The organism is Streptomyces sp. NPDC001828 (genome assembly GCF_042892175.1).
Taxonomy (GTDB): domain Bacteria; phylum Actinomycetota; class Actinomycetes; order Streptomycetales; family Streptomycetaceae; genus Streptomyces.
This window is the reverse complement of sequence record NZ_JBIATV010000013.1, coordinates 113,751-171,299: the sequence shown is the minus strand read 5'-3', so window position 1 is coordinate 171,299 and position 57,549 is coordinate 113,751. Positions and strand designations below refer to the sequence as shown.

At 66.8% G+C, this 57,549-nt stretch carries 51 protein-coding genes and 5 pseudogenes (2 of these 56 running past the window's edge); 25 read left to right on the top strand and 31 right to left on the bottom strand.

The annotated features are described in order from the left end of the window. Positions 1–4,047 carry the 5' portion of an FG-GAP-like repeat-containing protein gene (locus tag ACFYZA_RS31020; RefSeq protein WP_388494041.1) on the bottom strand. The gene continues 237 nt to the left of window position 1, outside the view, so 4,047 of the gene's 4,284 nt are visible here — the first part of the coding sequence; it begins with the start codon at positions 4,045–4,047; its stop codon lies beyond the left edge, outside the window. 588 nt (positions 4,048–4,635) lie between these two features. On the opposite strand from ACFYZA_RS31020, the gene ACFYZA_RS31015 reads away from it, so the two are divergent. From ACFYZA_RS31015 to ACFYZA_RS31005, 3 genes are all read left to right on the top strand, one after another. Next, a complete protein-coding gene (locus tag ACFYZA_RS31015; protein ID WP_388494039.1) occupies positions 4,636–10,947 on the top strand; it encodes an RHS repeat-associated core domain-containing protein in 6,312 nt (2,103 codons plus the stop codon). Between the two features lie 6 nt (positions 10,948–10,953). Continuing rightward, the gene (locus ACFYZA_RS31010; protein ID WP_388494037.1) at positions 10,954–11,388 is read left to right on the top strand and encodes a hypothetical protein; all 435 of its coding nucleotides are present in this window, start codon (positions 10,954–10,956) and stop codon (positions 11,386–11,388) included. Positions 11,389–11,769: 381 nt separating this feature from the next. Continuing rightward, positions 11,770–12,174, top strand: a complete 405-nt coding sequence (locus tag ACFYZA_RS31005) for a hypothetical protein (RefSeq protein ID WP_388494034.1) — start codon at positions 11,770–11,772, stop codon at positions 12,172–12,174. A 425-nt stretch (positions 12,175–12,599) separates the two neighbouring features. Here ACFYZA_RS31005 and ACFYZA_RS31000 read toward each other — a convergent pair. Continuing rightward, positions 12,600–13,016 (bottom strand): annotated as a pseudogene (locus ACFYZA_RS31000) (hypothetical protein); the annotation flags it as partial. 812 nt (positions 13,017–13,828) lie between these two features. Here ACFYZA_RS31000 and ACFYZA_RS30995 point away from each other — a divergent pair. Both ACFYZA_RS30995 and ACFYZA_RS30990 read left to right on the top strand, forming a co-directional pair. Continuing rightward, positions 13,829–15,469 (top strand): M4 family metallopeptidase, encoded by a 1,641-nt coding sequence (locus tag ACFYZA_RS30995; protein WP_388494033.1) that lies wholly within the window; start codon positions 13,829–13,831, stop codon positions 15,467–15,469. Between the two features lie 1,035 nt (positions 15,470–16,504). After that, positions 16,505–16,879, top strand: coding sequence for a hypothetical protein (locus ACFYZA_RS30990; protein ID WP_388494030.1), 375 nt, complete (start codon positions 16,505–16,507; stop codon positions 16,877–16,879). A gap of 597 nt (positions 16,880–17,476) precedes the next feature. Here the strand turns inward: ACFYZA_RS30990 and ACFYZA_RS30985 are convergent. Next, positions 17,477–18,754 (bottom strand): hypothetical protein, encoded by a 1,278-nt coding sequence (locus tag ACFYZA_RS30985; protein ID WP_388494029.1) that lies wholly within the window; start codon positions 18,752–18,754, stop codon positions 17,477–17,479. Between the two features lie 603 nt (positions 18,755–19,357). On the opposite strand from ACFYZA_RS30985, the gene ACFYZA_RS30980 reads away from it, so the two are divergent. From ACFYZA_RS30980 to ACFYZA_RS30960, 5 genes are all read left to right on the top strand, one after another. After that, entirely contained in the window at positions 19,358–19,735 is a 378-nt protein-coding gene (locus ACFYZA_RS30980; RefSeq protein WP_382600091.1) for a DUF805 domain-containing protein, read from the top strand. A gap of 143 nt (positions 19,736–19,878) precedes the next feature. Then, positions 19,879–20,154 (top strand): hypothetical protein, encoded by a 276-nt coding sequence (locus ACFYZA_RS30975; protein WP_388494027.1) that lies wholly within the window; start codon positions 19,879–19,881, stop codon positions 20,152–20,154. 89 nt (positions 20,155–20,243) lie between these two features. After that, the gene (locus ACFYZA_RS30970; RefSeq protein ID WP_388494025.1) at positions 20,244–20,555 is read left to right on the top strand and encodes a DUF6234 family protein; all 312 of its coding nucleotides are present in this window, start codon (positions 20,244–20,246) and stop codon (positions 20,553–20,555) included. Positions 20,556–20,606: 51 nt separating this feature from the next. Further along, positions 20,607–20,927 carry a hypothetical protein gene (locus ACFYZA_RS30965; RefSeq protein WP_388494023.1) on the top strand — a complete coding sequence of 107 codons (321 nt, stop codon included), beginning with the start codon at positions 20,607–20,609 and terminating at the stop codon, positions 20,925–20,927. A 341-nt stretch (positions 20,928–21,268) separates the two neighbouring features. After that, positions 21,269–21,415, top strand: coding sequence for a hypothetical protein (locus ACFYZA_RS30960; protein ID WP_388494022.1), 147 nt, complete (start codon positions 21,269–21,271; stop codon positions 21,413–21,415). Positions 21,416–21,657: 242 nt separating this feature from the next. On the opposite strand, the gene ACFYZA_RS30955 is transcribed toward ACFYZA_RS30960, so the two are convergent. From ACFYZA_RS30955 to ACFYZA_RS30945, 3 genes are all read right to left on the bottom strand, one after another. Next, a complete protein-coding gene (locus ACFYZA_RS30955) occupies positions 21,658–22,167 on the bottom strand; it encodes a hypothetical protein (RefSeq protein ID WP_388494020.1) in 510 nt (169 codons plus the stop codon). Positions 22,168–22,467: 300 nt separating this feature from the next. Beyond that, the gene (locus ACFYZA_RS30950; protein WP_388494019.1) at positions 22,468–22,638 is read right to left on the bottom strand and encodes a transposase; all 171 of its coding nucleotides are present in this window, start codon (positions 22,636–22,638) and stop codon (positions 22,468–22,470) included. Positions 22,639–22,710: 72 nt separating this feature from the next. After that, entirely contained in the window at positions 22,711–22,896 is a 186-nt protein-coding gene (locus tag ACFYZA_RS30945; protein ID WP_388494017.1) for a hypothetical protein, read from the bottom strand. 104 nt (positions 22,897–23,000) lie between these two features. On the opposite strand from ACFYZA_RS30945, the gene ACFYZA_RS30940 reads away from it, so the two are divergent. The 3 genes from ACFYZA_RS30940 (at position 23,001) to ACFYZA_RS30930 (ending at position 26,257) form a co-directional block, all read left to right on the top strand. Continuing rightward, positions 23,001–23,588: a hypothetical protein gene (locus ACFYZA_RS30940; protein WP_388494016.1), complete on the top strand. Its 588-nt coding sequence runs from the start codon at positions 23,001–23,003 to the stop codon at positions 23,586–23,588. 541 nt (positions 23,589–24,129) lie between these two features. Beyond that, a complete protein-coding gene (locus ACFYZA_RS30935; RefSeq protein ID WP_388494014.1) occupies positions 24,130–24,987 on the top strand; it encodes a hypothetical protein in 858 nt (285 codons plus the stop codon). Positions 24,988–25,069: 82 nt separating this feature from the next. After that, a complete protein-coding gene (locus tag ACFYZA_RS30930) occupies positions 25,070–26,257 on the top strand; it encodes a hypothetical protein (RefSeq protein ID WP_388494012.1) in 1,188 nt (395 codons plus the stop codon). 704 nt (positions 26,258–26,961) lie between these two features. Here ACFYZA_RS30930 and ACFYZA_RS30925 read toward each other — a convergent pair. Further along, the gene (locus ACFYZA_RS30925; protein WP_388494010.1) at positions 26,962–27,234 is read right to left on the bottom strand and encodes a hypothetical protein; all 273 of its coding nucleotides are present in this window, start codon (positions 27,232–27,234) and stop codon (positions 26,962–26,964) included. Between the two features lie 35 nt (positions 27,235–27,269). Here ACFYZA_RS30925 and ACFYZA_RS30920 point away from each other — a divergent pair, with 35 nt between their 5' ends. After that, a complete protein-coding gene (locus ACFYZA_RS30920) occupies positions 27,270–27,758 on the top strand; it encodes a DUF4265 domain-containing protein (protein ID WP_388494008.1) in 489 nt (162 codons plus the stop codon). A 25-nt stretch (positions 27,759–27,783) separates the two neighbouring features. Here the strand turns inward: ACFYZA_RS30920 and ACFYZA_RS30915 are convergent, their stop codons facing one another. The 12 genes from ACFYZA_RS30915 to ACFYZA_RS30860 form a co-directional block, all read right to left on the bottom strand. After that, complete coding sequence (locus ACFYZA_RS30915) at positions 27,784–28,365, bottom strand: transposase (protein ID WP_388494005.1); 582 nt, start codon at positions 28,363–28,365, stop codon at positions 27,784–27,786. Next, on the bottom strand, positions 28,362–28,856 hold the full coding sequence (locus ACFYZA_RS30910; protein WP_388494192.1) for a winged helix-turn-helix domain-containing protein: 495 nt from the start codon (positions 28,854–28,856) through the stop codon (positions 28,362–28,364). Before ACFYZA_RS30910 ends, ACFYZA_RS30915 begins: the two co-directional genes overlap by 4 nt. 245 nt (positions 28,857–29,101) lie before the next feature. After that, positions 29,102–29,893, bottom strand: coding sequence for an aminoglycoside N(3)-acetyltransferase (locus ACFYZA_RS30905; RefSeq protein ID WP_388494004.1), 792 nt, complete (start codon positions 29,891–29,893; stop codon positions 29,102–29,104). Positions 29,894–30,033: 140 nt separating this feature from the next. After that, complete coding sequence (locus ACFYZA_RS30900) at positions 30,034–31,344, bottom strand: cation:proton antiporter (protein WP_388494003.1); 1,311 nt, start codon at positions 31,342–31,344, stop codon at positions 30,034–30,036. Continuing rightward, the gene (locus ACFYZA_RS30895; RefSeq protein WP_388494000.1) at positions 31,341–32,912 is read right to left on the bottom strand and encodes an ABC transporter substrate-binding protein; all 1,572 of its coding nucleotides are present in this window, start codon (positions 32,910–32,912) and stop codon (positions 31,341–31,343) included. The genes ACFYZA_RS30900 and ACFYZA_RS30895 overlap by 4 nt, the downstream gene beginning before the upstream one ends. Positions 32,913–33,003: 91 nt before the next feature. Beyond that, positions 33,004–34,257, bottom strand: a complete 1,254-nt coding sequence (locus ACFYZA_RS30890) for an acetyl-CoA carboxylase biotin carboxylase subunit family protein (protein WP_388493999.1) — start codon at positions 34,255–34,257, stop codon at positions 33,004–33,006. After that, entirely contained in the window at positions 34,257–35,465 is a 1,209-nt protein-coding gene (locus ACFYZA_RS30885) for an acetyl-CoA carboxylase biotin carboxylase subunit family protein (RefSeq protein ID WP_388493997.1), read from the bottom strand. Before ACFYZA_RS30885 ends, ACFYZA_RS30890 begins: the two co-directional genes overlap by 1 nt. Then, the gene (locus ACFYZA_RS30880; protein ID WP_388493995.1) at positions 35,465–36,790 is read right to left on the bottom strand and encodes a hypothetical protein; all 1,326 of its coding nucleotides are present in this window, start codon (positions 36,788–36,790) and stop codon (positions 35,465–35,467) included. Before ACFYZA_RS30880 ends, ACFYZA_RS30885 begins: the two co-directional genes overlap by 1 nt. 198 nt (positions 36,791–36,988) lie before the next feature. After that, positions 36,989–37,828: a hypothetical protein gene (locus ACFYZA_RS30875; RefSeq protein WP_388493993.1), complete on the bottom strand. Its 840-nt coding sequence runs from the start codon at positions 37,826–37,828 to the stop codon at positions 36,989–36,991. Between the two features lie 295 nt (positions 37,829–38,123). Continuing rightward, on the bottom strand, positions 38,124–38,282 hold the full coding sequence (locus ACFYZA_RS30870; protein ID WP_388493992.1) for a hypothetical protein: 159 nt from the start codon (positions 38,280–38,282) through the stop codon (positions 38,124–38,126). Positions 38,283–38,562: 280 nt separating this feature from the next. Continuing rightward, on the bottom strand, positions 38,563–39,792 hold the full coding sequence (locus ACFYZA_RS30865; protein ID WP_388493990.1) for a helix-turn-helix domain-containing protein: 1,230 nt from the start codon (positions 39,790–39,792) through the stop codon (positions 38,563–38,565). Positions 39,793–39,870: 78 nt separating this feature from the next. Next, complete coding sequence (locus ACFYZA_RS30860; RefSeq protein WP_388493988.1) at positions 39,871–40,026, bottom strand: hypothetical protein; 156 nt, start codon at positions 40,024–40,026, stop codon at positions 39,871–39,873. A gap of 317 nt (positions 40,027–40,343) precedes the next feature. Between ACFYZA_RS30860 and ACFYZA_RS30855 the strand changes: the two genes are divergently transcribed. The 3 genes from ACFYZA_RS30855 (at position 40,344) to ACFYZA_RS30845 (ending at position 43,135) form a co-directional block, all read left to right on the top strand. Continuing rightward, positions 40,344–41,579, top strand: coding sequence for an acetyl-CoA carboxylase biotin carboxylase subunit family protein (locus tag ACFYZA_RS30855; protein WP_388493986.1), 1,236 nt, complete (start codon positions 40,344–40,346; stop codon positions 41,577–41,579). After that, positions 41,576–42,799, top strand: coding sequence for an MFS transporter (locus ACFYZA_RS30850; protein WP_388493984.1), 1,224 nt, complete (start codon positions 41,576–41,578; stop codon positions 42,797–42,799). Before ACFYZA_RS30855 ends, ACFYZA_RS30850 begins: the two co-directional genes overlap by 4 nt. A gap of 213 nt (positions 42,800–43,012) precedes the next feature. Then, positions 43,013–43,135, top strand: a complete 123-nt coding sequence (locus tag ACFYZA_RS30845; protein WP_388493982.1) for a hypothetical protein — start codon at positions 43,013–43,015, stop codon at positions 43,133–43,135. 254 nt (positions 43,136–43,389) lie between these two features. On the opposite strand, the pseudogene ACFYZA_RS30840 reads toward ACFYZA_RS30845, so the two are convergent. Together ACFYZA_RS30840 and ACFYZA_RS30835 are read right to left on the bottom strand one after the other, a co-directional pair. Beyond that, positions 43,390–43,618 (bottom strand): annotated as a pseudogene (locus ACFYZA_RS30840) (helix-turn-helix domain-containing protein); the annotation flags it as partial. Further along, positions 43,615–44,645: pseudogene (locus ACFYZA_RS30835) on the bottom strand (tyrosine-type recombinase/integrase). The pseudogenes ACFYZA_RS30835 and ACFYZA_RS30840, both read right to left, overlap by 4 nt. Before the next feature lie 115 nt (positions 44,646–44,760). Here ACFYZA_RS30835 and ACFYZA_RS30830 point away from each other — a divergent pair. The 5 genes and pseudogenes from ACFYZA_RS30830 to ACFYZA_RS30810 form a co-directional block, all read left to right on the top strand. Continuing rightward, positions 44,761–45,303 (top strand): hypothetical protein, encoded by a 543-nt coding sequence (locus ACFYZA_RS30830; RefSeq protein ID WP_388493980.1) that lies wholly within the window; start codon positions 44,761–44,763, stop codon positions 45,301–45,303. A gap of 310 nt (positions 45,304–45,613) precedes the next feature. Continuing rightward, on the top strand, positions 45,614–46,051 hold the full coding sequence (locus ACFYZA_RS30825) for a hypothetical protein (RefSeq protein ID WP_388493979.1): 438 nt from the start codon (positions 45,614–45,616) through the stop codon (positions 46,049–46,051). Positions 46,052–46,130: 79 nt separating this feature from the next. Further along, positions 46,131–46,901 (top strand): transposase, encoded by a 771-nt coding sequence (locus ACFYZA_RS30820; RefSeq protein WP_388493977.1) that lies wholly within the window; start codon positions 46,131–46,133, stop codon positions 46,899–46,901. A 405-nt stretch (positions 46,902–47,306) separates the two neighbouring features. After that, complete coding sequence (locus ACFYZA_RS30815; RefSeq protein WP_388493975.1) at positions 47,307–47,819, top strand: hypothetical protein; 513 nt, start codon at positions 47,307–47,309, stop codon at positions 47,817–47,819. 147 nt (positions 47,820–47,966) lie between these two features. Then, a pseudogene (locus tag ACFYZA_RS30810) lies at positions 47,967–48,284 on the top strand (transposase family protein); the annotation flags it as partial. A 91-nt stretch (positions 48,285–48,375) separates the two neighbouring features. Here ACFYZA_RS30810 and ACFYZA_RS30805 read toward each other — a convergent pair. The 8 genes and pseudogenes from ACFYZA_RS30805 to ACFYZA_RS30770 form a co-directional block, all read right to left on the bottom strand. After that, positions 48,376–48,636 (bottom strand): helix-turn-helix domain-containing protein, encoded by a 261-nt coding sequence (locus ACFYZA_RS30805; protein WP_388493973.1) that lies wholly within the window; start codon positions 48,634–48,636, stop codon positions 48,376–48,378. Positions 48,637–48,798: 162 nt separating this feature from the next. Further along, a pseudogene (locus ACFYZA_RS30800) lies at positions 48,799–49,170 on the bottom strand (LysE family translocator); the annotation flags it as partial. Positions 49,171–49,209: 39 nt separating this feature from the next. Then, the gene (locus ACFYZA_RS30795) at positions 49,210–49,806 is read right to left on the bottom strand and encodes a hypothetical protein (RefSeq protein ID WP_388493971.1); all 597 of its coding nucleotides are present in this window, start codon (positions 49,804–49,806) and stop codon (positions 49,210–49,212) included. Between the two features lie 632 nt (positions 49,807–50,438). Further along, complete coding sequence (locus ACFYZA_RS30790) at positions 50,439–51,260, bottom strand: alpha/beta fold hydrolase (RefSeq protein ID WP_388493970.1); 822 nt, start codon at positions 51,258–51,260, stop codon at positions 50,439–50,441. A 465-nt stretch (positions 51,261–51,725) separates the two neighbouring features. Continuing rightward, the gene (locus ACFYZA_RS30785; RefSeq protein WP_388493968.1) at positions 51,726–52,256 is read right to left on the bottom strand and encodes an EF-hand domain-containing protein; all 531 of its coding nucleotides are present in this window, start codon (positions 52,254–52,256) and stop codon (positions 51,726–51,728) included. Between the two features lie 1,084 nt (positions 52,257–53,340). Beyond that, a complete protein-coding gene (locus ACFYZA_RS30780) occupies positions 53,341–53,772 on the bottom strand; it encodes a cupin domain-containing protein (RefSeq protein WP_388493967.1) in 432 nt (143 codons plus the stop codon). 218 nt (positions 53,773–53,990) lie between these two features. Further along, positions 53,991–54,446 carry an NUDIX hydrolase gene (locus ACFYZA_RS30775; RefSeq protein WP_388493965.1) on the bottom strand — a complete coding sequence of 152 codons (456 nt, stop codon included), beginning with the start codon at positions 54,444–54,446 and terminating at the stop codon, positions 53,991–53,993. A gap of 179 nt (positions 54,447–54,625) precedes the next feature. Then, entirely contained in the window at positions 54,626–55,171 is a 546-nt protein-coding gene (locus ACFYZA_RS30770) for a hypothetical protein (RefSeq protein ID WP_388493963.1), read from the bottom strand. 308 nt (positions 55,172–55,479) lie between these two features. Between ACFYZA_RS30770 and ACFYZA_RS30765 the strand changes: the two genes are divergently transcribed. Together ACFYZA_RS30765 and ACFYZA_RS30760 are read left to right on the top strand one after the other, a co-directional pair. Beyond that, positions 55,480–55,656, top strand: a complete 177-nt coding sequence (locus ACFYZA_RS30765; RefSeq protein WP_388493961.1) for a hypothetical protein — start codon at positions 55,480–55,482, stop codon at positions 55,654–55,656. Positions 55,657–55,663: 7 nt separating this feature from the next. Beyond that, entirely contained in the window at positions 55,664–55,912 is a 249-nt protein-coding gene (locus ACFYZA_RS30760; RefSeq protein WP_388493959.1) for a hypothetical protein, read from the top strand. A 4-nt stretch (positions 55,913–55,916) separates the two neighbouring features. Here the strand turns inward: ACFYZA_RS30760 and ACFYZA_RS30755 are convergent, their stop codons facing one another. Both ACFYZA_RS30755 and ACFYZA_RS30750 read right to left on the bottom strand, forming a co-directional pair. Then, positions 55,917–56,609: a hypothetical protein gene (locus ACFYZA_RS30755; RefSeq protein ID WP_388493957.1), complete on the bottom strand. Its 693-nt coding sequence runs from the start codon at positions 56,607–56,609 to the stop codon at positions 55,917–55,919. 74 nt (positions 56,610–56,683) lie between these two features. Then, positions 56,684–57,313, bottom strand: coding sequence for a TetR/AcrR family transcriptional regulator (locus ACFYZA_RS30750; protein ID WP_388493955.1), 630 nt, complete (start codon positions 57,311–57,313; stop codon positions 56,684–56,686). Positions 57,314–57,415: 102 nt separating this feature from the next. Between ACFYZA_RS30750 and ACFYZA_RS30745 the strand changes: the two genes are divergently transcribed. After that, positions 57,416–57,549: the start of an NmrA/HSCARG family protein gene (locus ACFYZA_RS30745; RefSeq protein WP_388493953.1), read on the top strand. It continues 781 nt past the right edge of the window; 134 of the gene's 915 nt are visible here — the first part of the coding sequence; its start codon is at positions 57,416–57,418; its stop codon lies beyond the right edge, outside the window.

Genomic DNA, 57,549 nt, shown 5'->3' with positions numbered 1-57,549 from the left:
GGACCAGACCTGCCTGGCGTTGTCGAGCTTTCCGTCGCGGTTGCCGCTGAGGAACCAGGTGGACAGGCCGTCGTGGCCATCGGCGTAGTCGTACCAGAGGGTGACGTCGTCGAGGCCGTCTCCGTTGAAGTCACCGGCATGGAGTTCGAGGCGGTTCAGGTCGCTCCAGCTGGCATCGCCCCAGATGGACGTTCCGGGAGCGAAGCCGCCGGTGGGTGCGGCGAGGAAGGTGAACAGCTTGCCGCTGCCGTCGCCGGGATAGTTGTAGTAGGCGGCGAGGTCGTCGCGGCCGTCTCCGTTGAAGTCCCCGGTGACGAACTTGCTGCGCTTCACGTCCCAGCTGCTGGGAGCGGCACCGTCGGTGCCCAGAGGGTAGTTGAACATTCCCTGGGGGTTGGTGGTGAAGGTGAAGAGCCGGTTGCCGCCGGCGGCGTACTGGTACCACACGGCGAGGTCGTCACGGCCGTCTCCGTTGAAGTCGCCGGCCTCCAACGTCATGCTCTCGGGATGCCAGCTGCCGGCGTTCGAGGTGTAAGACAGGACCGGGAACTGGAACCCTCCGTCCGGCTTCCCGAAGCAGGTGTACACCTTCATCAGGCCGCCGCCGTAGTCGTAGGTCATGACCGCGTCACCACGGCCGTCTCCATTGAAGTCACCGGTCACGAACTTCATCCTGCTCACGTTCCAGCTGCCCACCGCGGACGTGTAGGACCCGAACGGCGCGTTGAAGGTGCCGTCGGAGTTCGTCAGGAACGTCTGGAACGCGGAATGCCCGTCGGCGTAGGAGTACCAGGCGCCGAGGTCGCTGCGCCCGTCGCCGTTGTAGTCGTGGCGGATCGTTGTGCCGCTGGACCACAGGGACTGGCCCTTGGCGTTGTAGACGACCAGGTTGCCGCGGTCCTGGAGCGTGGCGTAGCCGTCGGCCAAGTGGTCACCCTTGCCTTCGGTGGCCTTGTTGGTGCTCCACAGTGAGGTCGAGTCGTCACCGGCCTTGTTGACGGTGATGTTGCCGTCGCGCTCCAGGAGCGCGGTGGCGCCGGGGTTTCCCGCGGTGTTGGTCGACCAGATGACCTTGTTGGCGTTGGAGGCGATGGTCAGGTTGCCGTCGGCCTGCATGGTCAGCTTCGCGGAGTTGGAGGTGACGGACTGGCCGGAGGTGAGGCGGGTACCGGGGGTGATGCGGCGGCCGCCCACGGAGCCGTCGATAGTGAACGGCTGCCCGAATCCGGTGAGGTTGCCGCCGGTGGCCTGACCGGGCCAGCCGGTCACGGTGTTGTCGGTCTTGCGACCCCACAGGTCGGCGATGCCGTCGCCGTCGAGGTCTCCGGAGGAGCCGATGGTGGGGTAGTCGGCCTTCTTGAGGGTGAGCCCGGCGAGCTTGGTGCGGCGCGGTGCGGTGCCGAAGGTTGCCGTGTTCAGGGTCCCGTTGGGGTCGGCCTCACCGTAGGTGCGGTAGATGTCGCCGGTGTCGTCCTTGCGCATCAGCAGGTCGGGCAGACCGTCATTGTTGATGTCGCCCGGGCTGATGAGGGTGAACTGGTCCCAGTCCGATCCGCCGACGAGGACGGGGTGGCTGCGGCCGTGGGTGAGGCTGTCGGAATGGTCGCCGTAGTAGGCCCACAGCTGCTTGCCCTGCTTGACCAGGATGTCGGACTTGGTGTCTCCGTTGAAGTCGCCGGTGAGAATTTGGTCGGCGTTCGACCAGTGGTCGTCGGTGATTCCCTTGCACAGGCCCGAAGGGCTGGGCTGGGGGCAGACGACGTTCAGGTCGAAAGCGCTGTAGCCGTCACGATTGATGACACCGCGGCCGTTGTTTGGGTAGACCCGTAGGACGTTCTGCCTGGTGGAATCGCTGTATTCGAGGGAGACCAGGTCGTTCTTGCCGTCCTGGCCCCAGTCGCCGCTAGAGGCGACTTGCTGGCCGGGGAAGGCGCCGCCGCCGTTGGTGGCGACGGAGAATTCCTTGTTGCCGTGGCCCGCGTAGGTGAGCAGCGTGCCGTTGGAGTCCACGCTCCAGATGTCTTTGAAGCCGTCGCCGTTGAGGTCGCCGGCATCGTCCCGCACACCCGTTCCGTCGGCGTAGTAGAGGTAGGTGGCGGTGTCGGAGCGGTTGCCGGCCTTGTCCACGCTGTACGCGTAGACCATGTGCGGGCCCGTTACCGGGGGCCTGATCTCGTCAGTGAAGGGAGCGCTGGTGTCGGCCCGGTTGACCTGGGGGTCGTAGTCGGTCCACCAGTTGTAGGAGGTGACATCGGTGACGCCGTTGGGCCCGAAGGTGAAGTGGCCGTTGTCGTTGACGTTGCCGTTGGGCTCGTCAGGCCAGCCCTGGTCACCGTTGGGGAACACGGTGGAGGTGATGGTCGGCGGATGGCTGGGACGGTCACGGTCCATCGTGAACTTGCACGTGTCGCTCCAGGCCGAAGTGGCGTGATCGCCATCTTCGGTCTGGACCTTCCAGGTGTAGTCGCCGCTGGGCATTGAGGTGTTCGGCAGGACGAGGGTGGCGTAGCGGCCTTTCAGGGCCGGGATGCTGGTGTCTACGACGGCCTTCGTGACACCCGACTTGAAGACCTGGAAGTGCGCTGTCAGATTGCCCGCGTCAGGGTCATCGACGTGCGCGTACACACTGACCGTACTGTTGCCGATGACGCCCCCAGCACTGCAACTGGTCTGGGGGCTGGTGCCGAGGTGGTCGGGCTTCTTGGGCGGGTGGTTGTACTTGACCTCCAGGACGGCCGTCTTGGGGTCGAACCTCTTCCAGCCGAAGGTGTCGGACTCATTGCCGGCGTACAGGCCGAGGGTCAGGCTGTTCTGGCCGGCACCCACGCTGTCGCGCAACGCGGAGGTCGCGTTGAACTCCAGGTTCCCCGCGGCGCACAGGGTGCCGCTCCATCCCTTCGCATCGTTGACCGTGTCCAACACTCCGCCAATCTGCGACGGCTTGTTGTTCCACGTCGTCTTCGGCGAGATGTCACCGAACCGGGCGAGGCTGACGGGTCGCGCCTCGCAGGACCAGGACCACGTGTTCCGGATACGGAAGGTCGCGGACTGGATCTGCGCCCCGCTCACGTAGCTCGTGTCGAGCCGGAAGTAGGAACGCGACAGGCCGTTGGTCTCCCGCTCATATCCGACTCGCACGTCCTCGTTGGCGTTCCAGTACGAGATGTCCGGATGCTTCGCGTAGACGCGCGTCCAGCTCCACTTCTGCCGGTCCCCCCAGCCCCAGCTCGGGTCGATGTACACCGGGTAGGTGGTGTCGGCTCCGGTCAGCAGCTTCTGATCCGGCGTGATGGCAAGGGAGTTGGCGGTCAGCGCCGTGTCCATCACCGCGTCCTTGGCGCCGCCGCCGGGCTCGAAGCCGTTGGTGGGTGCGCTGGCGTCCTCCCCGGCCGCCAGCGCGCGCTTCGCCGACTTGGCGGCCGGGGCCGCACCCGCATCGGCAGGTTGCGGCGTGGAGTCCCACATCATCGGGGCCGGGCTGGTGAAGACGGTCTGCCCGGCGGGGTCGGTGGCCACCAGCGTCCCGGTGTCACCGTCCTTGGCAATGTCCAGACCGACCGTGCTGGTGGCGAAGTTGAGCGTCGCCAGCTCCGGGTTCTGCGCAGCCTGCGCGGACTTGACCACCAGGAGCTGCGAGAAGCCTTCTACCTCGGCCTTCAGCTGCAGGTCAACCCCCGGCAGTACCTCCGGGTAGGTGGCGATGTTGTCGCTGAGGGTCGGCTTGGGCAGCGCCTTGGGCCACGACAGCGACAGCGTGCGCCCGTCCTTCACGCCCGACAGCATCGGCCCCGTGCCGCCGCCGGAGAATTTCACCGGCACCGTGGCGGCCTTCGGCACCACCGAACCGTCCGCCGCGAACACCAGAGTCGGGTCGGTCGCGACCCACGCACCAGCGCGCCAGACTCGTACGGCCTGCCCGTACTGACGCACCGTGAACGTGCCGTCCGGCTGCGCCCACGTATCGGTCGCCTCCGTCCGCGCCGACACCAACTCATAAGGATTTCCAGTGGACTTGGCCTGTTGCAGCGCATAGTCCTCCTCGCTCATCACCCCCCGCGAGACCGGGTCCGATGGCGGCTGAGAAGCAACGGCCGGAGCCGCGCCGGCTATGACCACTGCCGCAGGCAGGGCCACGACGACCGGAGCCACGACGGCGCCGGCCACGAAGGCCGCTACGGCGCTGGCACGAAAGCGCCCCCGCGGCCAGTTTCTACCCCGTCTCATGTACGCCTCTTCCATTCTTTCGATTGGCGAATTTGTTGGTGACTCTATAACTCCAGAATCCAGACTCAAGCGATGCTCCAGAACCGATGGAAGACACATCTCCTTTACATCCACAAGCTGCCCCTTTCGTGCCTTGACCACTCAAAGGGGACACATGGGATCTATTTACCGTGACTTTACGTAGGGCAGCTGACCTGCACGTTGTCCAGTGGTTGAGCGTGTCTCGGGGAGTCGTGGATGGCAAAAGAGACCGTTCGGATCGGTTGGGTATGATCTGAGGAAACGAATGCTTGACAGTTTGTTTACAAGCTCTGTTACGCTCCGGCGGTCATTTAAAGAATGGGCGAGGGGTGGGGCGTGAGCCGTTTCGGCATGCGTGGATTGGCGGTTTCCGTAGCCGCTGTGGTTACGGTGGGGTTGTTGCCTGCCGTATCGGTGGCAGTCGGCAGCGAAGGCCCGGCACTGCCCGGCCTCAAGCAGCCGAAGGCTGTCGCAGTGACGAAGGCCCCGGCCGGCGGGGCGAGGAAGAAGGACGACGCAGCCGCCAATCCCTGGAAGCAGCCGAAGGTCGTCTGGCCGGCCGCGGGCTCGGCCGACGTCGACCTCACCGCCACGGCCGGAAGCAAGAGCGCGGGTATGGCGCCGGCCGCCAAGTCGGCTTCTGCCACCGGTAAGCAGCGGGCCGGTTCACTGCCCGTCTCGGTCGGCGGAAGCAAGGACCGTGGAGCGGACGCGCCTTCCAAGGTGAAGGTCTCGATCGCCGCCCGGGCCACCGCCCAGAAGGCCGGTGTCGACGGACTGCTCCTCTCCCTCACCCGTACCGACCAGGTCACCCGGCCGGGCACGGCCCCGGTCGAGGTCGACTACTCGGCCTTCAAGGGTGCCTACGGCGGCGACTGGGCCGCCCGCCTGCACCTCGTCGAACTCCCCGCCTGCGCCCTCACCACCCCCGAAGTGGCCAAATGTCGCACACAGAAGCCCCTTTCGACCACCAACAACACCAAGACGGGAACGCTGGCCGCCAACGCTCCGCTGGCAGCGGCGCAGCCGCTGATGTCACGGGCCGCGACAGGAGCAACGGTTCTTGCGGCCACCGCGGGAGCCTCCGGCGGGACGGGCGACTACAAGGCCACCTCACTGCAGGCCTCCGGATCATGGAATTCCGGCGGGTCGACAGGCGCCTTCCACTGGTCCTATCCGCTCAGCGTGCCGTCCGTTCCGGGAGCCACGCAGCCTCAACTGTCCTTGGGCTACAACTCGCAGTCAGTGGACGGGCTGACGGCCGCTTCGAACGCTCAGTCCGGCTGGCTCGGTGACGGTTGGTCGATGGAGCCCGGGTTCATTGAGCGCCGTTACAAGTCATGCAATGACGACAAGACCGGCGGCACAAACACCACGAAGGTGGGTGATCTGTGCTGGTTCAACGACAACGCGACGATGTCGCTGAACGGCAAGAACACTGAACTGGTCTATGACGCCAAGACCGGCTGGCACGCGGCGGCCGACTCGGCGGAGAAGGTCGAGAAGCTGACCGGTGCCACCAATGGCGACAATGACGGTGAGCACTGGAAGGTCACCACGACTGACGGGACCCAGTACTATTTCGGCCTGAACCGCCTGCCGGGCTGGAAGGACTCCACCACTCCGACCACCAACTCGGCGTGGACGGTGCCGGTGTTCGGCAACCAGTCCGGGGAACCCTGCTACAACGCGTCGTTCGCATCCGCCTGGTGCCAGCAGGCCTGGCGGTGGCAGCTCGACTACGTCGTCGACGTGCACGGCTCCGCGATGGCGTACTACTGGAACACCGAGACCAACAACTACGGCCGCAACGTCTCCGAGACCACCGGCAAAGCCACCGTCACGCCGTACACCCGGGGCGGCTGGCTCGACCACATCGACTACGGCCTGCGCTCCGACACCGTCTACAGCGCCAAGGCCATGGGTCAGGTCAAGTTCGACGTCTCGGAGCGATGCCTGACCTCCTGCGGCACCTTCGACGAGACCAACGCCAGGAACTGGCCGGACGTCCCCTTCGACCTGTACTGCAAGGACGGAGCCACCGAGTGCAAGGACAAGTACTCGCCCACGTTCTGGTCCCGCAAGCGTCTGACCAACATCACCACCAAGGCCCTGACCGGCGGCGCCTACCAGGACGTCGACTCCTGGGCCCTGAACCAGGGCTTCCCCCCGGCCGGTGACGGCGTCTCCACGCCGATGTGGCTGCAGTCCATCACCCGCACCGGCAAGTCATCCGGAAGCCTGACCCTGCCGCCCGTGACGTTCGCCGGGCAGCAGAAGCCGAACCGGGTCGACAAACTCGGCGACGGCCTCGCACCCTTTATCCGACTGCGCATGTCCCAGATCACCACCGAATCGGGCGGCACCATCGGCGTCGACTACCTCGACCCCGACTGCACCGCCACCACCCTGCCTCCGGCCGACGACACCAACACCACCCGCTGCTACCCGGTGAAGTGGGCCTACGAAGGCGACACGGCCAAGCAGGACTGGTTCAACTCCTACGTCGTCCAGCGCGTCACCGAAGGCGACAACCTCGCCAACACGCCTGACACCGTCACCGAGTACAGCTACCTCGGCGGCGCCAAGTGGGCCAAGAGCACGGACGAGTTCACCAAGCCCGAGGACCGCGGCTACTCCATAGGGCGCGGTTACGAACGCGTCCAGACCCGCAAGGGCACTGGAAGCGACTCGAAGACCCTGACCGAGTCCCGGTTCTTCCGGGGCATCGACGGCGCACAGGTCAAGGACAGCGACGGCGCCGACGCCATCGCCGTCACCGACCGCGAACAGTTCGGGGGCATGACCCGCTCCACCGCCACGTTCAACGGCGACGGCGGCGCTTTGATCGCGCGAACCTCCAACACCCCGTGGCGGTCGGAGAAGAAGGCCGCCCGCACCCGGGCAGGGCTCCCGGACCTGGAGGCCTACCAGACCGGGACCGAGAAGGAATCGACCCGCACCACCATCACCGGCGGCTCACGAACCACCGAACTGACGCGGCACTTCGACGACTACGGCATGGTCGACTCGGTCTTCCAGAGCGGTGACACCGGCAAGACCGGCGACGAGCAGTGCACCACCACGACCTACGTGCGCAACACCAGCATCTGGCTTCTCGACAAGGTCTCCCAGGTCCGGACCACTCCCACGGCATGTGGTGTGCGCGGCTACGTCACCGACGACACCCGCACCTACTTCGACAACAACACCGACCTGAAGGCCGCCCCCACGAAGGGCGACGTCACGAAGACCGAAAAGCTCAAGGGCGACGGCACCGACTACGAGACCATCTCCTCGGTCCCCAGTACCTGCGGCCCGCTCAACAAGCAGCTCTGCTACGACCAATACGGCCGCGGCCTCGTCGCCACTGATGCCTACGGCAACACCACCTCTACCGCCTACACCCCGGCCGCTGGTGAACCGCCCACCAAGACCGTGCTCACCAACGCGCTGGGCCACACGGTGACCGCTCTGTTCGAACCACTACGCGGCCAGCCGACGCAAGTCACCGACGCCAACGGCAAGATCACAACCAACGCGTACGACGCCCTGGGCCGGATCTCCAAGGTCTGGATACCCACACGCTCCGCAGCTACTTACAGCACGCCAAATTACGCATTCACCTACCAGGTCCGCAATGACGCCCCGACGCTGGTCACCCGGACTAGCCTCACCCATGACAACCAGCTCGACACCAGCTACACCTTCTACGACGGGCTACTTCGTGCCAGGGAAACGCAGTCCGAGTCGCCCGACCGCTCCGGGCGCCTGATCAGCGAGACCTTCTACAACACTCGCGGCGAGACCAACCGGACTTCCGGTACCTACTACGCCACCGGTAAAGCCGGACCTGTTCTGGTCACGGGCGCGGAATCCAGCGACTATCCCGCGTCCGCGGAAACGCAGTTCGACGGTGCGGGTCGCGCCATCGCAGTGCTCGGCAAGCGGTTCGGCGATGTGAAGGAAAAGATCAGCACCAGCTACACCGGAGACACCACCACCGTCATTCCGCCGCAGGGCGGCACCAGCACCACGACGGTCGTCGACGCGCTCGGCCGCACCACCGAACTGCGGCAGTACACCGACGCGGACCGCACTACCTACCAGTCCACCCTGTACAGCTACAACAACTACGGCCGCCTCGAGCAGGTCACCGACCCGTCCGGCACCAAGTGGACCTACACCTACGACACCCGCGGCCGCCAGACCGGCATCGACGACCCCGACAAGGGCGTCACCAACACCGTTTACGACAAGGGTGATCGAGCCACTGATACCACCGATGCCCGTGGCATCACGCTGCACACCGACTACGACGCCCTCGGCCGCAAGACCGCCCTCAAGAAGGGCACCAGTACCCTCGCCTCCTGGACGTACGACACCGTCGCCAAGGGCAAGCTCAGCAAGTCGACCCGCTATGTCGGCTCGGACGCGTACACCACCGAGATCACCGGATACGACGACCTCTACAACCCTAATGACACTGTTGCCACCGTGCCTGCCAGCGAAGGCAAGCTCGCCGGCACCTACGAGTGGTTCGCCGGGTACAACAACAACAGCGGACAGCAGGAGTACGTCTACCACCCGGCTCTCGGCGACCTGCCAGAAGAGCAGGTCTCCACGGCCTATACAGCGGTCCACGGCATGGTCAACTTCGCTTACGCGGGCAGCGACCCGCTGATCTCGGCCACCACGTACGACCACTACGGCAAGCCGCTCCGCCAGGAATACGGCGAGTTCAACCAGCACGTGTGGACCACCACCGAATACGACGACCACACCGGCCGGCCCACCCGCGTCACCAACGACCGCGACGCCAGCCCCAAGCGCATCGACGACACTCACTACAGCTACGACCCAGCCGGCAACCTCACCTCGGTAGCCGCCGCCTTCGGCCAGGACGCCACACGCACCACCGACACCCAGTGCTTCACCACCGACGCACTGCGCCGCATCACCGAAGCCTGGACCAACACCGGCGAACAGTGCGCCACCACCCCCTCCGCAGGGGTCGTCGGCGGCCAGGACCCGTACTGGACCAGCTACACCTACGACCCGGTCGGCAACCGCAAGACCGAAACCCAGCACACGACTGCCGCCGGCCCCGCAGCCGACACCACACGCACCTACGCCGCACCCACCCCCGGCACCCACAACCTTCCCAAGGTCAGCCAGAGCGGCACCGCCGCCCACGACGAGACCTACGCCTACGACCAGGACGGCAACACCAAAACCCGCACCACCGGACCCAACACCCAGACCCTGACCTGGGACGACGAAGGCCACCTCAAAACCCTCACCGACGCCACCAACACCAGCAGCTACCTGTACGACACCGACGGACAGCGCCTCGTCCGACGCGACTCCACCGGCACCACCCTCTACCTCCCCGGCGGCAACGAACTCCACCTCGACAAAGCCGGCAAGGTCACCGGCACCCGCTACTACACCGTCGGCGGACAGACCGTCGCCATGCGCACCGGCACCAAACTCACCTACCTCCTGAGCGACCCGCACGGCACCGGCAGCGCCCAGGTCACCGCCGACGCCACCCAGACCGTCACCCGCCGCAAATCAGGGATCTTCGGTACCCCCCGCGGCAACCAGCCCGCCAACTGGGCCGGAGACAAGGGCTTCATCGGCGGCACCAAAGACACCGACACCGGCCTCACCCACCTCGGCGCGCGCGAATACGACCCCGCCATCGGCCGCTTCATATCCGTCGACCCCATCATGGACCTGACAGATCCCCAGCAGGCCCACGGATACACCTACGGCAGCAACAACCCACTCCTCTACAGCGACCCCTCGGGCCAGATGCAGATGTGTGGCGAGGGCGGCGCAGCCTGCTACCCCGGAGGCTGGAACAACGACGGAACCACGAATACTGACTGCAACCGCTCCAGCAACGATACGTACAAGACGTCCAGCAGCTGCAACTCCGTCAGCACCGGTGGTGGCGGGGGAGGGAGTAGTGGCGGAGGCGGCGGTAGTGGAGCCAGCGGCTACGGTGGCCAGCTCGCGGCCGACGGCTCGAGGGCGATCCACTTTAATGTGGGGGCTGGACCCGACCGCGGGGTGATCGTCGCCCGCTTCTTTATTCATACCCAAGAGGCCGCGATGGGTATGTTGCTGGGAGATGATCGCGGCTTCACAGACGACCCGGCTGCCCCTTACCGAATGAAGGTCGTCTGGAATACTGCGACGGGCGATGTCACCTTCACCATCACCCCTTCTCGAACAACCGGACGGCGTATCGTCGAAGAAGGCGGGTTGGGGAAGGTAGGCAAACCAAGGATGATCGAAGGCGACCCTGTGACGATACCCGCCGACCCCATTTACCTGAATTCCTCGGAGTCATGGAAGACCGTGTTCGCGAGAAACATCATTAATGGCGACGGTGACGCGAACGGTCTCAATCTGAGCATTCATGCAGTAAACAGCCTAATGTCGATCTTCTCGGTTGACGGCGACTTCAACATCCGGTTCACTGAAAAGGGAACCTATGTAACCCGATCGGGTGATGCATATCCCGACATGGAGGTCTATCAATACCAGCGGGGCCAAGCGATGCACACGCTGGCAACTGACAGCATGGCGCACTCTTCCGGCGCGGTGAACGGCCTGGATGCGGCTCCTATCGGGTTCTCTAAAATTAACAAGGTATGGAGAGATGGCACATGCGTTGTAGGATGCTGAGGAGCCATGGCAAACGGCGAAAATGATCCAACTTCAGAAGAAAAGCAGAGCTGGATTGCGTTCTGCGCCGTACGTTATTGTATGACGTTCGTGATCGGATGGGCTGTGACGGCAGCCGTCGCACCACCGGGACAGGATCCGCACCAGCCTGGGACCTTCGCAGAAATGTCGAGGTGGGCATCCTTCAAGGACTACATGTCCGCGTGTCCTGCAATGTTCCTGCTGATTGCTGTCCCCTCTTTGGTCATTATCCTGCTCATCGGTAATCGAGGTCAGAAAATGCCTGCCGAGCAGCTCAAAGTTACGACAGGTATTCTCCTCTTGATCCCCCTTTGGGTCATGTTGGTTTCTGGCGCCCTAATTCCGCTGGTCATTCAAGGGGTATTCCAGGGAATCTTCGCTGCCATGATGCCGGCACCTCTGACCCCGAGACAGGACTGATCAAACCGGCCGGGGCGGGCGTTGCTTAACGCTTGCCCCGGCCTGATTTCGGCACTCGCTCCCGCCCGGCACCTGCGGCGTGATCGTGTGATTCCGCACACGGCCGATTGGCGACTTCATCCGCGACGGTCGGCGAGCAGGCCTGGAAATCGAGGGCGTTGGCACCTCACGCGGGAGGAACCTTGACCTACCTGCCACGAACGCTGGAGAACTACCCCGAGGAACTGCCCCCCGTCTCGCCGGTACGGAGACGTGAACCTGGTAGGCCTGCTTCAGCATTGCCGACGACCCTCGCCCCCAGCCTGGCGGCGCTGAAGATCCGGGTGTAACCCCATAAACCCGAATACCTCCCTCGTCAGCCCCGAGGAGGCCCGCGAGAACGTGGCGAAGCAAGTCGACCGGCTTCTGGGCACGGCCGTCTACCTTCAGCGCCACGCCCACGCCGTGATGCTTGGATGGTGCATGTTCGGTGCGGACTCCGAGGAGGACTGTTCCACCGGGGGGATCTACCTCCAGACCAACGTCTGGGACGCAACAACGCGTCGGGACATCGTGAAAGGCGGCATCACCGGCTGCGTCGACCACACCGTCGAAGCCGCCCACTGCACCGTGGTCGATGCCGCCAGCCCCAAGATCCCGTTCGCCTTCGACCGAGACGTCGAAGGCGCTGCCGTCTCCAGCGCCCTCAGGATCGGGCCCGGCGACACCGCCAGTTCCTTAGCTGCGGCCTCACCCTGTGCCCGGAACACCGCGTCTCCTGACCACCACGGCCCAGCCCGCATCTGAGGGCCACGTCACCTACGACCCAATCAACCTGAACTTGACCGATCCGGAGTAGGGATACCTGAACTTCGTCTTCTACTCCGAGCCCAGCCACAACAACGCGGGGGCGCCGCTGAACGCCGAGGTAGACATCGAGGGGCAGAAGACCGTGACACCGCACTTCCTGGAGTGGCTGAGCAGGCTGGAGCGATGCGCACCGAACGCGCTGCACTGCAGGCTCGTGTCTTCGGCGAAGCTCCCAGCCCTCTTCCACCCGTGCGTCACCGAGGACGCCAGTAGCTCGTCAGCGATCAACGGTTCGGATAGCGTGTGTTGCCGGACCTTCTGCGACCCCAAGTCCTGGCTTGGGCCCGAGACGCCGAGGGCCCCACATGGATCCGGGATGCCGGGGGTGCACATGCGGGACCGCGCTTACAGGGTGAGGGCCGTCAGACTCCGGTCAGGGTGTACGTACCCGTGCCGTCGTGCCGACCGCTGGAGTGCTGGCGGATCGACTCCCCGTCCGCGTAACGGTCGTGGCCCATCCTGAAGCCGGTGCCCTTGTTCTGCACACCGATCTTCGGGCTGCCCGGTACATCGCGGTGGATGTAGAACCGTTGCAGCTCGTCCTCCCCGCAGACGGCCGTCGTCAGGTATGCCTATTCCCGGTTGGCGATGCTCGCCGGGATCGTCGCGCAACCTTCGTTGCCCTAGCTCCGCAGGGACGCCTCGGTGACCCCGTTGTTTTCCGTCAGGTTGCTAAGCCGCCATTTGGCCGGGTGGACACTGAAGAACGTCGATTCGCGCAGACGGATGCCGTCGTTGGTCAGGAGCGGTGCCCTTCAGTTCAAAGGCTTGCTAGGGACACGTCCAGGTCGACGCTGAACCGGTGGACGACGGTGATGCCGCGTATACCGGTCTGCTCGGGGAGCAGGTCGATCGCGTAGGGCTCCGAGAGGGGGGCGGCGTCGGGCAGTCCGCGGGCAGGGTCGGAAAACGGGGTCTTCCTCCAGGGAGGCCCGCACCGACATGACGGCCGCGTGCTCGGTCACGCTGAGATCAGTACGCAGGATCCTTCTCGGCGGCGTCGCAGTGGAACGTGTGGGCCACCGCCGGTTCCTATCGACCCCACGCAGCGGGCGGGGGCGGACGGCGCGGAGTCGGGAGCCCGCAGGACGGTGCGTCTCCCGGCGCGGGCCGGCCGCCCTGCCTGCCTGCCGATGAGGGAACGGCTCCCGCGCCCTGCGCTGCAGTTCGGAGCCGCCAGGGAGTCCAACGGATGGCCACCGCAATTAATGTGACTGAGTGTCATCTCTGTAGGGCCGTCGACGGGAGCCGCAGTGGGCGCCGTGCGTGCGGCAGCCGCTTCCCCTTCGCTGTGATCAATGTCTTCTCAACCAGTTCGCACGGTGTCCACAACGTAAAGGGCGGTGAGACGCGCATGGAGGCAGCGTGGGGTTCTTGTCATTAGTTACCCGGGTGTATAGCGCTGGCACGGTCACCTGGGGTTGTCTCGAGGTAGTCCCACCAACTGGACGCCCCATCAGGAGAATTGATGAGCCGTGGACCCCCGATCGTGTGTTGTCATGCCCCTGTCGTACGGGTGTGACCTCCACGTAGCTCGCACCGGACCGTCTCCACACGGCCGGTCAAATCCCCCCACGGAAGCGGAGCTTGCATGACCCCCCGCAACACACGTCAGCGCACCGTCCTCGCGGCGGCCATCGCCACCTCCACCGTGGCTGCCCTGATGGGCACCGCGCTCACGGCCTCGGCCGCCCCCCGGCCCACCGCCGACTCCGCACGACCGGCCGGAGCGTCCGTCGCGCTGTCGGCCGCCGCCCGCACCGGCCTCCTGCGGACCGCGCAGGCCGGACTCGCCCGAACCGCCGAGAACATAGGCCTCGGGGCGAAGGAAAAGCTGGTCGTCAAGGACGTCGTCAAGGACGCCGACGGCACCGTCCACACCCGTTACGAGCGCACCTACGACGGCCTCCCGGTGCTCGGCGGCGACCTGATCGTGCACACCTCCGAGTCCGGCACGACCCAGGGCGTGACCAGAGCGTCGAAGGCGACGCTGAACCTCGCGACCACCACGCCGCGCATCACGGCGGCCACGGCGCAGAAGCAGGCGCTGGGCCTCGCGAAGGACAGGGGCTCGGCCAAGGCCACCAGCGACCGCGCTCCGCGCAAGGTCGTCTGGGCGGCGGCCGGCAAGCCGGTCCTCGCCTACGAAACCGTGATCGGCGGCTTCCAGGACGACGGCACCCCGAACCAGCTGCACGTTGTCACCGATGCGGCCACGGGAAAGACGCTCTTCCAGTACCAGGGCATCGAGACCGGCGTCGGGAACACCCAGTACAGCGGCAAGGTGGACCTCACCACCACGCAGTCGGGCTCGTCGTACACCCTCACCGACGCCTCCCGCGGCGGTCACAAGACGTACAACCTCGACCACCAGCAGGACGGCACCGGCACCCTGTTCTCCCAGGACAACGACACCTGGGGCGACGGGAAGACCACGAACGCCGCGACCGCCGGCGCGGACGCCGCCTACGGCGCGCAGGCGACGTGGGACTTCTACAAGAACACCTTCGGCCGCAGCGGCATCAAGAACGACGGCAAGGCAGCTTACTCGCGCGTGCACTATGGCAATGCCTATGTGAACGCGTTCTGGGACGACTCCTGCTTCTGCATGACCTACGGCGACGGCACCAACGACAGCGACCCGCTCACCTCGCTCGATGTCGCCGGCCACGAGATGAGCCACGGCGTCACCTCCAACACCGCCGGGTTGGAGTACTCCGGTGAATCGGGCGGCCTCAACGAAGCCACCAGCGACATCATGGGCACCGGCGTCGAGTTCGCCGCGAACAACAGCGCGGACCCCGGCGACTACCTCATCGGCGAAAAGATCAACATCAACGGGGACGGCAAGCCGCTGCGCTACATGGACAAGCCCAGCAAGGACGGCGGTTCCGCCGACTACTGGAGCTCGTCCGTCGGCGGCGAGGACGTCCACTACTCGTCCGGTGTCGCCAACCACTTCTTCTACCTCCTCTCGGAGGGCAGTGGCGCGAAGACCATCGGGGGCGTCGACTACGACTCGCCGACCAAGGACGGCTCCAAGGTGACCGGCATCGGCAGGGACAAGGCCCTCCAGATCTGGTACAAGGCGCTGACCAGCTACTTCACCTCCACCACCGACTACGCCGACGCCCGCAAGGGCACCCTGTCGGCTGCGACGGACCTCTATGGCGCCGACAGCGCCGAGTTCAAGGCGGTCGAGGCCGCCTGGACCGGGGTCGACGTGCACTGAGCCGATGCGCTCCCGCGCCGGTAAGGGGTGGCACCACGACCAGAGTCGTGGTGCCACCCCTCCGACGTTGTCTGGCGCTCGGAAGCCCGGGCACTCCCGTCGCCGGCCGTGACGCGAAGCCCTGCCGGGACGAGCGCACCGGGGCCTCGTCGCCTACTTCGCGGCCACCCCGCCCTACTGGGACGCCGTGGGATCCGGATTCGCCGGGCGCGGGACCGCCGACGGGCTGTGCGAGTCCCGAGTTGCCTCCGCCTGTCCGGGGCCGCCGCGTGACAGTCGCCGCCCATGACGGTTCGTGTGCAGGAGATGGCGGCCGTATCGCATGAGGCGAGTGGAGGCGTGCGGACGTCCGTCGCGCTGCTCGCGGCTCGAGTTCGCTCAGGCTTCCTGCGCGGCGCGGATCAGGCCGCGTAGCCCGTCATCAGGGACGGTCGCCGCTTCTGCGGCCGCAGCCGGATGGTTGCCCTTGCCCCTGCCGCTGACGAACGTAGGGTGGCGGTCGCTGAAATCGCCGTCCCGGCCTCTGCTCCATCCATAAATGGAAACGCCGAACTTCCCCCGCAGTCATGGTGGATCATCGAGCCGGTCGCCCGAGCTCTCGCCCTGGCCGAGAGGATCAGCTCGCATCCTGAGCAGCTGTTCACCGGCATCACCGGAGAGGTCCGGAACGCGGAGCGGCACAGCGGCACACGGCGAACGAAGGGATCAAGGCGTTCGTCGAGCACGTCAATGCCAGAACCGACGTCAAGGGCTGGCGCCTAACCCGTCCGAACGGGTCGCGCACCGGCCGCCCGGCCCCCGGCCATCGCGCGGCCCTCGAACAGCAGCGATCCGAAATCCGAAGCACGGACCGTTCTGCGGAAGGCCAGACGATGACCAGCAAGACCATCTCGGCCACGACCCGAGAGCAAGCTCCGCGCGGCCATGGGAAGGTTCTTGGCCGGGACGGAACGTCGATCGGGGGTTCCGTCAAGGAGAATCCCGCGTCGCAGATGCGCTCACGCACTGGCGCAAGTGGAAGGAGTGGAACAAGCCGTGAAGCTTACTCAGGTGACGTTGCCGGAGATGCGAGCCGAGGTCATCTCGGCTGTCCGGGCGCTGTCGGACCCGGAATATCAGCAGCGGGTATGGATCGACCGGATCTACCCGAAGCCGAACTTCTTCGACGACTTCACGCTCAATGTGAACATCCTCAACGACGCCACCGTGCTTGACGCACCTGAAGCCGCCCTCGGGTACACGCTGGCATCGGATGCTGAGGTACGGGCGATGAGCGCGCTGGCCAATGCGCTGGACTCCGCGCTGAAGACGGTCGGCCGCGATGCGTCGGATGCCGAGTTCATGGCCTCAGAGCCCTGGCCCGGTGTTGTAGCGGCTGCTCGGGACGCACTGACTGCACTGACCGAGTAGCGCCAGGCTGCTCGGCCTGCCCGACACACGGAGACGGGCCGAGCGGCCTTCCCGGGAAGCTGCCGCCGCTGGCTATGGGGAGCTTCACCAGCCTGACCGGCGCCATAGCGCTGCCGCAAATGCGGGTGACCGGTCATCCGCGGTCCCTCGGCCCGCGTTCCGAGCGGCCCTGGCCCGGACAGTTCTGTCGGGGCGTCCTGGCCGTGGCCGGCCTCCGCCCCCCGATCTGCGTGAGCGGATAGCGGCACTGCCCGAGGGGACAACCCTGATCGGTATCGGCACCGACTGGCGGCGCATCGCCGTCGACCTGTATGCCGAAGCCCCGCACATCCTGGTCTGCACCGCCACCGGCGGAGGTGCCCGCAGTGCTGGCAGCCCGCCTACGACCGAAGCGACCCATAACTCGTCGCTGAGGCTCGGATGGTCGGGGACTCCGTGCTCGACGCCGGGGGACTGTGGGCGGAGTCGATGGACGACGTGCAACTCCACTTCACGATCCATGACCTGGCACTCGCTGCCGAGCGGCAGTGACTGCCGCACGGATGCCAGGCAGCCGACGCCGGCCGCAGGACAGCCGCAGGACATCAATCGGCAAGCTCAGCGGCGCAGCCACAGGTCGCTGTTACCGGCGATGACCACCGTTCCGTTCGCCAGGGTCGTCACGGCGGCGGGCGGTTGGGAGTGGCAGCCGAGTTCGCCGCGCTGCCAACCTGAGGGGGTTCCGTCCCCGGTCCAGACCGCGCCGCAGTACCTCGCCGGGTTCTGTGGAAGCTTGCCTGGCATGCGCAGACTGCCCACCATGATCGGGTGCCCCTGGGCGTCGACGGTCGCTGCGACGACGCCGCCGGCACCCATGGCCGTGGTGTCGGCCTTCGTCCAGGCGACACCGTCGGGACTGGTGAGGAGCACAGGTACATTGGGCTTCGTGGGTGCCCCTGAGACGTCTCCCACGGCGAACCAGCGTCCCGCCGCCCGGAACGCGGCATGCATTCTGGTGCCCGTCGGCATTCCGTTCACGATCATTTTGGCCCAATGCCCTCCGCTGTCGGAGGAGTGCCAGATCACCAGAGTGCCGGTGGCTTCCTGAGTGAAGGCGTTCGAGGAGTAGCTGCCGACGGCGATCACCTCTGGGCCATCGGCCGCCATCGGGCCGACCGGTGACCGGCTCCCACTGACTGTTTCCGCCGGCAGAGTCACCCGATGCACGGTCGCACCGCGATCGTCCGAGGCGTACATGAAGGGCCCAGTGGCCCCCGACACGGTCTCGCTGCCTCCGATGAGGAGCCGGTTTCCACTGCGAACTGCCGAGCTGACCGTCCCGCGGTCCGAAGTGTCCGACTCCTTGAGGGCCCAGGGCAACTTGAGATCCGCCAACTGTCGCACCCGTCCGTCGAGTTCGCGGACACGGACCACGCTGGATGCGAAGAACTGCGACCCGTCACCCCACTCGACCACCGCCTGGGCCGGAATTCCGCCGCCGGGAACTCCGTGCCACATCGAGTTCGGCACGCCGGATTCGTCCTTGGACGAACCTGCGGGGTCGGGATGCAGCGCGAGCTTGGTGCAGTCCGCGTTGCCGGACCAGTTGACGGGCACGTATCCGTAGCCGTTGGCGTACGTGCCGATGCCCAGGACGCAGTTGCCCTGCCGGGCAAGGAGCTGCAGTCCCTCGCCGGGCGCGACGTAGTCCTCGTCCTTGGTCCCGGGCCACTGCACACTGTCGGCGTGGCGTTCGAACCCCAGCTTCTCGGCGCCGACGCCGCCCACTCCCGGCGGCGAGTCGGCCGTGCGCGTGCCGCAGGCCGATATCGACACCATCAGTACGGCCACCCCCGCGCGCGCCGCGAGGCGCACCTTCCCCCGATGAAGAATCATTGGGGCACCCTATCGATCACGGCAGCGGCTGACGCCGGGGCGACGGCATGCCGTGCCGTCCTGGCCTGTTTCGGATCACGCCCCCGCCCGGCCACAGGACGCAGATGTGTCCCAACGCGACGCACCAACCCGATGTCAGGCCACGGTGGTCCTGAATCCGGCTGCGTGCGCACCGGTGTGACTCGGACTCACTGATCAGCGGCGTTCCCGCTCGGCGGCAGGCGGGGTTCGCGGCGCGGGATGCCGTGTCCCTTCGCAGCTGCTTTCGCTAGGTGGCTGCCCGGGCCCGCTCCGCCTCGGCGATGGCCGAGCGCGTTGCGGGAGGATCAAGCGCGACTTACATCAGGGGTGCGTTCTGGGCAAGCCAAGCGTCGATACGGTTCCATGACACAGGCATCGGCGAAGTCGCCTTGGATTCATGCCAGTTGGGTGCGGCGGACGGGTCGCGGTGCGCCACAGTCATGCCGTCTTCGCGGATGTGTCCCCGGTCGCTGCCGGCCCCACCGTTGACCTGGGGCAATCTCGATTGACCCGCTCTTTATCCGTGGCTTATGTTCCTCGCCTTGACTTGCTCCGCTCGGGACAAGCCATTTCATCTGTCCCGTGGGGGGATCAGCCGTGCACTACTACACCGATGTCCTGAAGAAGTACGCCACGTTCAAGGGCCGGGCCACGCGCGCCGAGTACTGGATGTTCTGGCTGCTCGACTCCGCCATCATCATCGCGTTCATCGCCGCCGAGCAGTTCCTGGGGCTCAGCTCGATCCCCTGCTACATCTACATTGCCGCCACCGTGCTGCCCACGTGGGCCGTGACGGTACGCCGCCTGCACGACAGCGGCCGCTCGGGCTGGATGATCCTCGTCGGCCTGATTCCCGGCATCGGTGGCATCGCGCTGATGCTTCTCTGCGCGTCGGCGAGTTCGACCGATGAGTCGTACGGCCCGTACCCCGGCACAGCCGACCCGCTGCCCGCCGCCTGACGATGCGTCCCCGCTCTGGTGGCGCCTGCTGGGGCGCCCCCGATCGCGCACCGCACGCGAAGATCATTCTTATGGGGTACCCGGAGCTTCTGTCGGGATCCGGCTCGTGTATTCCCGGCATCGGAAGTGCAGAAGCGCCGTGGTTGAACCAGCTGGCGGACACCCTCAATGAGGAGATGAAGGGGGCAGTCGCGGACGCCGATACGACCTCCGGGGCGAACGCCTCCTTCGCCGATCCCCGCAAGGAGTTCGACAACAAGGCAGTCTGCGGCGACCCGGAGCAGGTCAACGGCATCGTGAAGACCGGCCTCTCGAAGGCAGACAACTTCGGAACGCTCGAGGTCGGGACGGCGTCATTCCACCCGAAGGTCGGCGGGGCCATCCTCTACAAGAGCGTGTTCGAGCAGGCTCTGCGTTAACAGGAAGAAGAATCCCCCCCGGCTGCCGTGCGGGTGCCTGAGTACGCGTACTCAGGCACCCGCACGGCGTCTAGGAAGACAATGACACTATGAATGATCTCCCGTCGAGCCGCCGCGGTGCAGGTGAGGACGTCCTCGTTGCAGTGGCTCTGTTGATCCCGGACGTCCTCCTGGGGGCAGGTGTAGTGTTATTTGGATTGTCAAGGTCGGGCCTCAATCCCTACGAACCCGACCCTCACATCTCTACCTATCCCATTTATGGGTACCTAGCGGTATTTGCCGTCATTGTCTTGCTCTCGGCAGTCGGCTTGTACCGACTGCGTTTCCGGTTCAGCGTGGCAGCCCAAGTCCTGGCCAGCGCTGGTCTGCTGCTGTTCTGCGCCGCCGAGGTGTACGGATAGAGAGTCGGCAATCATGTCCTCGGCGAGTGCAACGCAGGACGGCAGCGTCGCATGACGCTCGTTCAGGCGTCGCACGGACAACTCGCCCAACCCGTAAACCGTTCCCCTGTCACGGCCGACTCACTCCTCCAGTACGGGCCGCGGCCGCGTGAGCTGACCTACCGGCGGATCGGAGAAGGGCTGCGGCGCGGTGGTCCGGTCATGATCGTCGTCGCGGACGCGCAGGCCGTCCCCGCCGAAGCCCTTCGCTACCTGGCCGGCCTGAAGGGGCCCAGTGCAGAGCGGGTTCCGCTGGTCCTGACCGGGTCACCGTCCTTCATGACGGCTGTGGACCGGATTCCGGCGGCGCTGAGCCGCCGCCTCCACGCCTAGCACACCCTCCCCAGCAGCCGTACCGAGTAGCCATGCCCTGTCCGCGCTCACACGTCGACTTGCCCTGGGCACGCGCCGACAACCGTGGTCGTCACCGAACCGAAGCGGATCACCTTTCGCAGCCGATAGCGGGACACTGGCTGACGGGCCAGGTGCGGAAGGGACATGGGGGACGGAGGCCGTCCGCAGGGACAAGCGCGATATCGTGGAGTCTTCGTATTTACGACTTGTTCCGTCAGGAGTGCCCGCGTGCCCGAGGCCCCCATCGCCCAAAGCGAGCTCGCTGCCCTGACCCGCCGGTTCGAAGAGGCGCGGACAAGCATGATTGCGAGTTCGGGATCATGAAGTCCGACCTCACCGCGGTCCGTCTTCAGATCGGCAACCTGGACCAGAAGGTCGAGGCCCTGGACAAGGAGATCGACCGAAACCAGGCCCAGATCATCGCTCTGCTCACCGAGCTTGTGGGTCGGCACCCCGACGCCGGCTGACATCACCGGCCGGATCCCGGTCCTGTGCGTGCTACGGCCCCGAACCAACCCCTTCTGGTTCGGGGCCGTAGCACGTGCCGCTCAGGTTCCGGGGGGGCAAGAGTTGCTGCCGGGCTTGCACCAGGCCGCACCAGACTGATCGGACGCGCTCCTCGTCAAAGATCAAACGGGTGGCGGAGGGGGCGGGTAGGGGCAGGCCGGCCATGAAGTGGGCGATGTCGGTGAAGAACCGGAACGAATGGCTATGACCCTGTCTCGCGCGTCATCACGTATGCGTTCCCGATGTCGGGATCGCCGTAGAAGAAGAACAGCTTCAGCTTGTCGTGCTGATCGCGGTCCACGTAGAAGGACCACGCGTATGTCCATGGGGGTTCAGGAGTCGAGGTGTCAGTGGCCGTCGCGGAGGAACGGCTCTCCACTCGGGTCCGGGCTGTCAGCGCGAGTCGGACGACCTGTCCGCCGTTGTCGTCAGTCAGTTGCCAGGTACCCGCACCGGAGAGGCGCCAGCCGTCCTCGAAGTCGAAGTCCTGCCCGTCGAGCTTTTCGAGAAGAGCCGTTCCGTCTTTGCCGAGCACCACGCGGGTCCCCTCGACGTTTTCCCAGCCCCCAGCGACTTCGGCCGCCGTGGCGTCGTGGATCCCTGTTCCCTCGTAGTACTGATAGGGACCGGCGCACGCCGTCAGAACAACTAAAAACGCCATGAAGCCGCCGAGGGTCACCCCCCACGCACGCAGCCTGCTTCCGCCTGCCACCAGGACCTCCCACCCTCAGCCCGCATTGGCCAACCTGTAGGGGTGGGCCGTGGAGAGATACCTTGTCAGACCCATTGAACGTGTTCAACTCTGTGGCTGGAGAGGTGATGCGCACCACCCCCGGCTCGTGCATCCAGCGGGCCCCTTTTTTCGCGCCCCGGCCGCGTGCTGATGGGCCCGCACGATCGTGGAGTCCACCGACACGGCCCAGTTGAGGTCCTCGTCCACGTCGGCCTGAGCCACCAGGGCGGTGAACACCCGCTCCCGCGTGCCATCGACGGCCCACATCCGCAGCCGGTTTTAGATGCCCCGCCAGTTGCCGTACTTCTCCGGCAGGTGCACCCACTGGGTACCGGTCTGGAACTTGAAGGTCGCGTCGATCACCTCACGATGGTCCCGCCAGCGGCCACCCCGCTTCGGCGTCCGGTCCGGGAGCAACGGCTCGATCCGCGCCCACTGCGCATCAGTCAAGGGCACACCCGAACCAACGACCGCCTGATCCAAACGAAATGGCCTAGTTCTGCGGGGCGGCCGGCGTGTGGTTCAGCGCTCGACCACGGGCTTGTCGAGGTCGCGATGGACGAGGCTAACGTCCAGGTGCCGGTCGGCGTACTGCTGGGCGAGGCCCGCGATGCCGAGCTCGGCGGCGGTGGCCGTGTCACCGGCGAGGGCGGCCTGGAGGGCGAGGGCGACCGTTCCGGCACTTTTCCGGACTAAGGAATTGATCATGCATTTGCTCCGGACCCTGGTGTGTGGTGGTGATGAGTGCTGCTGGATGATCGGCGGGCACCGTGTCGTTTGTGAGAGCCCGTGGGGTCGCTTTGATAGTTCGCTTGCAGCCACTGACGTCGTCCTTGATCGGTCAGCTGGTCGAGCTCGCCAGCGTGGGCTTCACCCGCTCTGACTTCGCTCGGTTTGTGGACGGGCAGGGGTGGCCCGAGCGGGACGATCGCTTCGAAACGGACTCTGGGCACCGCCTCGTCCCAGCTGTCCCGCTCGGAGACTGGGACGATCGGCAGCCCAGCTTCCACCTGCCGTTCTGCTACTTCGATCCGAGCGAGGAGGCCGAGGACGGCCCGCTCGGCGACGAGTTCCATGAGCTCAGCGAGTTCGAAGGATGGGACGTGCTCGCCTCAGACACCGCCACCCCGTTCTTCGAGGGCTGGCAGCAAGGCTGTGAAGTGGTGTCCGGAGCGCTCGGGCAGCCTGAACTGACGCTCACCATGCAGACGCAGCCTGAGGCCTGGCACTTCGCTGCCTGGCGGGTCGGATCAGTTGCTGTCGTCGTGGCCCAGGGCGAGGAGTTCTCGTCCTATGGGGAGCTGTCCATGGCAGCTGTCTGGCTGGTCCAGCAGGCACCAGACGCTCCGCTCCCTGCTGACGGCGCCGCGTTCTACTCGTGGCTGCTCGGCGAGGACTGAGCCACTGCCCTGCGGCACTCGTCTGGACGGGCGAAGACCCGTCCGTGACGGGCGCCAACACTCGTGGCAGGTGGACGTGGAGGTGCTCGACCTCGACCTGGTGGCCGCGGTTCCGATGGTCTCGAGCGAGGATTTCGGTGAGACCGGATGCCCTGTGCCGGCCTCCGGTTCTCTCGCCTATTCCGAGTTGTTGCCGAACATCAATCGATCACGGGTCGTCTGTAGCTCCCCGCGCCAAGTCGGTTAGCGACGTGCGATGTGCACTGCATCTGTCCAGTGAGCACTGGAGTTGTCGCGCTGGGTATTCGAGTTGGCTGGCGGTTTGGCCCTCGTCGAGGCTGAGCGGGTGGGGTCACAGACGGCTTGAGCGCTGGACCGAAAGGGTTTGGCACGGGGGCCACACATCGACGATGATCACCTCATGACCACTAGAAAGGGCCATGCCTTCTAGGCGGCCCGCTGCGCTCTCCACCGCTCGCGCGCCGCCGCCGCTCACCGCAGCGCCCGAACGCCGTGACCGTCCACTCAGGAGAGCCCGCCCGTGCAGAAGACTGCCCTCGTTCCCTATGCCCACCTGCCCCGAGCGCACCACGCCCACCACGTCCTGACGAGCACCGTCGACGTCTTCGGCACCGCCCACTGGCTGCTTGCCGACCGCGCTCCGCAGCCCGGCGGCGATGCCCTGCCCTTCGACGCGCTGGTCGTCTCCGTACATCCGGGCGGCGACGTCGAACTCACCGAGCTGAGCGCCGTGCGGGCCCGCTGGCCGCACCTGGACCGCCTGCCTGACGGCGGGTTCGTCGTCGCAGCATCCCGCGCCCGCCGGTACGAGGACGCGGACCAGGTCCAGGTCTTCGACGCGCTCGGCCGTGAGGCCTCCTCCTTCTCCGTCGGGGACGCCATCGAGCACCTGCTCGTGGACGAGGCCGGCCACATCTGGGTCGGGCACTTCGACGAAAACCCGGCCGGGATCCGCCGCTGGAGCCCCACAGGCCACATCTACTGGACGTCCGACGGCGCAAGCATCCCTGGCCTCTTCGACTGCTACGCCCTGAACGTGTCGGGCACCACCGCCTGGGCGTGCACGTACACCGACTTCCCGCTCGTCGAGATACGCCCCGACCGGCCCGTGAGGGTGTGGCCGAACCAGGTACGGGGCGCCAAGGCAGTGGCCATCCACGGCGAGCGGGTCGCCTTCTACGGCGGCTACGGCGAAGAGGTGGACCGGCTCACCCGCGGAGAGCTCACCGAAGCATCCGTCGAGCCAACGGACGTCGGCCTGCTCACCCTGCCCAACGGCCACCTGCCCGGCCGCCGCCGCGCCGTCAGCCGAGGAAGCAGGATCTACGTCCAGGCCGAGCCGTTCACCGCGTGGGGCGTGGTCGACCTCAGCAGCTGAGCCCCGAAAGGAGAGACATCCGGCAAGATGCGGACGCGTGCCCCTCTCATCGCGTTTCACCATGCCGGGCCAGGTCCGGGCTGTGGCCACATCCGACCCCTCCGGGCCACTGACCGTGACCGGCTACGGCCCGAATCCGTCGGCAACCGTCATCACGAGGGTCGACCTTTCAGACACGATGGAGTGGCAGCGGACCTACCCCGGGACAGGCAAGCCGCAATCCCGCCTGGCCACGGACGGCGCGCTGTGGCTCGCCTACCCAGACCGCGACGGTCAGCTCCTGGAAGGTGTTCTGCCGGACGGTTCCACTGGGCCCACAGCCCGCCCGGAGGGCCGCGCCGATGAGGAGATCGGCGCATTCGTCCTCCTCGACGACGGGTTCGTCATCTCCTGGGTCAGCGGCTCCCGCATGGTCCGTAGGGAACGAAGCCGACCCACCTCTGTACCGGAGCCTCGAGTGGCCCGGTACACGAGAGAGGGGGAGTGCCTCTGGTCCACGCCGATTGCGCTCGGTGCGGTCTCGTTCCCGGGTGTGGTGGAGATGGGAGACCGGACGGGATGGGAGATCCGGCCGCGTAGACCTTGGGTCCCGGAGGAGATCGGCATTGATCACTGGGAGCCACTGCTCGTATCGGCCGACCGGATCGCAGCCAGTTTCACCGACACACGGGGTGGCATCGGAAGGACGTTCTTCCTCGACCTGGACAGTGGCGCGACCATCTCGGTCACCGCTCCCGCTCCCACAGGCCGAAAGGCGATAGCTGGTCCTGGCCAGTTCCTGCTCGGATCCCAGGGTTACGGTGCCTTCACGACCGGCCGTTTCGGCCGGGACGGTGTCGAAACCGCGCGCTGGGCCAGCCATGGGGCAATGCTCGTCGGCAAGAACGGCGGCGTCTGCGGCCCGGAGCTCGAAAACAGCCTGCCTTCGCGATCACGCTTCCGGCGGCTCGCACCGGACAACAGCCTTGTGGACGGGCCGCCACTGACGGGTTACTACACGTCCTACCCCGCGATGGACTGCGAGGGAACCGCGGTGTTCTGGCGAGACGGCAAGCTGCTCGCTGTGGACACGGATCTCGCCGGACACGAGTTGTTCGCCATGGATGACAGCCGCGCGGTTATCGGTCGTGCGCTACTGCTGAGCGAAGGCAATGTAGTCGTCTCCCTGGACAACGAGGTCCTGGTCTTCCGTACACCACTGGGGTCCCTGGCCGAGGGCTCCTGGCCGTGCGGGGAAGCGAACCTCAGGGGCAATCCTCTCCTGAGCTGAAACTGCCTGCGTGACGGCGGAGGAGACTGAAGCTGAGCATGGAGCTGGTAGAAGGGGTCGACTACAAGACTCGTTCGCAGGACGCGCTCAACAGCCATGTCGCCTCGCCCTTCAGGCCCTGGTGGGCAGGCTCCGGACGGGGCTGCGCTGGGTGGTGCTGTCGGTGCGCCTGACCCCGACCGGCTCCACGGTCACGCCATCGGCATCGAGGAGCCGACAGGGCTCGTACCGGTCGCCTCGACGGAGCCTTGCCGGTCGCCAGCAGTTCCCGGAAGTAGCGGTTCGCTCCTATGGGATGGATCTGCTCCGGTGGTGGCGGTTCCTGCAGGCCGTGGATGTCCCCTGGGATCGAGCGAGCCGGAAGGCTGGCTCGGCGAAGTCGAAGGGCTCCAGGTCAGCCTGGTCGGCGCCGAGGAGAGGCTCCGCCTGCTCGAACGTCACCGCGGACGGCCCACGGAAGTCGACCTCGGCATCCCCACCACACGTGGTGATCGATGCCCCAGGCCCAGCCACCGGGTCCGATGGGGACTACTCAGAACGCCGTTCGCGGGCCACGCGTGCAACCGCCCCGTGAGCTGCCTCTTACTCCCATCGGTTCGGTCACAAGAACCTCGGGCACCCCGGCGGTGCCTGTTGTCGGGACCAGCCGATCGTTACACAGCCGAGAACTTTGCCGCAGCCCATTTTCATGAGCTCAACCAAGATCAAATATAAGTCAGAGAAGCCTGCATCCGCTGCCCGATGCTGAGCATCAAACCGAAAATGCTGCCCGCCTGGACGAACTGGAGGAGGGCCTCCTCGCCCGCCGTGAACGCGCCGTCGCCGAGGACTGGCGAGGTGAGATCGACGGCCTCGACCTCACCCTCACCTTCTGCGCAGCAAGCACGAGCAGGCCCGCCGCTTTGAACGGACCGGACCGTTCCCACTTGGGCTGCCCGCACCCCGCCGACGACAGCAGTGACGGGCTCCGGCATCATGGCAGCCCGTCGGAGCTGTCCAAAGGGGAGCCGTCATGCAGTTCGTCGTCCATGAGCAACCGGTCGGACGCGCCTCGAAAAATTACATCGCGCGCGTCGACCTGGCACCCTTTGACCTGGACGGACAGGTCGAGCAGCTCTGGCTGAAGGCGGTCAACGACGGGAGCTACGAGGTCGCCTGCATTCCCTTCTCCGCTTACGGAATCGCTCTGGACGACGTTGTGGTGCTCAACGACGACGACTACGTCATCGAGGTGGTCAGGAACTCCTGGCATCGCACGCTGCGGCTCGTCTTCATTCCCGATCTGCCGCCCGCCGATCTCCCAAAGGCCGCTGACGAGATCAAGACCGAAATCATCGCAGCAGACCTTCAGAGTGAGTGGAACGGCACACGCCTCGTCGCCGTCGATGTCCCCCCAGACACCGAACCCTCCCACCTCTTCGCAGTCATGGAGGCAGCAGTCAACGCTGGCCACGCCTTCTTGGAGTGGGCTGACGCCAGGCCGTTCGTCAGGCCCGCGTAACAAGTCCGCTCCCGACTACCTGTCCTTACTGATCTTTTCGTAAGTTCGGTGGGTGTGGTGGGTGGGTGGTCAGGCCGGTGTGGGTGAGGAATGACCAGGGGAGTTGTGGGTTGGTGTTGATGGGGTGGATGCCTTGTTCGGCGACATCGGCGAGGTGGTCGCCGGCGAGGTTGGCGAGTTCACGCTTCTTGAGCGAAGACCACAACAGTTCCACCGGGTTCAGCCCGGGTGCGTAGGCGGGTAATCGCTCAAGTGTGAGCCAGTCCTGCTCGGCGACCCACGCCCGCATCACCCGGCTCCAGTGGGCCGACAGGCCGTCCCAGAGCAGCACCACATTCTCGCCATGGTAGAACACCTTCATCTGCTCCAGGACCTCGATGAGTCCGAGGGTGTCGTAGTTTCCGGGCTTGAGGTGGAAGCACAGGCGGGCCCCGCGATCGGGGTCGGTGGAGTGGTAGCCCAGGGCCCCTGCCATCGACGCCCGCTTCCAGTTCAGGCGGTGCCGCAGGAACGGAGTCCGTCCTCGGGGAGCGTAGGTGCGGCGGACCTGCGGCAAGAGTGAGACGCCTGATTCGTCGAGGAACACGATCCAGGCACGTGTGTTCACGGCCCCTTTTTGATCCGCGGCCACTCGTGCGAGACCCAGCGGGCGATCTCCGATTCATCCCGTTCCACCGCCCGCCGCTCAGGGCGCTGAAGACTCCATCCCAGCCGGCCCGTCAGGAGCCGCCACACCGACGCCCTGGACAACACCACCCCTGTCACCCGGGCAACGACCTCTCCGACACGTTCCAGAGTCCACAAGTCGGCCTCGAAACCATGAGGCTGGGCGCCGTGATCCAACGCGGTCCGAACCGCTTCGACCTGGGAGTCGTCCAGCTTGGGCGGGCGCCCGGAAGATGCCCGCCGCCGCAACGCGGAAGCACCGTCCTTCTCCCACACCCGACGCCATCGCCGCACGCTCTCGGCACACACCCCTACCGCCCGCGCGACCTCCGCGTTCGACACACCCTCCTCGAACAATTCCACCGCCCGAACGCGACGCGCTTCCGCCAACTGCGGTCGTGACAAAGGAGGAAGAGGCGATCCGGCAGCCATATGCGAAGGTTGATAAGCCATCCCGACAGCGTCCCGCCTAAACCGCCACCACACCCACTGAACTTACGAAAAGATCAGTAAGGACAGTCCCCCGGAACCCGACGCATGCAGAGCGAGTCTGCTCAGAGCAGCGAGCGAACCTTCTCTACGGTTCCGCCGACCGGCGTAGGCAGCGTCCCGCGTGCCGGGGGCGGCGACCCGGCCGGCGGGCTCGAAGCACCAGGACGTGGCCGGCGCCTGGACGGTCACGTTGTGGCGGGCGCGGGCAGCAGTTCCGTCAGGCGTCCGGTGGCGAATTGAGCGAGGGCGCGGCTGTTCATGAGCTGGCAGGAAGCGTGGCCGATGGTGCGCATGTGGACGCCGCCCATCGCGGTGAACTCTTCGCCGATGCGCGGGAAGTGGGTGCCGTTGTCATCGCCGACGTCGGGGGCTTCCAGCCACAGGCGTCGGCCGTCCAGCCGGTAGGGGAAGCGGCGGAGTTTGCGGCGGTGGTGGGGGACGTGGGACTCGGCGTAGTGGAGGAAGGAGTTGCGGTTGTGGCCGACGCCGAGCAGAAGGATGTCGGCGTCCAGGTCATGGAGGGTGTCGAAGGGGGACCGGTCGCCGAGGGCGTAGGCGAGGGGTTGATGGTGGGTGATGGCGTGCGCGTGGGGTCCGATGGCGGCTACGGATGTCTGCGGGTGGGCGCCGCGCAACCGCTCGGGGCGGGAGAGGACCGCGCTGGGTATCGCGCCCATCGAGGTGGGGGTGTGCTCATGGAAGAGGGGGACTTGCTCGCGCGCCTCGGCGACCTTGAGGTCGTTGGGGTCGAAGGAGCGGGGGTGGGGGTCGCTGATCTCGGGCGTGAAGGTGGGTACGACCAGGGTGCCGGTGGGAGTGAGGCAGTCCAGGAGCGCGTTGACTACGGCGTGTGCTCCGCCGTCGATGCGGCCGAAGGCGGAGAGCGAGGCGTGAACGATGACGGTGGCGCCTTCGCGCAGGCCGATCGCCCGGAATTCATCGCGCAGGCGTGCCTGATTGAGGGGAGGTGTCAGCATGAGTCCTTCTTCTTGCTCCGGGGCGGATGGTCGAGGCGCGTGGCGAGGAACGAGGGGTGGTCGCGCGCGGGCGAGCCGGGGGCGAGGGCGGGCCTGGCCCGCCGCGCACAGCGGCATCCTGCCAGGGTGCGCGCGGATCGTTACGAGGGGGTGGCGGCGGTGCTGGCTGCGGGGCGGGGGGCTGGGCGCGAGGGTGATGCGTCGGTAGGGGGCGGGGATGTTTCCGGGGGCGCGGGGCGTGGGATGACGTAGCCGGCCATGCCGGTGGTGACGATGGCCATGCACACCATCATCGTGAACATTTCCTGATCCAGGATCCCCAGGCGCATGCCGGCGTTGAGGATGATCAGCTCGGTCAGGCCTCGCGTGTTCATCAGGAAGCCCAGGGTGGTGGAGTCTCGCCAGGACATGCCGAAGGTACGGGCCGCGCCGATGGTGCCGCCGAGTTTGCCGAGGCAGGCCACCGCGATGATGGCGGCGACCTCGATCAGGCCCGTGCTGCCGAGTTGCGCCAGGTCGACGGAGAGGCCGGTCTGGATGAAAAAGACCGGAAGGAGCAGGTCCGTGATGTGCTTGAGCGGGACGGCGATCCGGGCGTGGAGTGTGGCGGTGCGGCTGCCGCGGGGCATGATCAGGCCGAAGGCGAACGCGCCGAAAATAGCGTCGAGACCGATCTCGTGGGCGGTGTAGCCGGCGGTCAGCAGCCCTGCGGCGATCAGGGGCAGTAGATAGGTGGCGCGCGCGGACGTCCGAGTCATGCGGTCGGTCGCGTAGTGCAGTAGGGGACGCGCGACGAGAGCGAGGACGACGCCGAAGAGCAGGGACATGACGAGGACGGCGCCGAGTTGGCCCAGCCCCGCGGAGGCGGCCACCGCCGAGACGAATACCAGCATGCACCACGCGAGTAGATCGCCGACGGCCGCGCTGGCCAGGGCGAGCATGCCGACCGGAGTCCGCTGGAGGTCGTGGTCCACGATGATGCGGGCCAGGACGGGGAAGGCGGTGATGGCCATGGCGGTCCCGACGAACAGGACGAAGGCCGCGCGGCCGACCTGGTGCCCGGCGACGTGCGAGTGGCGGGTGAAGAGCCAGTAGGCCAGGCCCGTGCCCGCCGCGAACGGTACGACGATCGCGGCGAGCGAGGTGCGCAGTACGTCGCTGGTGCGGGTGCGCATCCGGGCGAGGTCGACTTCCCAGCCGATGAGGAACATGAACAGCGCGATGCCGACCTGTGCGATGGCTGAGAGCCCGGACCGGGCCGAGGCCGGGAAGAGCAGGGCGGGCAGGTCGCCGGGGAGCAGGCCGAGCAGGCTGGGGCCGAGTGCGATGCCACCCAGGATCTCGGCGATCACGGGCGGCTGTCGCAGCTTGCGCATGGCCGGTTTGAGCAGCGCCCCGGTCAGGAGAACGAGGGCGAGGTCGAGGAGGATGAGAGCGGGATCGCTGGTCACGCGGCCTCCCGATGTGTGCGCGCGACGGGGACGACCGGTCGGCGCGTGATGTTGGGGTAGTCGGGCAGTCCGTTCCACTTGAACTCGGCCCGCACGTCCGGGCCGTGACCGCCGATGGCTACGTAGTCCCACAGCGGAATGACCGGCAGGTCCGCGAGCAGAAGCTGTTGCGCGCGGGCGGTGAGGGTGTGGCAGGCGGAGAGGTCGGTGGCCCGCTTGGCGGCGGCGAGGACTTCGTCGAAGTCCGGGTTGTGGTAGCCGGTGTCATTGGCAGCGCCGGCGAACGAGAACATCGGCTCGAGGAAGTCGATCTGAGAGGGATGACCACCTCGCCAGCCCTTGCGGAACGCACAGGCGAGGGTCTTGGCGACAGCTCGGTCCCGGATCTGCTTGAAGGTCGGGAAGACGACGGCGCGGACGCCGATGTCGAGGGTGTCGGCGATCTGTCTGCCCATCAGTTCGATCCACAGGTCGTGGGCGCCGTCCTGGTTGTGTGCGATCTCGAAGGTGCCGCGATAGGGGGCGATCTCCTCGGCTCGCGCCCACAACGCGCGGGCCGCTTCTGGGTCGTGGCGCAGGACCTCACTGCCCGGGAGGCCCGGCTCGAAGCCGGGAAGGCTGTGCGCCGTGAAGTCCTGGGAGGGAAGCCGAGTCGCGTGGAAGAGACGCGTGGTCAGATGAGGACGGTCGATGGCCAGGGAGATCGCGGCCCGGCGCAGCCGTCCTTCCTCACCGTGGAAGTGAGGGAGGTGGTACGGGATCGCCAGTGACTTGTTGAGGGCGGCAGGCTTGCGCATCGCCCGCGCGCCGAGGTCGTCGCGCCAGGTGGCCAGAGCGGTGTCGGGGATCTGGTCCAGAACGTCCAACCGTCCGGCGAGCAGATCCTGGTAGGAATCCTCGATGGTGCGCGGGAAGCGGATGGAGATGCCGCTGTTCCGGGCGGCGTCGGGCCCGATGTAATGGGGATTGGCGATCAGGTCGATGTGGTGGCTGTGCTGCCAGGCGGTGGGGCCGGCCAGCAGGTACGGGCCGTTGCCGATGGGGCACTGCCCGAAGGACTCGGTCGGCATGTCGAAGAAGGCCTGTGGCAGGGGCTTGAAGGGGGCGGAGCCGAGCGCGAGGACGAAGTCGATGTTCGGTTCGGTGAGTACGATGGTGAAGGTGTGGTCGTCCACGACTCGCAGTCCGCTCAGGGTCCGGGCGCGTGGCTGGTCCCCGGCCACCAGGTCGTAACCCTGGATGGGGGCGAACGCCTGGGACCGCAACTGCTTATTGGTGGCGAGGGCGCCGAAGTTCCACGCGTCGACATAGCTGTGCGCGGTGACGGGGGAGCGGTCGGTGAAGTGCCAGCCGCGGCGCAGGGTGACGGTGAAGCGACGGTGGTCCTCGGTGTGGAGGTGTTCGAGCATGGCCGGGCGCGGCTCACCGTCGACCCCGTAGACATACAGGCCTGTGAAGATCAGGTCGATGAGACGGCCGCCGTAGCCGTCGATGGTGTTGGTCGGCACGAGCCCGTTTTGCGGTTCACCACCGTTCACGGTGATCAGCGGGGCGGGGGAGACGGGCATGGTGAGGATGTCCTTCGGTGGGACTGTGGGGCAGGGGGCCCGGGACGGCAGGGGCGACCGAGCGGGAAGCCCCTGCCGTCCGCGGGGGAGGTCAGGCCGGGACGGGGGCGAGGGCCAGAGTGTGGGCGCACCATTCGGCGATGGCCCGGTACGCGGCAGCGGCGCGGGCATCGTCGGGTACGGCGATCACGAATTCGCGCAGGACGTCCACGCTGGAGGTGGGCCCGTCATAGGCCTGACCCATCCGGCCCAGGACGCTGTACTCCAGGACCCCCGGCACCTCGCATCGCTCGGGTACGCCCAGGAGCCGGCCCTGGGGCGCATACTCCAGGTAGAAGCCGTAGCGCCCGGAGGGGGCGACGCTTCGCGCGTCGGCCAGGACCTCGTCGCCGAGGCCGCACTGGAGCAGGGCATGGGCCCTGAACAGGTTGATGCCGGTGGCCCGTTGGTGACAGGGCACGATCGCGCCCCCACCCGCCCGCGCGGCGATCTCGCACAGGTGCACCTCGCCGTCGGCGGACAGGAAGAACTCGGCGTGGAATGCGCTGCCCCCGGTGTCGGGCAGTGCGGCCAGCACCCGGCGGGCGCTGTCGGTCAGCAGGGCGTGTTCGGCGCCCGCGGGGTCGACGAGGGTGGAGGTCAGGGCGCGGGCGTCCTGGTAGCCCAGGGTGCTGCCGCTGTAGCGGGACACGGTCGCCGCGTACACCGCGCCGCCCGAGGTCAGACCGTCGACGTGAAACAGGTCCGCGTCCACGAAGCGCTGCACGAGCACGGGTCCGCTCAGCGTGACGGGGTGACAGCGGAGCCACTCGTCCAGGTCGGTGGGCGTGGACAGGACGAAGGTGTCACGCGAGGCCGCGCCGTCGGTCGGTTTGACGACGACCGGCAGGCCCAGTTCCTCGACGGCGTCCTTGACGGAGAACGCGCAGGTGGCTAACCGGTGGTCAGGGACCGGGAAGGTGGCGGACGCCGCCTGGTACATGCGGTCCTTGTGGCGGAAGGCGAGCGCGCTCTCCACCTGCTGTCCGCTGGAGACGTCGAGCAGGGCGCGCAGGTGGGCTGCGCAGATGAGGCCCTTCTCGTCCAGGCAGACGACGTGGCGGATGTCGAACTCCTCGTGCCAGGCCAGGGCTTGTTCAACGGTGGCGTAGTCGTTGAACAGGTCGTCGACCCAGCGCCACCGTGTCGCGTGCCCTATGCCGTCCAGGAAGGCCGGGTACTGGAGTTGGTTGGTCGCGTTGCGGGAGGCGATCAGGAGGACCTGGAAGCGGTCGGACAGCCACTGCACCACCGGGATGGACCGTAGGTTGTAGCCGGTCAACACCAGGACGGTGTCCTTGGTCATCACACCACCACCGTGGCCAGGAGCGTGGTCGCCTCGTCCAGAAGGTTGTCGAGTTCGGCCTCGGTGGCGCCGCGCACGATGACGGCCCCGTCGAAGTCGGCGGAGGAGGAGCGGCGGTCCGCGGCGGCGCTGCGCCCATAGCGTCGTTCACCGACCCAGTTCGCTTGCGGGATGACCGTTTTGAGCCGGGCGATGTCACCGCCGCGCGGCACGGCCACCCAGCCCACCAAGCCGTTGGCGCGGTGGTCGGGCACGGCCGGGGCGGGCAGATCGAACTCGGCAGTGAGCAGCAGGTCGAACGTGCTGACCCCGAAATGGGCGTCCAACTGGTCCACGATGCCCAGTCCGCCGGGGCGAGCCGCGACCTCGCACAGCACCGGCCCCTGGGGCGAGTCGAAGATCTCGCAGTGGAAGTAGCTGTGAATGCCCGGCCGGAGCAGACCGAGTTCACGCAATACGGTGGAGGCGAACGCGCGCAGCACAGCGGCCTTTTCGCCACTCTGGTCGATCATGCGGCTGGACGTGGGGGTGGTGAAGTCGAGAATGTCCGAACGGTGCCAGCTGACAGTCCCCAGCGTGACGCGGCCGTCGAGGACGAGCCCGTCGACCTGGTAGATGTCCCCGGCGACGAACTCCTCCGCCTCCAGATGGGCCGGAGTGTAGAAATTGGGTCCGATGCCTGCTTCGAGCAGCCGCAGCAGCTGCGTTTCGTCGCGGATGACGCGGGCCCCGACCGACCCGCCACCGGTACGCGGCTTGACCACGAACGGGAAGCCGAAGTCCGTCGCGGCGCGGCGCAGGTCATGACCGGTGTCCACGGTCCTGAACGCCGGGACACGGACGCCGGCCACTCCCAGCGCGTGCTTCATGAGGACCTTGTCCCGGAACCGCAGCGCCGTCTCGTAGGACAGGCCCGGCAGGCCGTAGGCGCTGCGCAGTTGGGCCGCGCGCAGTACGTCGACCTCGGAGAGCGCGACGATGCCTCGGCAGTCGGTGGTTTCCACGAGGTGGGCAGCGTCGTACTCGACCCGGTTGTTGGTGTCGTAGCCCTCATACACCCGGACCCGTCCGGCGGGGATGCCGGTTGCGGCGGAGCGCACCTGACTCTTGGCTTCGTGGCACAGCAGCCACATGTCCAGGTGACCGGCGAGAGGGGCGAAGGAGAACTGTGTCAGGGGATGTCGCACGAGGGCGATGCCGGTGGCCATCACGCCCCCAGCTGCTGCGCGTAGGCGTAGTCGGCGACGAAGTCGTCCAAGGAGGCCGCGTAGCGCGGGGACCGGGTGAAGATGTCCTTGATCATCCTGCTGTAGTTCACGGTCGTGTCGTGCATCGAGTAGTACATGTCCCACGCCCACAGACCGGCGAAGTAGCGACCGTTGCGCTCGAAGTGGATCTCCGGCAGGAAGGTCGTCCAGAGGAAGGGCTCGACGGGGGAGCGCCGGTAGGGCGAACCGCCGATGAGGTCGATGACGACGGAGCCGACCGCTATGTCGTGGTCCGCGTGCTCGTTGGTGATGATGTAGTCGCTGGAGCCCGGGGTCTCGGCGCCATTGATGATCAATTGGGCGCCGCCGAGCCAGCCGGGCAACTGCTCGGGACCGGTCTGATCGCGACCGAGGACGGTGAAGTCCACGCCTTCGTCGCGCAGCAGCTCCATCGCCCCCTGGGAGACGTTGCCGTATCCCAGGACGACGACCTTCGGAGTGCGGCCGTGGAGCTTGCGGTAGAGCCCCAGGCCGTAGCGGGCGCCGGCGATACCGACCTGGCGGGTCTGGCCGACCGCGCGGGTGGTTCTCGTGGCCTCTTCGGCGAGCAGACCGCCGGTGTCGTCGCCGACCGAAGCGGCGGCACTGGTCAGATCGACGGTGGTGCCGTCCGCGGCGCGCATGAAGGCACCGGAGGCGGTGACACAGATGTCCGCGGAGTGGTGGGCCGGTGCCTTCGCGGGTTCCTTGTCCTCGCTCAGCCGCACCACGTCGAGCGGCGCACGCCCGTACCGCATCAGGGCGCGCTGGAGGCCGTTGACGTAGTGCTGGTCCGCCGAGTCCAGGACGTGGACGCGAGGCCGCTCGCCGAGCTCCGACCGGCTGGGCACGGAGCCGGCCCGGATGCCGTCGAGGAATCGTGGGGCGGGATCGTTGGGCTTGGCCACGTTCTCCATGCTGATCACGCGGGCCCGGCGGTCGGCGAGCTGTTGCTTGCGGTCCGGGAAGCAGTACAGGTGAGCCATCGTCAATAGCGTTGTGCCCGGGGTGAGTTGGGCGATTTCCTCGGGGGCGGGCCCCTTCAGCTTGATCACCAGGTCCTTGTCGGCATAGCAGTGCGGCCCTGTCTCGACACGCGCGCCCTCCATCTCGTACTGGACGTCGCTGTAGCCGATGCCCTGGCCCAGGCCGCTCTGGACGACGACGTCGAACCCGGCGGCCAGGTAGGCCTTGACGTCGCTGGGGACCAGGGTGGTGCGCAGGTCGTGACCGGCGGGATCTTCGGTACACGCGCTTTCTTTACCGAACAGAACGGTCTTCTTCATCATGGGCCTTGTCGGTTGGTGGGACAGCCGGCGCCGCCGGGCGGAAGGGCGGCGCTCGTGGCGCGGCCCGCCGGCCGCGAGGGTGCGGGTGCGGCGGGCGAGGTGGTCCTCGAAGGGGATCCCTCAGGGGCGCTGAGGAGCGGCGGCGGCCGCCGGGATGGTGCGGCATCCAGGCGGACGGCCGGCCGGGAGCTGTGATCAGTCGGTGTAGACGGCGTTGGTGGTCTCGTACGACTTCTCGTCGAGCCAGTCCTTCAGGCTGGCGAAGGTGAGGTTGATGATGATGCGCTCGACGCCCTCGGTCTGGATCGGGACCGTGCGGTGCAGGCTGGTGTCCGTCTTGAAGATGTAGGACTCGCCGGCGCCGTGGTAATAGGTGCGGACGGTGCCCTCGGCAAGCTTCTCGTGGACGGCCGGGTTGCTCTTGTCCCACAGCGTGTGCGGGCAGGACTGGAGCATGCCGCCGTGTTCGATGGCCGGGGCCTCGGCGATGAAGATGAACGCGAACTCGTGGTCGCCCCAGTGCCATCCGTGGGTGTCGCCGGCGCGGTTCTGGTGAGTGCCGGTGATCTTCTCGTCTTCAAACGTGGCGTCCAGGATCGGCGTACCGACCACGGACGACAGCAGGGAGCGGAACTCGGTGGAGTGATACAGCGCGGTGAACAGCTCGCTGTGCTCCTGGAAGAGCTGGTTCGGCAGGCTGCCGAGGCGACGCGGGGTGTTGCCGGTGACCGGGACCGTGATGTCGATGCGGCGGGTATTGAGGTCCGCGAGCTTGCGGGCCTCGGCCCGCAGCAGGGCGACGAGACTCGCCGGAAGCAGCGCGGAAGTGCGGGCGTAGTGCTCGGCGGAGTACTGACGCTTGGCCGCGTCGAGGGCCTGACCGATCGACGGCGCGTTGGCGGCGAGCGTGTGGTTGATCTCGGCGACCTTCACGCTGTCGACGTACGACGCGGGGGCGTTGCCCTGGGCGACGAGGTTCTGGGCGGCCAGACGGGTCGCGGCGTTGGTGTCGACGGCGTGTTCTATAACAGTCATGAGACGGACTTCTCCTTCTGAGGAAAGGGAACAATCACGGAACAGGGCGCGCAAAAGGGCGCACGAAAGACCTGTCTCCGGGGGAGTGAATTCGACAGATTCCCGCGATGCGGCGTCGTGTCGAATGAGCTAATGAGCTGGGGAGTACGGGGAATGCTTTGCATTCCACTTCCCGATCGGGAGTTGATCTCCCTGATGAGCTCTACGAAATCACATGGAAGGAGCCGGGTCAACGAAATATTGAGATCTTTTCCGGCGGATGCGAAAAGGATCCGGCTTTTCTTCGAACGAACGGTCAGATGCCGTGCGGCGCGGGACGTACGGGCATGTCCCAGGTGCTGTGGCCCTGGTCATCCATGGATGAGCCGAAGTCCCGGATCGGCGGGGTCTCCAGTTCGTATGTCTCCAGCGGGGACGGCGCTCGCCCCATGTCGTGCCGTTGCTGTGAGGGCATGCGTGTCTCCTCGATCGATGGGTCGGTTCATCCGATCCGGGGCAGGAGGGAAACCCAGTGGGCCATGACCTGCTGCGGGTTTCCCCGCGCGAGATCGGAAAGGAACGAGGAGACTTTCTCCTTTTCCTTCACCACGGAGACCGGTCGGCATCCGTGGGTGATGAGCACGGATCCATCGGTGCATTGTTGATAGCCGAAAGGATGCGGCACCGGGGGCGCTCCTCATTCTTGTCATTCTTGCGTCCGACCGCGGTGTGCGCGGACGGCGAGTGATGGTGGGTCAGGGGCGGATTTCCGCGAGGGCGCGCCAGATCTCCGCGGCCAGGTCGAGAATGCCGCGCTCCTGGGCCTCGGTGGCGAGCTCGGCGAGCCGGGCCTGGTCCCATGTGCCGGACTGCTTGCTGCGGATCTGCTCGTTGAGCATCTCCAAGCGCACCCGGTCGCGGAAGGTGAGGTGGTCCCGGCCCTCCCAGGCTGCCTCGCACAGAGCAGCCGCTTCGTCGAAGTTGCCCTTTCTGTAAGCGAGTTGGGCCCACAGAGAGGCGTATTCCTGTTCGTGCAACGGGCTGCCCATCAGGTCGAGAGCCGGGCGCACCTGGGTGAGGTAGCGCTCGGCGTGCAAAAGATCCGGCGGGCCGCCCCGGAGGGCGAGCGCGGCCGCGGCGAGCCGCAACCGCATCCACAGGAGCAGGTCTTCCCGGCTGTCGAGGGCGTCGATGGCCTCAACCATGAGCAGTGACGAACGTTCCGTCATGCCCTTGCGGCTCGCCAGGGTGGCCGCGGTCCACAGGGCCTCGGCGGCCAGTGGGCCGCGGCGGCCTCGGAGCTCGGCGCAGATCTCCTCGCTGAGGCGCGCCGCCTCGGCCAGGTCACCGAGTTCGGCGGTGGCCGAGGCGAGCAGTAGTTTGCAGCGGGTGATATCGGGACTGGTCAGTGCCGCGCGACGGCCCAGCTCCAGCCCCTCCCGGGCTGTGGCCCGGGCTTCGACCAGTTCACCCCGACCGCGCAGGCTGCGGGCGAGCCGGAGGCGGGAATGCACCTGGAGTGCCGCATGGCCCAGTTCGTCACTGACGGCGACGAGGGCCTCCACATGTGACTGCTCGGCCTCCCGATCCCCCTCGGCCGCTCCGAGAGTGGCGAGACGGGCGTGAGCCTGCCAGCGCAACCCGGGGTCGACGTTGAGGGCCGCGTCCAACGCGGCCGCCAGCTGTTGGCGCAGATCGTGATCGGCTCCGGTGGACACCTGGGCCGTGGCCAGGACGTCCACCAAGCTGGCCGGCTTGTTCACGCCGAACGCCTCGATGGGCACCTGCAACCGTTCCGCCAGGTACGCCACGGCCCGCTTGGTGGGCGGACGGTGACCCGATTCCAAACGGGACAAGTACGCGGCGGACATGCCCGGACCTGCCAGTTCGGTCTGAGCTTTTCCCTGCTGCTGTCGCAGCTGGCGCAACCGGCGGCCGAACAACGGCTGTTCGAGCATGTCCCCTGCCCTAGGTACGCGTGTCATTCCTGTCTGGGTAGCTTGTCAAGCTAGTACCAATTTCGTCAAAGGCTACCCACCAGGTGGACACGGATTCGTACCTTTCTACGGCCACTCGATGTTCAGCGGCGTGGGGAGGGTGACTTCCGGAGCGGCGGCGGTGGCGGTCGCTTCCGCTGCCGGGGCGGTGGCGGCGAGAAGGCCGAGCGCCGCACAGGTCGTCCCGCCGATGAGCAGGGCAAATCTGGACCAGATCTTCATGTGCTTGTTCCTTGCGTGCTGCGCGGGGCCGGTGATCCGGTGCCGCGGTATGCGATGACTCCACGCTGCGGCGGGTCGCCGGGGGAGTGCGGGAGTGACGCTAGGCCAGCCTCGACGCCGTTGGCAAGAGCATTGACAAGCTTTGTCAGACAGCCTAGTTTTTCAACAACTTGTTGAGAGATTGTGGTTCTGCACCCCCCGGGCCCTGGTCCGGCTGCCCTTGCCTCCCGTTCGTCGAGGCACTGCGGCACGGCTGGGCCCACCGCCACCGTGCGGGAACTCTCCTCACCACCCACACCCCAATTGGAGGTCGAGCCATGTCCCGGCGCGCACCCAACGACGTACTGATGGTCGGCTGGCACTTCAAGGCCGTGGACGCACTGCGCCAGGCAGGGCGCCGCACCATCAGCGCCGTCTCCTCCGCCGAGCTCTACAGGGTCCCCGCCCACGTCCCGCGGACCGACCTCGTCATCGTCCCGGACAGCAACCGCGCGGAAGACGTGCTGGCCGGCCTCGCCCGGGAGGGCCTGGCCCCCTCGGATTTCGCCGCGATCCACACCATGCGCGAATTCGCCCTCGTCACCGCCAGCCTGCTGGCTGCCCACGGCGACACCCAAGGGCTGCCCGTCGACACTGCCGTGGCTCTGCGCGACAAGTACGTACAGAAGAAGCTCGTCCGGGACGCCGGGCTGCCGACCGCGGCCTGCCACCTGGTGGACCACCTCGCCGACCTCCTCGGGGACACGCCCCCGCTCCCGTTCGTCGTCAAACCCCTCGCGGGAGCCGGCGCGTTCAACACCCATGCCGTGCGAACCCGTGCCCAGCTGGAGGCGCTCACCGCGGCGAGCGGAGGATCCCAAGGCCAAGGCCCCTGGCTGGTCGAGGAGTTCATCGACGGACGCGAACTGCACATCGACGGCATCGTCCGAGAAGGAGTCCTCACCTTCCTCGCCGTCTCCCGCTACCTCAATAACGTGATCGACATCAAGACCGGTGGACTCGTCGGCTCGGTCACCCTCCACCCCCACACCGAGGCGGCCTGCTACCAGCAAGCCCGATCCCTCACCCAGCACGCGCTGGCCGCCCTGCGGCTGAGCGACGGCATCTTCCATCTCGAGGCCTTTCAGCGTGGGGGCGAGCTCGTCTTCAGCGAATGCGCCGGACGGATCGGCGGCGGCGTCGTCCAGGACACCTTGATCCACGCCTTCGGGACCGACCTGCTCGCCGAGTGGGCCCGCGGCATCACCGGTCAGCCGTCCACGCCCGCGGCTCAGCCGCACCCCCACAATCACGGCTGGGTGCACCTCCAGGCGGAAGCCGGCCGCCCCGTACGCCTTCCGTCCCTGGACGCGCTGGAAAGGCAGCCCGGCTGTGTCGCCGCCGGACTCGACCTCAAGGGTTCCCGCGTCATACCTGACCCCGCCGTCAGCTCCAATCAGCGAGTGGCCTGGGCGGTGCTCGCCGGCGACTCCGAACAGCACGTCGCTCACAACGCACAGAACCTGGCGGCCTGGTTCCATGACACCGCCCTCCTCGCCACGGTCGACGCATGAGCACAGCCACCGCTCCCACATCGGACACCCGACGCGGCGCCGGCTTCCTGCCGCCGCCGGGACCCGGCCGGACGCTCTACTGGGCGATCCTGATCAACACCGTGGGCACCGGGATGTACATCACCAGCAGCGCGATCTTCTTCGTGCGGTACATCGGACTGCCCGCCACCGAGGTCGGTCTGGGGCTGTCCCTCGGCGGGCTCACCGGCCTGGTCATTGGCCCCTCCATCGGAAGGCTCTGCGACCGCCTCGGCCCCCGCGACATCTACGCCACCGCCCTGCTGATCGAGGCCGCCGGCATGTGCGCGCTCACCAGGGTCCACACGATGGGGCAGTTCCTCGCTCTCGTCCTCGTCGCCGGGCTCGCCGCCACCTCCACCAGCGTCGCCCGAGGCCCCCTCATCCAGGCCCTCGCCACCGGACGTGCCGCCGTCCTGCGCGCACACCTGCGCTCAGCCGCCAACATCGGAATCACCCTCGGGGGAGCCGTCGGCGGGCTGGCCATCGCGGCCGACCACAGACCCCTCTACCCCTTGCTGGTCCTCGGCAACGCGCTTTCCTTCCTCTGCTGCGGACTCATGGCCCTCCGCCTGCCCCGTACCGTCCCGACACCTGCCGGGACGAACCGAAAGCGCCGAGCCGTAAAAGACCTCCCCTACCTGGGGGTTACCGCAGTCAGCGCGATCATGATGTTGCAGTACCCCGTTCTCTCCCTCGTGCTCCCCCTCTGGATCTACAGCCGGACCGCCCTACCCCATTGGCTCGTGGCGGCCCTGATTCCTGTCAACACGCTCCTCGTGGTGCTCCTTCAGGTGCGCGTCGCGAAGAACGTCGACACGCCGGACCGAGCCGCACGCCTCATGCCCCGAGCCGGCCTCGCCTTCCTCATCGCCTTCGCCGTCATCGCCGCTCTCGGGGCGCTGCCGGTCGCACTGTCGGCAGCTCTGCTCGTCGGGGCGGTGATCAGCTATACCCTCGGTGAAATCCTTCAGGGAACCGCGAGTTACGAGCTTGCTCTGACGCTGGCTCCCGACGACGCCCGGGGCGAGTACTTCGGGACCTACACCACCGGTACGGAACTCGGTCGTGTCGCCTCCTCCGCGATCGTCACCTGGCTCTGCCTCACCTGGGGTTGGCCTGGCTGGCTCCTGCTGGGCGCCCTCATGCTCGGCGCCGGAGCCATCACGCCGGCCCTGACCCGTAGGGCCCTGTGGTGCTGAGGCGTGCCGCCCAAGTCGCCTTTCTGCAACGGAGCAAGAGACGCGAGCGGTTACCCCACGAACGGCGCGTCCACTGTCGTAGGCAGCTCTGGCTGGAACGCGATCACAGCCATCGGCTGAGCTCGCACCAACACGGCAGAATGTGTACGGGTCACAGGCCGAGCGCCCGGGACCCGTACACATACCCGGTCGTCTCCGACACACAGGGACGAGATGCCTGAACCGCTGACCTCATACGAGACCCTCGTGATGCCCGACTACGGGGGCTTCGACCTCTACGGCGCGGACTTCGACGTCCGCGACAACGACTTGATCCCCAGGCCAGAGAGAATGTAGCGGCCGACAACGGCTACGAGGTGATCGTGGTTCAGCACAGTCGCAGTTCAAAGCGAGACTTCGCATCGAAACCTAGACGGAGGACCCGCGCTTCCCACCGGGTGGGACGGCTGCCGCGATTGTGTGGCCTCAGGACATAGAGGTGAGCCCTATTACTCCAGCAGCGGTTCGTGTTCTCAGCTGTGTTTTCGGTAGTGGCAGCGGCGGGCGACTGTTTGGCGGTGTCTTCTCCAGGCCGACCATTTCAGTGCGTGCTTGACGAGGTCGTTCGGGGTGCAGCCGAAGATGTCACACAGTGCGACCAATGTGTCCATGCTCATCCGCTGCGGGGGCTGCGTCACCAGCCGATAGACCTGCTCACGCGACAGGCTCACGCCGCGCTCCGCGAGAAGCGGCACGAGGTCCGAGTTCCGAGGTGTGGAACATCTCCTGCTCGGCCATGATCTGCCTCAGACGCCACTCGTAGCCCATTTTCTTGATCATGTCAGGTCCCAGTCGTCGTCGCCGAGCCGGCGCTTCAGCGAAGCCTCCAGCAGGTGGTTGCGGTACTCGTCGGAGACACCCATGTAGATGGCTGTCGTCGAGCCGTGGGAGTGGCCGACCTGCTCCTGCACGAACCGCGCGGGGTAGCCGAACTCCGTAAGGTGCGTGATGTAGCTGTGGCGCAGACCGTGCAGATCAAGGGCTCCATCCAGGCCGGCCGCGTCCCGAGCGGTGGTGAAGGCCTCGTTGATCGAGCTCGGCGACATCCGCCCGGCCCGCTCGGTCACCCACAATGCCGGATGCCGACCCGGCGCCAGCCGGGGACGCACCTCATGCACCCACTCGCCAAGGACGTCGACTACCCAGTCCATCTCCGGCACTAGCAGCACGGTCCGCCGCTTCGGCGGCGCCCCCTTGGACGACTCTTCCCGTACCGCACCGCCAGCGAGCCGAACTGCCCGAACTGCGGGCTCTTCCGACACCGTCGTAAGTCCACGAGGTCGACCATGGAGGACTCGGTGCGCCGAGTTCCGTAGGCGTAGATCGTCTTCAGCACCGCGACGTCACGCAGCGCGGTCAGCGTCCCCTTCCGCCCGTGTCCGCGGATCTGGGCCGGCCGGGCATCGGCCGCGTCGAACAGGGCCTGGACCTCGTCGTAGGTCAGCGGCCGACGCCGCGGGTCACCCTCGTACTCCAGCGTGTGCACCACCGAGTTGGCCTCATGGAAGATGACCTGAGGTGCCTGCCCGAACCGCTCCCGGCAGGTATCCACCCATCCGTACCGGCGGTCCAGCAGGTACTCCACGAACAAGGTGATCGTCACCTCGTACGTCCGCGCCGTCGACATACGGATCGGATTGGCGCCGCTACGCAGGTGCGCGATGAACGCTTCGCCGTCCGCTGGAGTCCATTGCCACGGGTACAGCCCCGTGAACACCTCGAACCGGTTGATCAGACGCAGCCGCGGTTCGATCGTCGAAGCCTTCAGGAACCGGGCGCGTTGCTGCCGGGCCCAGCCCTCCTTCATCGCCGTGAATACCGCTGATTCCGGGGCCAGGTGTACGACGTTCGGAGCGAGGAGGAGACGCGCCGAACCGGGTGCCTCAGCGACCATGGCGGCCGTTGCGAAGCTGCCTCCTGAGGTGCTGGCGGCCAAGGCTGACTTCGTTTTTCACCTTGAAATCCTGAGGTGGGACGGTCAGAGGGTCGGGTTAGTGTCTTACGCCTGCCAATCGAACACTTACTCCCATCGGTCGGTTGGTCTGCAAGAGTTCGACCGTACCGACCGGCAGCCATTCCGAGAAAAGGGGCGGATGTCCCAATTCGGCCTGGACATCAGTCAGGGCAGTATCCAGCACATAGGTGTGTTCAAGAACGACGTAGCCGGCGAGGACTATCGGATCCGAGTGCAACGACGCCGAAACCCTGTCGTTGCCGACGAACCCTTCAGTGAGGAGGAATTCGACAATGCCCATGCGGGAAGTTCGGTGACTCCTCAGGATGTTCAGCGTGCGATGGTGAGCTTGGCGAGCGGTGAGGCCGCCCCCGCCCAGGTTGCCGACCGGATCTCCTTCTTCGAGGACCAGTGGCTGAGCCACCACCTGTTCGGCGCGTTCTACGAGCTTATCGCCACAGGAGCCAGCGGGGTCGGTTCCTTAGAACGCGTCTTACGGCTGCCCGGGTGACAAAGGAGTCTGCCAGTCAAGCCGGACCTGAAATGGTGACCGCAGTCTCCGATCGCAGAGGAGCGTCCCCCATCGTTTCCTTCGGCACCATGCTCACCCTCAGGTGGGGCGGAGGCCACCCGTGCCTGCCCAACTCCACATCGAATACCCAGCCAGCTGCTGGGCGCCGCCTCAGGATTGCCTGTTCCATCACCCTGGAGCCTAATACTCCGGATGTAGTCGTGATCTTGATAGATCTCGGCAGAGTTCCCTGAGGCTTCGCGTGAGGATCGTGCTGTCCTGAGACGGCCTGAACAGGCACCATGCTCAAGTGAGCATCATCATCGAGTTCTTCATCGCCCCTGACGACACCTCGGCCGCAGGCATCGTGGACAGCGGGCCCGACGGGATCTTCGACACCCTGGTCTGCGGCAACTTCGATGCTTCTGGGGCAGTGATCGAGTGGGAGAGCCTGTTCACCGGGCAGAGCTTCGAGGCGCTCGTCGCATCCGATGAGCCGCATATGGTTGCCTGCAGCGGAGAAGGGGGCAGCCCATGGCTGTTCGTCATCTCGGGTGCGCTTCAAGCAGCACTGGTCAGTGCTTCGGCCGCCCGCCTTGCCGAGGTTGGCGAGCTGTGGATCCAGGAACGGGCCGCCGAGGGCGAGGTGTTCGACCCGGAGCCGGTGGAGGAACTCCTGAGCGATCTGGCGGCTCTGGCCCGCACCGCCGACGGGCGGGGGCACGGCGTGTACTGCTGGATGGCCTAGCGTCCCGGCCGCCACCGAACGGTCCCGCCATACGGACCGGGAACGAAATGGTGGCGACCACCGGTGATCGTCATGGTTTGTGAAGACGACGAACGATCAAGTGGTGGCCGCAGGTCACGGCGTAAATCCGGCTCGATGGCAGGACACATTCGAGGGCCTGATGAACCGGATCGCGGGTCGTTTCGCACGCGTGGAGCCCCGCCGGCGAGTCAGGCGGTTGGTGCTCGGCCTCCTGTCGGACCTCCCGCGCAAGAACTGCTGGACGATCGCCGAATGGGTTGGGGAGTCCACCCCGGACGCCATGCACCACCTGCTCAGCCGAGCCAAGTGGGACGCTGACGCGGTTCGTGACGACGTTCGGGGATACGTGGTGGAGCACCTGCACGACGAGCGGGCGGTGCTGGTGGTCGACGAGACCGGCGACGTCAAGAAGGGCACCGGCACGGTCGGCGTCCAACGCCAGTACACCGGCACTGTAGGCAGGATCGAGAATGCCCAGGTCGCCGTCTACCTGGTGTACGCCAGTCGGCGCGGACATGCCTCAGTGGAACGGGAGTTGTGCACTCCGCTCCTGGACCTCCGAGCCCGACCACTGCAGTGCCGCCGGGCTCGGCGAGGACACCCCTTTCGCCACCAAGCCAGAGCTGGCCGCGCCCATGGTCACCCGATTCCTGGACACCGGGCCCCGTGGGTCGCTGGCGACGAGGTCTACGGCGGCAACCCGAACCTGCGCGCGGCCCTGGAGGAGCGAGGTATTCGCTACGTTCTTGCAGTGGGCCTGCTCGCACGAAGTCGCCACCGGAGCCGGGAAGTTCCGCGCCGAAACCCTGGCCAAGAAGGTGCCCAATAGGGGCTGGCAGAAGCTGTCGGCCGGGGCGGGAGCGAAGGGCCACCGCTGCTTCCAGCCGTTTGACCTGCACAAACGCAGCCTTGTGCAACACGCTTCAGGGCGAGGACCTGAGGAGTCCCGGATGGATCTTCACTGTGCGTAGCCGAGGGCGGCGGCCACGAATCCGGCGTGAACGTTTTCGGAAACAGAATGGCCTGAAACATCACGGCGCGGCATGGATGCCATCCCGCAGAATCTAGCTCGTGATCGGCCCGTGAAGATCGCGAACTTCTGTTCCTCAGGACGCTTGCCCTGCGGCTGGCGCTTTCAGTGGCACATGGTGCGCTCGGCCGCTCTGCGTCAATCCATGGCTGCGCTGCGGCGGTTGACCGCGGTGGTCAGTTTTCCTCTCTGGATCGAGGTTCCATGCGCACTAAGATATTGGGCTGCCTGTTCGGTGTGGCCTCGATGACCGGCTGCGCACTCATCGGCGCCCCCGGCGCTGAAGCGGCTCCGTCTGCCGCCTCCGGCTCCGCCCCCGCGGTTACCATCAGCGTGCCGGCCGGTAAGACCAGCGCGACCATGACGGTAGGCGGAAGCACCGTGACCGTCACCAGGTCTACGCCTTCCGTGGCCGTACTCACCTGCACCGTCAGCCCCGGCAAGCCGTATCATGGCGCTGCCGGCGTGACATCCACCGTCTGGGCCTATTGCAACAGCAACGCGGCCACACTGTCGTTTGGAACGGCCCTGTACTTCTACGGATCCAGCGTCAGCCAGAACAATGCGACCAAACACAACTGCACATCGTGCTACGTGACCGTTGTGGCGCCCTATCAGGCCGGCCAGTGGAAATCGGGCGCGATTCTTGGATACTTCGACAGCACTGGGAACGGGCAGTTCACCAGCGATGCCTACAGCGCAACGGCAAGTTTGTAAAAGGCCGTTTGCGCATCGATCATGGAGCTTGTCGATCGAACGTGAGCCGACCTCGTGGTCGCGGTCGAGGGAGCGTTGAGGGCCGGACCTCCTGCGAAGCACCGGGCCGGTCACGGCTCTGATCTTGCGAGGGGCCCGGGTCGTCGGCGTCAGTTCGGCAAGCTCCTCACCCCATGGCGACGTGAGGACGCGGACTCGGTTCGCGAGGGCCGGCCCTGGAGCCCGCCGCTGGAGGACCGGGTCCTGCTGGTCGCCGCGTACTGGGGAAGCAACCTGACGCTGCGCCAGATCGCGCCGCTGTTCGGGGTGTCGAAGTCCGCAGCGGACCGCATCGTCGACAGCCTCGGGCCGGCGCGGACACTGCAGCAGCGCCGGCGGTTCCAGAAGGGCATGGTGTTGATCGTGGACGGCACCACGGTGCCCACGCGGGAGCACGCGGTGGCTGAGCAGTCGAAGAAGCCCAGGGTTCGTGGGCTGGGCAGGACGCAGTGCTGAGCGAGGTATTGGACGGATTCGCCGCTCCCACGAGTGTGTGTGGTGCGTGCGGCTGGGCGAGTCACGTGGAGGTGAGAGGAGGGCCTCCGTGCCGCTCGCCTCTGAGGCGGCAGGGCCGTGGGCCTGGTGGCAGTTGGTGAGCCGGAGTGTGATGCCCGGCGGCGTGACGGCAGGGCTCGTCCACCAGTCCGTCCAGCCTGGTGACCAGGAACCTGCGGCGCCACTTGCGAACCGTGTCCGCCGCGATGTGCAACTCGTGCGCCACCACAACAATGGGCGCCACATCAGCACCGTCGTGTGCCAATACGATGCGGGCCCTCATGGCCACTGCCCGCGCAGTTGACGCCCGCGGGCCCAGCGCTCCAACACCACACGCTCATCGGGCTTCAACAGCAGCGGTTCCAACTTCGGGTCACGACGAGGCACCGGCACACCCGCTGAGGCGCTCATACCCCAACTCGCAATGGATCTCCGGCGCAGGACGCTAGTCCGCGCGGCCTGCGACAGCCACCGATGCGCCCAGGCCGATCATGGCCAGCCCGCCGGAGCCGCCAAGCAGAGACATCCGTCGGGGAGAGCGACCGAACCAGGTACGTGCGGCTGAGGCCGTCAGTCCCCACAGGCCATCGGAGATCAGAGCCAGCAGGGCACCAGTCAAGCCGAGAATCAGCATCTGGGCGCTGACGTGACCTGCCTCCTGGTCGACGAACTGAGGTAGTACGGCGGTGAGGAACACGGCGCTCTTCGGATTCGTGACCCCAACGACGAAACCGGCCCGTATCGAGCCCCGGCCACTGGATGCCGCCGCCGGGATGCTCGGTGCTGCTGCGCGATTCTTCCAGCTTGCTCGCACGGCCGTCGGTATTGGGCAATGCGCTCGGCGGATACGCACTGGTCATCGCGGTCGCCCTGTAGCCGCTGGAACGAACGACCCCTCCCTGCGCGGCACGTATCCGGCCCCACCATGAAAGAACCAACTCCAGGCGAGCACCCGGCGAGCGATCAGCGCGGTGGGAAGGAAGCCAGGGAGAGGTCCCACTCGTCCGCCGCGTGCAGCAGCCAGCGTTGCGGCGTCCAGGCCGATCTCCACGACGTGCTGATGGACGCCGGCTCCGTCATCATCCTGTTGCCAGGGGGGTGCTGCCGCCAGGGACAGATGAACGCGGATCACCGCCGTCCCGGCTTCGCTTCCGTCGGCGAGGCTGAAAGCCACGGCCGGCTCGATGAACCATGCGTCCGGCGGCAATTCGCCCTCCGCACCGGGTGCGGTGACGTCCACTGTTCCCGCGGCCACCGCGCGTAGCCACGAGGGCAGCTGGCGGGCCTCATCGGCGAGCAGACACCGGCCGGCGAAGTACCAACTCCCCGCGGGAGTCCTCACCGTACCGGCGATGACCAGCCAGTTGTCGTCGTACGCGTTGCCCCGGACAGGGCCGAACTGATAGCGCACCGGGCGCAAGTCGACCCTGCTGGAAAGATCGTTCAGGAGCACCGGTGCAGCATGTCATGCACTGATCGTCAGGACGGATCACCCCTGCAAGCCCGGATGCAGGGGACAGAGCGCCGTCCTGACCCCCTCGAAAACTGTCCCTGTTGGCTCCTTTCGCCTTCCGAAACGGTTGGTGTCCATGACCACAGGTGCGCTGAGAGATCCGCGACGACGTCGACGAAGCCTTCCGCACACTTGGACAAGCCCCGATCTGCTGGAGGAGTTCTGCCCGGTCACCACGGCAGCCGGTCCCCGGCGGTAGAGACCCTCGAAGCGACCGGAGCCGCACAGTGCACGCGATCTCCAAGGTCCGCTGAGAACAGCACAGCACCTGGTGGCAGTTCGCCCGGCTGCCTCAGCCGTCCTGCCGAGAGATGATCTCGCCGTGCCTGGTGTGATCACGGCTTGGAGCTGTCTGAGCCTGAACCTCCCCCAGGAGAGCCGAGCCGGAAACTGGGACCACACCGGGCTCTCGCCCCGCCTCGGCCATGACGCCGCCAGGGCCGTCCCCAGTGGCGCATGGCCGCCCAAGGGTAGGGAGGGGCTGCATCCGAGCCGCCGTTCTGGAGCAGGCCGGTCACAGGGTCAGGAATTTGACGGTCGCTGTGCGGGGCTGGCCAGCCCCGCTGGCCGGCTCAGCTGGTGATGAAGTCGAGCAGGTCGGTGGTGAATTCGGTCTCGTATGCGCCTACGAGACCGTGGGGTGCGCCTGGGTAGACCTTGAGGGTGCCCTGGGCGAGCAAGTGGATGCTCTTCTCGGAAGCGGCGGCGATGGGGACGATCTGGTCGTCGTCGCCGTGGGCGAGGAAGACCGGGATGTCGATCTTCTTGAGATCCTCGGTGAAGTCGGTTTCCGAGAAGGCCTTGACACAATCGAGGGCCGCATTGAGGCCGACTTGCATGCCCTGGAGCCAGAATTCGCGCCGCTTGCCTTCGGAGACGGTTGCCCCAGGGCGGTTGAAGCCGTAGAAGGCCTCGCTGAGGTCGTAGTAGAACTGCGAGCGGTCCGCGGCGACGCCGGCACGGATGTCGTCGAAGGCCTCGATCGGGGTGCCCTCGGGGTTGCTTCCGGTCTTGAGCATGAGGGGCGGGACGGCACCGAGCAGGACGGCTTTGCTCACGCGGGAGGCTCCGTGGCGGCCAAGATAGCGGGCGACTTCGCCACCGCCGGTGGAATGGCCGACCAGAACGGCGTCTGTCAGGTCGAGCTGGTCGAGGAGCTCGGCGAGGTCGTCGGCGTACTGGTCCATGTGGTTGCCGTCCCACGTCTGGGTGGACCGGCCGTGGCCGCGCCGGTCGTGCGTGATGGCACGGAAACCGGCTGAGGCGACGGCGACAGCCTGGGTCTCCCATGCGTCGGCGTTCAGCGGCCAGCCATGGGAGAACACGACAGGCCGGCCGGCGCCCCAGTCCTTGAAGTACTTCTGAGAACCGTCGGACAGCGAGATGTGCGGCATGGTCGGACCCTTCCATCGGCGGTGCTCTGGCAGAGAGGCAACAGATGCAGCCTGCCAGCAGCGAGGTCTGAGGGCGGCTTTGTTCACGAAACGGGGCTTTGGTGTCGGCGTACGAACGTTCACGGGTACGCCGACATCCGGCCCACCTTCTGCGGAGCTTCTACTCTCCGGAGGATGCTGGGACGGGACGGCTCTTCATGACTCGTCGACAGACCTACTACTGCGAGGCTCGTGCTGCTCGGCCGGCGCGCCGGACTGTCTCCGTCGTCGGTGGGTGTCGTTGCCCGTCCGGGCCCGGTCCACCACGGGTACGGACATGGACCTCTCCGGTCCCCGGATCGGAATGCGGCGCGCGGAGTCGGTGCGGTGCGGGCTGCGGAGTGAATTTGTGGGCGACGGTCATCTTCGGTCGCTCCCCGGCGGGTTCGAGGAGCGCGCGGACGTCCTGTGGTCGTGCCGGATTCTTCAGCGGGTGAGGGTGGGCGCCGGGGTCGTGTGGTGGTGGGGATAGGCCTCGGCCATGGGGGAGGCGCCTGTGGTGAGGTAGTCATGGATCGCGGCCAGGTAGACGGTGCGGTGGACAGCGCCGGCACTGTCGGGGTCGAGGGCGGTGAACGCGGCTGCCGCGCCCTCCGCGCTGTTCCCAGTAGCTGTCCGCAACAGGGTGAACTCGTCACGGGTGAGGCGCCCGTCGCCGTCGAGGTCGGCGAGGTCGAAAAGGGAGCCGAGGGCAGGCCTGCAGGATTCCTCAAAGGCGTCGTGCCCGGCCCAGCCGCTGTATTCCTCAAGGGTGACGGCCCCGTCCCCGTTCGCGTCCATCTGCCGGAACACCTCCTCATGGGCCGAGCGGGCGGCGCCGACCAGGGGGTCCTGCGGGTCACGGCCGCAGGCCGCAGCCGCCCGCTCGACCCGGGCGAGGTACTCGCCATGGGTGATCACGCCATCTCCATCGGCATCCAGCATCGTGAAGATACGCCGCTTCGCAGAGTCCGACATTCCGTCACCTTCCATTCCTTGATCATTACTTCTTTCATCAGGAACGCGTTGAGGTGGCCCCTGGTCACGGGCCGAACTCGATTCTGCAGAACCGCGCTCGGTGATGCAGCGGGACGGAGAGCGTATGCGGCCACCCGTCTGCACGTTTACCGCTATGAAAACCGTCCAGTGAGATCACCAAGAACCCGACGGCTCAGCCTCGTCGTGCACGGCGCCCGCACCCTTGCATCCACGACAGCCGCCTCCGCTTCCCCCTGCGGGACTGGAACATGACCAGCGGACCGATCGGCCGTGCGGAGCAGGCCATTGCGGTCAGGTGCCGCTCGGCGCGATAACGCCCACCGAGGACGAGCCAGCCCTGGCTTCCGGCGGACGTTGAGGTTCGGATCTGTCAGCTTTGCCAGCAGCCCCCGCGTTGGGGAGCCCAACGGGTCGTCTACGAGCTGGCACGCAGTAGCGTCTCCTGCTGCTTCATGTCCGACGTGCACAGCGTCCTGGTGGACCACCGGCAGCAGAAGCACAGACGTAAGTACCGGCGGTGGCAGCGTCTCGTTTCAGCCAGTTCGCACGGTGTCCACAACCGTAAAGGGCGGTGAGACGCGCATGGAGGCCGCGTGGGGTTGTCGTCATTGGTACCCGGGCGTACAGCGCTGGCGCGGTCACGTGGGGTTGTCTCGAGGCAGTCCCACCAACTGGACACCCCATCAGGAGAATTGATGAGCCGTGGACCCCCGATCGTGTGTTGTCATGCCCTGTCGCACAGGTGTGACCTCCAGGTAGCTCGCAACCGAACCGTCTCCGCCCGGCCGGTCAAATCCCCCCACGGAGGCGGAGCTTGCTGGCGACCTGCGATTTCGTGCGGTCCTGTACGGCCTGATCAGCGAGCACGACCAGCAGCCGGTTCACCAGCACGCGTCGGCCGTGGTGTCGGTGCACCTGCGCTGACCGCCCGCCCGCCCGACCTGATTCCCACCGACCGACCGCTCGAGTCGCCTGCCGACTGACCCCCCGCCCGGGACCGGGTGAGCCCGACGCGCCCGGAGCCCGGCCCACGCACCGCTCACGGTGGCCGCGCGCACGGGCCTCACGGCATGTGGAAGTCCTCGACGTCGAAGCCGGGGGCCACGACGCACGACACGAGCACCGGCTCGTCGCCGGCCGGTTCCGCGGACTGCCAGGTGCCGCCCGGCACCAGGAGCTGAGGACGTGCTCCGGACGCCACGTCCGGCCCGAGCACCATGGCGGACTCCTCCGCGGCGGTGGCCGAGGTCCCGCCGAGGCGGAGCGTCAGCGGCCCGCCCCGGTGCCACAGCCACAGTTCGTCCGAACGCACCCGATGCCAGCGGGACATCTCGCCGGGATGCAGAAGGTAGTAGATGCCGGTCGCGAAGGAGCGCGGCCCGGGGTATCCCTCCGGAACGGCGCTGGGTCCGGTCCGCCACGTCTCACGGAACCACCCGCCCTCCGGGTGCGGTTCGAGTCGGAGGAGGGTGACCAGATCGGAGATCTCACTCATGGGAAGACATCCTGGCGCACGGCGTGTCCGCTCACAACGGCGCCGCTCTGGCTCCACGCGATCACAGCGGATCGGGCGGATCGGGCCGATCGGGTCCGGGTGCGGCCCACTGCTTCGCCACCGGCGAAGCGGCCAAGGGGTTGGGATCAGTTGGCTGCGCAGGCAGCCAACAACACCCGCGCGCCCTGGATCCTGAGCTTGTTCCTTAAGGGACAAGCTCAGGAGGTGCGTCCGTGGCAGGCGGCCAGTACGGTCTGCACGGCGCTGCTGGTCTTTCCCTGGCCGGCTCGGTCGGCCCACAGATGCGCGTCGTGCTCGGTGAGTGTGACCTGGTCGTCCGTGGTGGTCGCGGTGAAGTTGAACTGGCGGGTCTTCTTGCCGCTCTTCGACAGGTAGTCGAAGTGACCGAGATAGCCGCCGACGTTCGTGATCGTCAGCCCGGTTTCTTCCCTGACTTCCCGGTGCAGGGCGTCGAGCAGGTTTTCGCCGGGGGCGACGCCGCCGGAGGGGAGCTCCCACAGGCCGCCGAGGTAGTCGTCGGCGGTCCGGTGCAACAGGAGGATCAGGCCGTCGTGGTCGGTGATGACGGCACCGACGACGTGTTTGGTGATGCCGTCGGCGGCGGCTTGGTGTGTCAGGGCGTCCAGCAAGGTGGTGTCCACGGGTGTGTTCACGGGATGAGGTCCTTGTAGTGGCGGGCGACCTTGGAGATCGTCGCGGTGTAGGTGCCGGCGAGGTGGACGTCCGTCGGATTTCACAGGGCCAACCAGGCCAGGGGCCGTCAGGTCACCTCGGTGGTCACCGGATCGCGACGGACGCGTTCGGGGCCTGGGATGCACGGAGGTTGGTCTCGTCAGCTCACGTCCCGCAACAACACCATGCGCATGGACTCGATCAGCGTCTTGCGCGTCTCGTTGAAGGCACAACGGGCTGCGTCGCACTCCGGGTGCTCGTGAGTTCTTCCGGCGATGACGATGTCGGCCCAGGCGATGAGTCGGAGGCTGGTTGCGTCAGCAAGGTCGACAACCGTTTGTGGCGCTGAGAGCGCCACTTGGAAGCGTTGCGGGAAGACATCGTGATCGCCAAGCGCGGCGTGGGCTGCCCGGCGTCGGGCTGCAGTTGTGTCCAGACCCGCTCGACTGGCCTGCCAGATCTGCTCGCCGGCCTGTGAGACCGCGCTCAGGTAGTTGGCACAGATCATCCGCAGTGCCTCGTGTTCGCGATCATGGATATTACGGTGCCATCGGACCCGCTCTCCGACCACGCCGGCGCCGACGGCTATCAAGGCCCCGAGCACCGTGGCAACCAATGGGACCAACGAAGTCCACGCCATAGGCGGAACAATACGAACTCGGCGGGCTGCGCCGCAGGTTATTGCCGCAGCCTTGTTGGTGACCATCAGACTGATTCGATCGGTCCGAATCGCTAGTTCATCCCTCTCCGCTGGTGACAACTACGGTGCTTTGGCTCAGTTGTGCAGGTGTGCCCCGAGACGATCCGGGCTGGAGCGAAGGGCGGGGTCTGTTGCCCTGTCGGGATCCCGCCTGGCGTTTTGGCGACAGGCGGAAGTCCTACCGATGCCACCACTCGGCGAAGCCTGAGCCATCGCCACCGGGGAACACCCGCAGCGGCGAACGGACCGAGCGCCACCGCGGAACGCCGAACCGGCCCATGTCCCGTTCCCTCGCCCCTTGAAGGACAACGACCATGATCCGCCTGTCCTTTGCCGTCGTCACCGCGGTTGCCGCCCTCACCGCCGTCACCCTGCTGTTTTCGGCCGCCACCGCCACCGTCGCTGCTGCTCCCACCGCTGCCGCTCCCTGCGCCGCCGCTCCGGCCACGTCCGCGGCTCGACTGCACCTGGATGAGTTCCAGTGGGGCTGACCCCCTGATGGACAGCGTCTACGTCAGTCTTGATCACCGTCCGGGCGCCATCCCTGACTCCCCGACCGAAGCCGCCGAAGCCCTCGACACCTTGTGGGCGCACACCACGCCCGAGGACGACCTGGAACACGTCAGCGCCCGCACCTACCAGGCCATGGCGACCGCGGCCGTCGCCGTGCGACGGGATCGCGCTGGACCCGCCGGATCGGGTGCGCCCGGTATCTGCCCGGCGGCAGGGCTGGAGCAGAGCGCGTGAGTCGCTACGAGGCGCCCAGTGACCTCATCTGACCCTCGGGCTGCGCGCTCATCTGATCCTCCCGGCGGGTCGTCACCTCACCGTACGCGCGCCGGGTGGCCGTGGATGCGGACATGGGCCAGACCCCCTTACCGGGTCCGCAGGCCCGGGCGACTGCCTGGGCCGTGCTCGCGCAGGGGGAGGTCCTGCTTGTCCCCGGTGGCGGCCGCGGAGTTGAGGAGTTCGGCCGTGGCGCGCTCCGGGTGGCTCGGGCGCTGACGAGGAGCCGGTCGGCGGCCGGGGTGGAGTGGTCCTGGTCGTCGGCGGGGCGGTGGCCGGCGGTCAGCGTGAGGGTGTGCTCGTTGCCGGTGCGGGTGAGCTCGGTGATGGTGTTGAGGTCGAGCGGTCCGTAGGACGGCTGTTCGAGGACGGCGCGGATGAAGTGCCGGTGGTCGCCGATCGCGGCGGCCAAGGCGTCCCAGGCGTAGGCCACTCGCTCACTGCCGGGGTCCGGCTCCACGGTGGTGAGGGACAGTTCGAAGCCGGTGCCGTCGGCGTCGCGGAAGGAGACGGTCTCGCCGCCCCCCCCCGGGGCGACGAAGGTGATGTGCGGGCTGCGGCGCGGGGTGTCGGCAATCCGGACGGCGTCGTGATCGGCGTCGAGCAGCGGGCTTGTGTCTCGGTCGATGGCCGTGAGCCGAAGCTCAGGAGTTGTCACCGGCGACGCCGGATGAGCTGGCGGAGAGGGTGGGTCGAGGCACGTTGGCTGTCACCGATAAGGCATCCCGCTTGTCACACGTGCCCCTTCGGCAGACCTTCTGTCATCAGTGATGATGCTGACTTCCCAGATGCGTCGGCGATGCCGTGCTCAGGGCTGAGCCCTTCTACGGCGAGGCGGAAGAGGCGGTCGGCCTGGGTCTCGGGGTCTTTGTGGTGCTCGGTGGCCAAAGCGATGCCGACGGCGAGGGTCAGCAGGTCGTGAAAGGTGACGTGCGGTGCAACCGCCTTGTCGCGAATGGCCTGCTGGAGCAGGGGAGTTCCGGCCGCTGCGATTCTGTTGCCACAGGAGTGCGGCGAGGTCTCCTCCGTGGGGGGCTCGTAGCTGAGGGTGTTGGCGAAGCCGCGGGCTGAGACGGCGTACAGGACGAGGGCGTGGAGCCACTCCAGGAGGGCAGTTCGGCCGTCCTCGGTCGCACTCAGCGTGTGGGCGCGCTCGCATAGGCCCTCGATGCGCTCCTGAAAGACGGCTTCGAGCAGGGCACGGCGGGTGGGGAAGTGACGGCGCACGGTCGCCGAACCGACGCCCGCGGTGCGGGCGATCTGCTCCTGGGATGCCTCGGCGCCGTACGCGGCGACCTCGGCTTCGGCTACGGCGAGGATGCGCTGGTAGTTGCGTCGGGCGTCCGAGCGCTGGCCAGTCATGATCTCCTCATTGCTAAACGGCGGGCCCCGCCATATCTTAGCGGCACGCAAAACGGCGGGCCCCGCCATTTTGTTCACTCCGGTCCATGAGGAGCAGCAACCATGCCCATCGACAGCGATACCGTCCTGGTCACCGGAGCCACCGGCCAGCAAGGCGGGGCCACGGCCCGCGCACTCTTGGCCGCTGGGGTGCCCATACGTGCACTCGTACGCGATCCGCGGTCGGAGCCCGCCCA

Bases quoted from the DNA above. Each gene is read 5' to 3' on its own strand.
- ACFYZA_RS31010 (WP_388494037.1), top strand. From the start codon at position 10,954: ATGGCAAACGGCGAAAATGATCCAACTTCAGAAGAAAAGCAGAGCTGG.
- ACFYZA_RS30995 (WP_388494033.1), top strand. From the start codon at position 13,829: ATGACCCCCCGCAACACACGTCAGCGCACCGTCCTCGCGGCGGCCATC.
- ACFYZA_RS30985 (WP_388494029.1), bottom strand. From the start codon at position 18,754: ATGATTCTTCATCGGGGGAAGGTGCGCCTCGCGGCGCGCGCGGGGGTG.
- ACFYZA_RS30970 (WP_388494025.1), top strand. From the start codon at position 20,244: ATGAATGATCTCCCGTCGAGCCGCCGCGGTGCAGGTGAGGACGTCCTC.
- ACFYZA_RS30965 (WP_388494023.1), top strand. From the start codon at position 20,607: ATGACGCTCGTTCAGGCGTCGCACGGACAACTCGCCCAACCCGTAAAC.
- ACFYZA_RS30960 (WP_388494022.1), top strand. From the start codon at position 21,269: ATGAAGTCCGACCTCACCGCGGTCCGTCTTCAGATCGGCAACCTGGAC.
- ACFYZA_RS30945 (WP_388494017.1), bottom strand. From the start codon at position 22,896: ATGATCAATTCCTTAGTCCGGAAAAGTGCCGGAACGGTCGCCCTCGCC.
- ACFYZA_RS30925 (WP_388494010.1), bottom strand. From the start codon at position 27,234: ATGATGCCGGAGCCCGTCACTGCTGTCGTCGGCGGGGTGCGGGCAGCC.
- ACFYZA_RS30920 (WP_388494008.1), top strand. From the start codon at position 27,270: ATGCAGTTCGTCGTCCATGAGCAACCGGTCGGACGCGCCTCGAAAAAT.
- ACFYZA_RS30910 (WP_388494192.1), bottom strand. From the start codon at position 28,856: ATGGCTGCCGGATCGCCTCTTCCTCCTTTGTCACGACCGCAGTTGGCG.
- ACFYZA_RS30905 (WP_388494004.1), bottom strand. From the start codon at position 29,893: ATGCTGACACCTCCCCTCAATCAGGCACGCCTGCGCGATGAATTCCGG.
- ACFYZA_RS30895 (WP_388494000.1), bottom strand. From the start codon at position 32,912: ATGCCCGTCTCCCCCGCCCCGCTGATCACCGTGAACGGTGGTGAACCG.
- ACFYZA_RS30890 (WP_388493999.1), bottom strand. From the start codon at position 34,257: ATGACCAAGGACACCGTCCTGGTGTTGACCGGCTACAACCTACGGTCC.
- ACFYZA_RS30885 (WP_388493997.1), bottom strand. From the start codon at position 35,465: ATGGCCACCGGCATCGCCCTCGTGCGACATCCCCTGACACAGTTCTCC.
- ACFYZA_RS30880 (WP_388493995.1), bottom strand. From the start codon at position 36,790: ATGAAGAAGACCGTTCTGTTCGGTAAAGAAAGCGCGTGTACCGAAGAT.
- ACFYZA_RS30875 (WP_388493993.1), bottom strand. From the start codon at position 37,828: ATGACTGTTATAGAACACGCCGTCGACACCAACGCCGCGACCCGTCTG.
- ACFYZA_RS30870 (WP_388493992.1), bottom strand. From the start codon at position 38,282: ATGCCCTCACAGCAACGGCACGACATGGGGCGAGCGCCGTCCCCGCTG.
- ACFYZA_RS30865 (WP_388493990.1), bottom strand. From the start codon at position 39,792: ATGACACGCGTACCTAGGGCAGGGGACATGCTCGAACAGCCGTTGTTC.
- ACFYZA_RS30860 (WP_388493988.1), bottom strand. From the start codon at position 40,026: ATGAAGATCTGGTCCAGATTTGCCCTGCTCATCGGCGGGACGACCTGT.
- ACFYZA_RS30855 (WP_388493986.1), top strand. From the start codon at position 40,344: ATGTCCCGGCGCGCACCCAACGACGTACTGATGGTCGGCTGGCACTTC.
- ACFYZA_RS30850 (WP_388493984.1), top strand. From the start codon at position 41,576: ATGAGCACAGCCACCGCTCCCACATCGGACACCCGACGCGGCGCCGGC.
- ACFYZA_RS30845 (WP_388493982.1), top strand. From the start codon at position 43,013: ATGCCTGAACCGCTGACCTCATACGAGACCCTCGTGATGCCCGACTAC.
- ACFYZA_RS30815 (WP_388493975.1), top strand. From the start codon at position 47,307: ATGCGCACTAAGATATTGGGCTGCCTGTTCGGTGTGGCCTCGATGACC.
- ACFYZA_RS30805 (WP_388493973.1), bottom strand. From the start codon at position 48,636: ATGAGGGCCCGCATCGTATTGGCACACGACGGTGCTGATGTGGCGCCC.
- ACFYZA_RS30790 (WP_388493970.1), bottom strand. From the start codon at position 51,260: ATGCCGCACATCTCGCTGTCCGACGGTTCTCAGAAGTACTTCAAGGAC.
- ACFYZA_RS30785 (WP_388493968.1), bottom strand. From the start codon at position 52,256: ATGTCGGACTCTGCGAAGCGGCGTATCTTCACGATGCTGGATGCCGAT.
- ACFYZA_RS30780 (WP_388493967.1), bottom strand. From the start codon at position 53,772: ATGAGTGAGATCTCCGATCTGGTCACCCTCCTCCGACTCGAACCGCAC.
- ACFYZA_RS30770 (WP_388493963.1), bottom strand. From the start codon at position 55,171: ATGGTCACCAACAAGGCTGCGGCAATAACCTGCGGCGCAGCCCGCCGA.
- ACFYZA_RS30765 (WP_388493961.1), top strand. From the start codon at position 55,480: ATGATCCGCCTGTCCTTTGCCGTCGTCACCGCGGTTGCCGCCCTCACC.
- ACFYZA_RS30760 (WP_388493959.1), top strand. From the start codon at position 55,664: ATGGACAGCGTCTACGTCAGTCTTGATCACCGTCCGGGCGCCATCCCT.
- ACFYZA_RS30750 (WP_388493955.1), bottom strand. From the start codon at position 57,313: ATGACTGGCCAGCGCTCGGACGCCCGACGCAACTACCAGCGCATCCTC.